Origin of the sequence: Cryobacterium sp. N22, from assembly GCF_002929555.1 — a bacterium.
GTDB lineage: Bacteria > Actinomycetota > Actinomycetes > Actinomycetales > Microbacteriaceae > Cryobacterium.
The window spans coordinates 114460-172130 of the sequence record NZ_PJJP01000039.1 but is presented as its reverse complement, the minus strand read 5'-3'; the positions used below and the strand labels follow the sequence as shown (position 1 = coordinate 172130).

Genomic DNA, 57671 nt, shown 5'->3' with positions numbered 1-57671 from the left:
GGGTCCATGACTACGGCAGCGACCCGGCCGGGCCTAGGCTGGGTCCATGCGCACAGTCCTCGTTCTGAACGGCCCGAACCTCGGACGCCTCGGCAGCCGGGAGCCCGACGTCTACGGCTCCGCCGACCTCGACGACCTGCGGGTGCTGCTCACCGATTCCGCACCAGAGGATGTCACCGTCGACGTGCGCCAGACCGACGACGAGGCTGAGCTCATCCACTGGCTTTACGAAGCCGTGGACACCACAACGCCGGTCGTGCTCAACCCCGCCGCGTTCACGCACTACAGCTATGCGCTGCGGGACGCTGCGGCCCTGGTCACCAAGGCCGGGATCCCGCTCGTCGAGGTGCACATCTCCAACCCGCACGCCCGGGAGACCTTCCGGCACACCAGTGTGGTCAGCGCCGTGGCGACCGGCGTCATCGCCGGATTCGGCTTCGACTCCTACCGCCTGGCCCTCGACCACATCGTTCGCCTGGCCTGACCTCAGCCCGAGCACCCGGGCCCACGGAATCGATCAGCCGCGGCGTGTCGGCTACACTCGTCTGAGACCTTTGGTCGCGCACCTTCCCAATTGAATCGAACGGAACACCTCTTCATGGCATCTACCGCCGACATTAGAAATGGCGTCGTCCTCAACATCGACAAGCAGCTGTGGGCCGTCATCGAATTCCAGCACGTCAAGCCCGGCAAGGGCGGCGCGTTCGTGCGCACCAAGCTGAAGAACGTCGTCACGGGCAAGACCGTCGACCGCACCTTCAACGCCGGCGCCAAGATCGAGACCGAGAACGTTGACCGTCGCGACTTCCAGTACCTCTACGCGGATGGCGAATCCTACGTCTTCATGGACGTTTCGGACTACGACCAGCTCACGGTGTCCGCCGCCGTCGTCGGCGATGCCGCCAACTTCATGCTCGAAAACCAGGCCGTGACCGTCGCGCTGCACGACGGCAACCCGCTTTACGTCGAACTGCCGGCATCCGTCGTTCTCGAGATCACCTACACCGAGCCGGGCCTGCAGGGCGACCGCTCCACCGGCGGCACCAAGCCCGCCACCGTTGAAACCGGCTACCAGATCCAGGTGCCGCTGTTCCTCGAGCAGGGCACCAAGGTCAAGGTCGACACCCGCAACGGTGACTACCTCGGCCGCGTCAACTAGTGAGCGCCCGCACCAAGGCGCGCAAGCGCGCCATCGACATTCTGTACGCCGCCGACATCCGCCAGACCACGATCCCGCAGTCGCTGGCCATGGAGGCCGAGCGCGCCGCCAACGAACCGGCCCGCATGGTGTCCTGGCTCTACGCGCGCGACATCGTGGACGGAGTCGTCGACCACCGCGAGGAGATCGACGAACTGATCGAGACGTACTCGCAGGGCTGGACGCTCTCGCGGATGCCCACGATCGACCGGGCCATCCTGCGCATCGGTATCTGGGAGATCCTGTACAACGACGCCGTGCCGCACGCCGTCGCGATCGACGAGGCCGTCGAGGCCGCCAAGGTGCTCTCGACCGATGATTCGGCCGGGTTCGTCAACGGACTCCTCGGACGCATCGCCCAGACGGCGCCATCCGCCTGAGCCGACCGCATCGTCGGCTTGAGCAGCACGTAGTGCCGGTCCCGGGCTCATCGCCCGGGACCGGATTCATGAGGGGGAGAACATGACGGAACGCACCGACGTAAGCACCGGGGAATACCCCACTGGCGACCCTGGAGATCAGCCGGGCGTGCCGACGCCCTACAAAGTTCCGTCCACTGCGTACAACGGACCCGTGGCTCCGCGCACAAACACTCTGGCGATCGTGGCGCTGGTGACCGGATTCTGCTGCAACATCGCAGCCGTGATCACCGGGCACATCGCGCTCAGCCAGATCAGGCGCACCGGCGAGGCCGGGAAGGGCTTCGCCATCGCCGGGCTCGTGCTCGGCTACGCGAGCATAGGCCTGACCGCGATCATGCTCGTGGTGATGGTGTTCTTCACGGCAGCGATGGGAGCGTTCGTGGCCGCCGCCGTCGGCGCCACCTCATCGGCGACGTCATCGGAGTCGTCATCGGCTGAGCCGACCGGCCAGACCGGCGCCGCGTACTTCGATGACGGCTACCTCCTGGTGGGGACCGGAAGCACTGTCGTCGACCTCTACATCGACCCGATGTGCCCGTTCTGCGGGCAGTTCGACATCGCCAACGGCGACACCCTGGCGGCCCTGGTCGACGACGGCAGCATCACCATGCGACTGCACCCGCTCACCTTCCTCGACCACACCTCACAGGGCACCGAGTACTCCACGCGGGCCTCCGCCGCCCTGACCTGCGAGGCCGCGATCAACCCGGAGTCCACCCTCGACTACCTGGCCGCACTGTTCGCGAATCAGCCCGCCGAGGGCACCACCGGACTCAGCGACGATGAACTCGTGGCGCTGTCCGGCGGCAGCTCGTCCATCGCCGACTGCGTCACCGGCGAGCAGTATCACGCCTGGTCGCAGCAGAACACGGATGCCGCGCTGGCCGGCCCGATCCCCGGCGCCGAGATCGCGTCGATCCAGGGCACGCCCACCGTCCTGATCGACGGAAGCCAGTACGACGGACCGATCGACGACCCGCAGGCCCTCGCCGACGCCATCCTGGGCGTGACCAGCTAGCCTGCCGTTCAGGTGGTCAGGGTGATGCTCGGCACGATGCCGGCGATCGATGCCCAGAGTTTCACGTCGTCGCCGGGCTGGGGCGCGTAGGGCGTCCCCGACTTGTCGCGGCACTCGAACGAGATCTGCGCCTCCAGGGCCACACCGATCGCGTAGGTCCGGGACCCGCGCAGCTGCAGGGTCACCGAGAGGTCGGTGAAGGCATGGCGTTGTGAACTGATCGCCGAACCACCCTTCCCGCTCTCGTCGAAGGCAAAAAGAGTGCGAGACCCGAATGGGCTGAGCAGTTCCCAGGCCCCGGTGATCGGGTCGATCTCCCACCCGGCGACATATGCGGTGCCTCGGTACGAGAAGGCCGCGAACCCGATCGGTCCGGCTGGCAGGAACCACCACCGGCTCTCGGCGACCAGATCTACCGAGGCCGTGACGGTCACCGACGACAGGCTGGCCCGGGGCACGAGCGTCACCCCGGTTCCGGCGAAGCCGATGTCACCGGAGGTCATCGCGGAGGCGTTCACCCAGCTGAACAGGCGTCCGGTCTTCTCCGACGCGTCGCTGCCATCCGGCAGCCCGTCGCGGCCGTTCGCCCACCGATACCGAAAACGGTGATCGTCGGGAGCCGGAGAACTCCAGTAGGTGCGATAGTCGGCGTCGGCGGGGATGTAGAGGTTGTCCGGCCAGGTGACGACAAAGGGCGCACGGGCGCGGAAGTAGTTTGTGAACAGGGCCTCGCGGTACTTCCGCACCCCGACGAGCGTGCGGGCCGGGTTGCCCGAGTTGAGCTCGATCTCATGATGCACGGCCTCGATCTCACGTCGGCGCACGAAGCTGATGGGTCCGGCCGGCGCGCCGACCTCCGAGTCGACGTTCGAGGGATGCCGCACCTCGGACCGGGCTGTCGATGCGTCCTCGGTCGCTTCGCGCCGGTTCTGTCGGTGGGTGCCGGCAAGTTCGGGTTCGGCATCAGGGACCTCAGCGGCAGCGTCCGCCGTCGGGTCGACTGGCGAAACCTCCGCCGGGTCGACTGGCGCCACGTCCGCCGGGTCGACTGGCGCCACGTCCGCCGGGTCCTCGGTCCGGTCGGCGGGCGGGTCAGCGTTCTCGTCGGCGGGCCGGTCAGCGTGCTGGTCGGGCGGGTCGGCGTGCTGATCACCGGACTGATCCTTCTCGGCGGGGCACATCAGATCACCTCCTGGCGCCACAGGCGCGCGGCATCGCAGATCGCTGAGTTGTCTCGCAAGGCAGGGTAGTCAACCCGAGGTCGTTATGCGAGGTCTGCGAAGCACCGTGACAGGTCTCGGCGCACCGGCGCGCGAGGGCCTGTATCGGCGTCAGAACGGCGGGTTGTCGGGTACCGGCGGTGTCGGCTTCCGGGCCGGCCGGTGCCGCGGCGCCATCAGGTAGCTCTCGTCGGCGGGCCGCTTCCGGGTTTTCGGTCCCACCACTGGGGGCCGGGGCCGGGGTGGTCCCATCGGGTTGGCCGGGTCGGTGCGGTAGCTGCGTTTCCCCGGTGAGGTCCACAGGAGGATGCCGCCGGGTTCCTGGGTCACCCGCCACTGCGAGAGGTGCTTGAGCCGGTGGTGGGGTTCGCAGAGGTGGGCGAGGTTGTCGCAGTCGGTTCTGCCGCCGCCGGCCCAGTCGTCGGTGTGATCGACGTCGCTTGTCACCGCCGGGCGGGAACAGCCCGGGAACCGGCAGGTCTCGTCGCGCACCCGCAGCCACTTCTTCATGGCCTTGGTGTTCTTGTGCTGGGTCTTGCCCAGCGAGAGCACCACCCCGGTTTCCGGGTGGGTCAGCAGCCGGGTGAAGCCGGGGCAGTTCCCGGCGATCTCCCTGGCGGCCTCGGGCGAGATGGGCCCGTAGCCTTCGAGGGTGGCGGGTTCCTCGTCCAGGCCCAGCAGGGTGAGCACCGGCACGGTGATCATGACCGTGCCGCGGATCCCGGCACCCATCCCATCGGGGGTGATGCCGTCCAGCAGCAGTGCCCGGGTGATGTCGGCGCGGAGCTGGTCGAGGGTGCGCTTCTGCTGCTCCTCATCCGCGTCTGAGTCGGCGCCCGCTGGCGCCGGGTCATCAGTCCTTTTCAGGCTCACCGCCATCGAGTTGATCCGGTCACAGGCGGCCTTGGTGTCGTGGGCGGTGCCGTACCAGTGCAACCAGCCCATCCCGTCCGGGGCGGCCTCCCAAAGAGTGTGCCGCTCGGCGAGAGCGCTCTTGTTGCGGATCACGATGGACGACGGGTGTTGCTTCTCCCGCAGTCGGCGGGCCTTGTCGCGGAATCGGCCCACCGGCATCCGCTTCGCTTCGGAGAGGACGGCTTCTTCAAACGCCGCGTGCTCCTCGTCGGGCAGGGTGCGGAGCTGGTCGAGCAGGGTGGTGGCGTGCCGGTAGCTGATCTCGCCGTTGGAGAAGGCGTCAAAGGTGGCCGGTGCGTAGGACCAGAGGTATCGGGCCTCGTCCAGTTGCCGGTCGATGGTGCGTTCGGCCACCCGGGTCAGGCACGCGGTCTCGCTCACGATGGTGCGCCGGGCGACCTCGTGGTCGTCCCACCGGTTGTGGGCGGCCGCACGGGCCCGATCCTCGGTCATCGTGGCGGCGTTGGTGTCGGCGCGGCGGATGTTCTCCGGGTTGCCGTGCAGCCGGGACGCGACCTGGGGTTGCTCGCTCCAGTCCTGCAGGTCCAGCAGGTGTTCGATACGGCGCGCCTGGGCCTGGGCGATGAGGCGGTCATCGGCCGCGATCAGTTCGGTGTGCCTGATCAGATCGGTCTGGACCTGTTCGTCCAGGGTGGGCTCCGGAGAGTAGTCGTCATCGTCCGGAGCGGGCGTTGGTGCCTGGTCGGGGCTACTCATACTGAGATCGTCTCACCTACCACCGACACTGCACCCGCCCGGCGACGACCTCCGCGAACCGTGAGAAAAGCACCAAAAATCGCGAAATCCTGGGGCTTAACTCACAGTTCGCGAGACCACGCACACAGGGGGAGGGACAGGGGAGGGAGCGGGGATGCTAGGGTCTAAGGGTACTTAAGACCTACTTTAAGAGCCGTCCTGTGAGACGGGAAAGGAGGTCGGTTTGACGGAGCGCACCGTGCTCACCCAGGCTGACATCACCCGAGCGTTGACTCGGATCTCGCACGAGATCCTCGAGTCCAATCGAGGAGCGGAGAACCTGGTCATTCTGGGCATCCCCACCAGGGGAGTGGCCCTCGCCCAGCGCATCGCCGAGATCATCCAGCGCATCGAACCGGCATCCGCCGCCGTGCGCGTGGGGTCCCTCGACGTGACGATGTATCGCGACGACCTCGCGCACACCCGCACCCGCACCCCCTCGCCCACCCAGGTGCCCGGCAGCATCGACGGCGCCACCGTGGTTCTCGTGGACGACGTGCTCTACTCCGGCCGCACCATCCGCGCCGCCCTGGACGCCCTCGGCGACCACGGCCGCCCCAACGTCGTGCGCCTGGCGGTGCTGGTGGACCGCGGCCACCGCGAGCTGCCGATCCGCGCCGACTTCGTGGGCAAGAACCTGCCCAGCGCCAGCCACGAACGCATCAACGTGCACGTCATCGAGGTCGACGGCGACGAATTCGTCAGCATCGACGGAGGCCCAGAGTCAGGCGGAGGCACCGACGCATGAGGCACCTGCTCTCCACCAAGTCGCTCAGCCGCGACGAGGCCATCACCCTGCTGGACATCGCCGAAGACATGGCGGATGTCGCCAACCGCGAGATCAAGAAGCTCCCGACCCTGCGCGGCAAAACCGTGGTGAACCTCTTCTTCGAGGACTCCACCCGCACCCGCATCTCGTTCGAGGCCGCCGCCAAGCGACTCAGCGCAGACGTGATCAACTTCAGCGCCAAGGGCTCCAGCGTCTCCAAGGGCGAAAGCCTCAAGGACACCGCGCAGACCCTCGCCGCGATGGGCGCTGACGGCGTCGTCATCCGGCACCCCGCGTCGGGCGCCCCGCAGGTGCTGGCCGGCAGCGGCTGGATCGACGCGGGCATCATCAACGCCGGCGACGGCACCCACGAACACCCCACCCAGGCCCTGCTCGACGCCTTCAGCATCCGCCGCCGCCTGCACGGCAGCGCCTCCCGTGGCCGCGCGCTCGACGGCGTCACCGTCACCATCGTCGGCGACATCCTGCACTCCAGGGTGGCCCGGTCCAACCTGTGGCTGCTGAACACCCTCGGCGCGCACGTCACTTTCATCGCCCCACCCACCCTGGTGCCCACCGACACGTCGGCCTGGCCGGCCACCATCGGCTACGACCTGGACGCGGCCATCGACGCCGGCCCGGATGTCGTGATGATGCTGCGCATCCAGGCCGAGCGGATGAACGCGGCGTTCTTCCCGAACAGCCGCGAATACTCCCGCCGCTGGGGCCTGGACGACGAGCGTTTCGCGCGGCTGTCGTCGCATAGCATTGTCATGCACCCCGGACCGATGAATCGCGGCCTGGAGATCTCCTCCGCCGCGGCCGACTCCGACCGGTCCACCGTTCGCGAACAGGTTGCAAACGGGGTATCAGTGCGCATGGCCGCGCTGTACCTGCTGTTATCGGGCGACCGAGAGGATCACTAAATGTCGAGCGAACGCTACCTTGTGCGCGGAGCACAGCTGAGCGACGGAACCACCACCGACCTGCTGCTGGCCGACGGTGTCATCACCGGCGCCGGCACCCGGCTGTCCGATGCCGGCGCCACCGTGATCGACGCCGACGGGCTCATCGCCCTGCCCGGCCTGGTCGACCTGCACACCCACCTGCGCGAGCCCGGCTACGAGCAGAGCGAAACCGTGCTCACCGGCAGCCAGGCGGCGGCCATCGGCGGATTCACCACCGTGTTCGCCATGGCCAACACCTCACCAGTGCAGGACACCGCCGGCGTCGTCGAGCAGGTGCTCGCACTGGGGGAGAGCGCCGGTTACGTGACCGTGCAGCCGATCGGCGCCGTCACCGTCGGTCTGGAGGGCCTGCGGCTCGCCGAACTCGGTGCCATGGCCGCCAGCCGCGCCAACGTGCGGGTCTTCTCCGACGACGGTTTCTGCGTCTCAGACCCGCTGCTGATGCGCCGGGCCCTCGAGTACGTCAAGGCCTTCGACGGTGTCGTCGCCCAGCACTCCCAGGAACCGCGCCTCACCGTGGGCGCCCAGATGAACGAGGGAGCCCTCTCGAGCGAGCTCGGCCTCACCGGCTGGCCCGCCGTCGCCGAGGAATCCATCATCGCCCGCGACGTGCTGCTGGCCGAGCACGTGGGTTCGCGCCTGCACGTCTGCCACCTCTCCACGGCCGGCGCCGTCGACGTGGTGCGCTGGGCCAAGGCCCGCGGCATCAACGTCACCGCCGAGGTCACCCCGCACCACCTGCTGCTCACCGAGGAACTCGTGGCCGGCTACGACGCCCGCTACAAGGTGAACCCGCCGCTCCGCCGTCGGGAAGACGTCGAGGCCCTGCGCCAGGGCCTGGCCGACGGCACCATCGACATCATCGCCACCGACCACGCCCCGCACCCCGTGGAGTCCAAGGACTGTGAGTGGGACGCCGCCGCCAACGGCATGGTCGGCCTCGAATCCGCCCTGTCGGTGGCCCACGCCGCCGTCGTGGAGACCGGTTTCCTCGACTGGAAAGACCTCGTCAGGGTGATGTCGACGACCCCTGCCCGCATCGGCCGCATCCAGGGCCAGGGTCAGCAGCTCACCGTCGGCGCCCCCGCCGAACTCACCCTCTACGACCCCAGCGCCCGCCGGGTGTTCGGCCGGTCGAACCTGATCGGCAAGGGTGTCAACTCTCCCTACCTGGAGATGACGCTGCCCGGCCAGGTGCTGGCCACCTTCCACCGCGGTTATGCCACCGTGCTCGACGGCGTACTGCAGAGCACCGCGCAGATCGACGCCGCACGTGCAGCCCTGGCGGGCCGCATCGGAGAGGGCCGCAATGAGTAGCCGCACCCTTGCGACGATCATCACGGCGCTGGTCCTGCTCGCCGTGCTCGCCCTGATGCTGCGCTCCTGGCGCCGGCGCACCACGCGGGATGCAACGCTGCCCGCCGGCTACCCGCTGCCCGCCGATCGCGGTCGTGAGCTGGCCTCCGCCGCAGCCCTGTATGTGGCCACCACTCCCCGCGAGGCCCCGCTGGAACGCCTGAACATCCCCGGACTCGGCTTCCGCGCCCGCGGCGGGGTGACCGTCACCGAACGGGGCGTGCTGCTCGAGCTCGCCGGCTCGCCCGCCCTGTTCATTCCGGCGGATGCCGTGCAACTCGTCGCCGACGCCACCGTGGCCATCGACCGGGTCGTCGAGCCCGGCGGTCTGCTGCTGCTCGGCTGGCGGCTGAACACCACCGGCCCCGAGGCCTCAGGCCCCGAGACGCCCACGGGTGTCGACAGTTACTTCCGCTTCAGCGACCCGGTCGACCGCCGTGCGATCAACGAAGCGATCAGATCTATCACTGCAGAACCTGGCAAGACCGAATTCGGCACCGAAGAAAGTGAGGTGTAGCCCGTGAGCTACCCAACAACCACACCGGCCCCGGCCGTGCTCGTCCTCGAAGACGGCAGCCGATACGTGGGACGTGCCTACGGCAGCCTCGGCCAGACTCTCGGCGAGATCGTCTTCGCCACCGGCATGACCGGCTACCAGGAGACGCTCACCGACCCGTCCTACGCCGGCCAGATCGTGCTGATGACCGCGCCGCACATCGGCAACACCGGCGCCAACGACGAGGACATGGAATCCTCCCGCATCTGGGTCTCCGGATTTGTGGTGCGCGAGCCCGCCCGGGTGCCGTCGAACTTCCGCTCCCAGCGCACCCTCGACGCCGACCTCGAGTCGAACGGCGTCGTGGGCATCAGCGGCATCGACACCCGCGCCATCACCCGGCACATCCGCTCGCTCGGTTCCATGCGCAGCGGCATCTTCTCGGGCGAGGACTATGAGCTCTCCGAGGGCGAACAGCTCGAACTCGTGCGCGGCGGGGCCAGCATGCGCGGCCGCAACCTGTCCGACGAGGTCTCCACCGTGGAGCCGTACTCGATTCCGGCGCAGGGCGATCGCATCGGTTCTGTCGCCGTGCTCGACCTCGGAGTGAAGACCTCCACCCTCAACTACCTCGCCGAGCGTGGCTTCGAGGTTCTCGTGCTCCCGCAGTCGATCACCGCGGAGCACGTGCTCTCGCTCAACCCGACCGCCCTGTTCTTCTCGAACGGACCCGGCGATCCCGCCGCCAGCGACGCGCACGTGACGCTGCTGCAGGAGGTGCTGCGCGCGGGCGTGCCGTACTTCGGCATCTGCTTCGGCAACCAGCTGCTGGGCCGCGCCCTCGGCTTCGGCACCTACAAGCTGCCGTTCGGCCACCGCGGCATCAACCAGCCGGTGCTCGACAAGGCCACCGGCCGGGTCGAGATCACCTCGCAGAACCACGGCTTCGCCGTGGACATGCCCATCGAGGGCATCAGCGAATCCACGACCGGATTCGGCCGCGTGGAGGTCAGCCACTACAGCCTCAACGACCAGGTCGTCGAGGGCATCAGGTGCCTGGACATCCCGGCCTTCTCGGTGCAGTACCACCCGGAGTCCGCGGCCGGCCCGCACGACGCCAACTATCTTTTCGACAGGTTCAGGGATGTGGTGGTCGCGCACGCGGCCGCCGGAGCAGGAGACGCCAAGTAATGCCCAAGCGCGACGATATCAACAGCGTCCTCGTCATCGGAAGCGGCCCGATCGTCATCGGTCAGGCCTGCGAGTTCGACTACTCGGGCACCCAGGCCTGCCGGGTCCTCCGTGAGGAGGGTGTCCGGGTCATCCTGGTCAACTCCAACCCGGCCACCATCATGACCGACCCCGACTTCGCCGACGCGACGTACATCGAGCCGATCACCCCGGAGATCCTCGAAACCATCATCGCCAAGGAACGCCCGGATGCGATCCTGCCGACCCTGGGCGGCCAGACGGCCCTCAACGCGGCCATCGCCCTACACGAGCGCGGCATCCTCACCAAGTACAACGTCGAGCTGATCGGCGCCAGCTTCGAAGCCATCAACAAGGGTGAAGACCGCCAGATCTTCAAGCAGCTGGTGCTCGACGCCGGCGCTGACGTGGCCAAGTCGTACATCGCGCACACCGTGGAAGAGGCCGTCGGCTTCGCCGCGGACCTCGGCTACCCGCTCGTCGTGCGCCCGTCCTTCACCATGGGCGGCCTCGGCTCCGGCTTCGCGTACACCGAAGCCGAGCTCCGCCGCATCGTCGGCGACGGCCTGCACCAGAGCCCGACCACCGAGGTGCTCCTGGAGGAGTCCATCCTCGGCTGGAAGGAATACGAACTCGAAATGATGCGCGACACCGCCGACAACACGGTGGTCGTCTGCTCGATCGAGAACGTCGACCCCGTCGGCGTGCACACCGGCGACTCCATCACCGTCGCACCGGCGCTCACCCTCACCGACCGCGAGTACCAGAAGCTGCGCGACATCGGCATCGACATCATCCGCGCCGTCGGCGTCGACACCGGCGGCTGCAACATCCAGTTCGCCATCGACCCGGCCAACGGCCGCATCATCGTGATCGAGATGAACCCCCGCGTGTCACGCTCCTCGGCGCTGGCCAGCAAGGCCACCGGCTTCCCGATCGCCAAGATCGCCGCGAAGCTGGCCCTCGGCTACCGCCTCGACGAGATCCCCAATGACATCACCAAGGTCACCCCGGCCAGCTTCGAGCCCACCCTGGACTACGTCGTGGTCAAGGTGCCCCGGTTCGCGTTCGAGAAGTTCCCCAAGGCCGACCAGCGCCTGACCACCACCATGAAGTCCGTCGGCGAGGCCATGGCCATCGGCCGTAACTACGCCTCCGCCCTGCAGAAGGCGCTCCGCTCGCTCGAAAAGCGCGGCTCCTCCTTCCACTGGGGCACCGAGACCCGCACGGTCGAGGAACTCCTCGAGATCGCCGAGGTCCCCACGGACGGCCGCATCGTCACGGTGCAGCAGGCGCTTCGCAAGGGCGCCACCATCGAGCAGCTCTTCGAAGCCACCAAGATCGACCCGTGGTTCCTCGACCAGATCGTGCTCATCAACGAGATCGCCGACGCCGTGGCCGCCTCGGACACCCTCGACACCGACATCCTGCGCACCGCCAAGGACCACGGCTTCTCCGACGCCCAGATCGGCGAACTCCGCGGCTTCGGCGAAGCGGATGTGCGCAAGGTCCGGCACATCCTCGGCGTACGCCCGGTGTTCAAGACCGTCGACACCTGTGCCGGCGAATTCCCCGCCCTCACCCCGTACCACTACTCCAGCTACGACCAGGAGACCGAGGTCGTGCCCTCTGACCGCAAGAAGGTCGTCATCCTCGGTTCCGGCCCGAACCGGATCGGCCAGGGCGTCGAATTCGACTACTCCTGCGTGCACGCCTCGTTCGCCCTCTCCGAGGCCGGCTACGAGACCATCATGATCAACTGCAACCCCGAAACGGTCTCCACCGACTACGACACCAGCGACAGGCTGTACTTCGAGCCGCTCACCCTGGAAGACGTGCTGGAGATCATCCACGCCGAAAGCCAGAGCGGCGAACTCGTGGGCGTGGTCGTGCAGCTCGGCGGCCAGACCGCGCTGGGCCTGGCCAAGGGCCTGGAAGCCGAGGGCATCCCGATCCTGGGCACCTCGCCGGCGGCGATCGACCTGGCCGAGGAACGCGGGCTGTTCAGCGGCATCCTCGCCGACGCCGGCCTGCTCGCCCCGCGCAACGGTACGGCGATCGACTACAGCGGCGCCGTCGTCGTGGCCGAGGAGATCGGCTACCCGGTGCTCGTGCGACCCAGCTATGTGCTCGGCGGCCGCGGTATGGAGATCATCTACGACAGCGCCTCGCTGGCGGACTACTTCACCCGTATGCAGGGCCAGGGCATCATCGGCCCGTCGCACCCGCTGCTGGTCGACCGCTTCCTCGACGACGCCATCGAAATCGACGTCGACGCCATCTACGACGGCCACGAGCTCTACATCGGCGGCGTCATGGAGCACATCGAAGAGGCCGGCGTGCATTCCGGCGACTCGAGCTGCACCCTGCCGCCGGTCACCCTGGGCCGCGCCGAGATCGACCGGGTCCGCGACGCCACCCTCGCCATCGCCCAGGGCATCGGCGTGCGCGGCCTGCTGAACGTGCAGTTCGCCATCGGCGCCGGTGTGCTCTACGTGCTCGAGGCCAACCCCCGCGCGTCCCGCACGGTACCGTTCGTCGCCAAGGCGCTCGGCATCACGCTGGCCAAGGCCGCCTCGCTGATCATGGTCGGCACCACCATCGCCGAGCTCAAGGCCAGCGGCCAACTGCCGTTGATCGACGGTTCCCGGGTGCCGATGGACTCGCCGGTCGCCGTGAAGGAAGCCGTGCTGCCGTTCAACAGGTTCCGCACCAAGGAAGGCCTCATCGTCGACTCGGTGCTCGGCCCGGAGATGCGCTCCACCGGCGAGGTCATGGGCATTGACCGGGACTTCCCGCGGGCGTTCGCCAAGAGCCAGCTCGCCGCCTACGGCGGAATCCCGCTCACCGGCACCGTCTTCGTGTCGGTCTCCGACCGGGACAAGCGCGCCGTGATCCTGCCGATGCTGCGTCTCTCGCAGCTGGGTTACACGATCATGGCAACCGAGGGAACCGCCGAAGTTTTGCAGCGGAACGGAATCGGGGCCACAGTGGTGGCAAAGTTCAGCGAAAAGGCCGATGAGTCCGTGGACACCGTCGTCGACCTGATCCGGCGCGAGGAGGTGCAGATCGTGATCAACACACCCAACGGTCGCACCGCACGCGCCGACGGCTACGAGATCCGTGCCGCGGCCGTCGCCGGGGACCTGCCCCTGTTCACCACCATCGCCGAGTTGAGCGCCGCCGTCGCGTCGATCGACTCGATCCGCACCGGCTTCGAGGTCACCAGCCTGCAGGAGTACCAGGCGAAACGGACGGCGGCACTGTGACTCCAGCCGGCGCAGAGAGCACAGTCGATTCGGTCGACGTCGCCGACACCTTCGGCGCACGCCTGCACGGTGCCTTCGCCCGGTTCGGCCGGCTCTGCGTCGGCATCGACCCGCACTCCTGGTTGCTGACCGACTGGAACCTTCCCGACACCGCCTCGGGGGCCGAGAGCTTCGGCCGGGCGGTCGTCGCCGCCGCGGCGGGGCGCGCGGGCATCGTCAAGCCGCAGGTCGCGTTCTACGAGAGGTTCGGCTCCGCCGGTTACCTCGCGCTGGAGCGGGTACTCGCCGACGCACGGGCGGCCGGGCTGCTGGTCATCGCCGACGTCAAGCGGGGCGACCTGGGCACCAGCGTCGAAGCCTATGGCCAGGCCTGGCTGAGCCAGGGCTCGCCGCTCGAGGTCGACGCCATCACCGTGAACCCGTACATGGGGGTCGGCTCGCTCGCCAGCACCATGGACGTCGCCGCGGTCAACCGCAAGGGGCTGTTCCTGCTCGCCGCCACCTCCAATCCGGAGGCCGCCCACCTGCAGCAGGCCGTGCTCGCAACCGGACCGCAGGCGGGCAGCTCCGTCGCCGCGTCGGTGCTCGACCAGGTCGCCGCCATCAACGCCGGCCAGTCGCCCAGCGGCACGTTCGGGTCGGTCGGAGTGGTCCTCGGGGCCACGGTTTCGCTGGCCGACTTCGGCATCGACATCCACGCACCGGCCGCCCCTGTCGTCACCCCGGTGCTCGCGCCGGGCTTCGGTCACCAGGGTGCGAATCCCACCGATCTGGCCGGTTTGTTTGGCGGATACGCTCAAGGCGTTATCGTGAGTGAATCGCGCAGCGTTTTATCCGCCGGTCCCGACCGTGTGGCCGATGAGATAACCCGCCGATTAACCGAAGCTGGAGCGACCCGTGGCTGATAATCGCCCTACCCCACCCGACGTCGACCGCGTCGCGGCCTCCCGCGCCGCCGTAGCGGCCCGACGAGCCCGCGCCGCCGTGAAGGCACAGGTCGCGGCCGGTGAACGCACCTCGCTCGACGTGCTCGCCGCCGCCGTCAAGGAACCCAACGGCGTCGAAGGCCGGCTGCGGGTGACCGAGCTTCTCGTGAGCATCCCGGCCATCGGGGTGACCAAGATGCAACGCATCATGACCCGGCTGGAGATCTCGCCGTCCAAACGCCTGGGTGGCCTCGGCAAGCACCAGCGGGACAGGCTGCGCGACTTCCTCGCCGCCCGGCCCACCGCCCGCAGGGGAGCGGCCGACTCCAGGCTCGTCGTCCTCGCCGGACCGACGGCGGTCGGCAAGGGCACCGTCGCGGCGTACATCCGCGAGCACCACCCCGAGGTGCACCTGTCGGTGTCCGCGACCACCAGGGCGCCGCGGGCCGGCGAAGTCGAGGGTGTCAGCTACTTCTTCGTCGACGACGCCGAGTTCGATCGGATGATCGAGGCCGGCGAACTCCTGGAGTACGCCACCGTGCACAACGCCTACCGGTACGGCACCCCGCGCGGCCCCGTCGAGGCGGCCATCGCCGACGGTAACAGCGTGCTGCTCGAGATCGACATCCAGGGTGCCCGGTCGGTGCGCCGGGCAATGCCCGAGGCCCGCCTGGTCTTCCTGCTGCCACCCACCTGGGACGAACTGGTGCGCCGCCTGATCGGCCGCGGCACCGAAGATTCGGCCGAACAGAGCCGCCGGCTGGAGACCGCGAAGCTCGAATTGGCTGCCCAGGGCGAGTTCGATTACCGCGTCGTGAACAGCGACGTGGCCGAAGCCGCCGAAGAAGTCGTAGACTTGATGCAGATTCGCAAGACATCGGCGCCGTCGTAGCGCCCGCTGTACTTGAATTCCTCGCGTCGAATAGGCGCATCAACGTGGTTCATGTCGGGTTTCCGGCCACGGAAACCTCAGGTGTGACACCGCGCAGCCCGTACATTTTGCTTGAACAGCATGAAGGAGTGTGACAGCGTGCCCAACAAGCCCACTGGCATCATTGACCCGCCCATCGACGACCTGCTCACCAAGGTCGATTCCAAGTACGCCCTGGTGATCTTCGCGTCCAAGCGCGCCCGCCAGATCAACGACTACTACGCAGACCTTCACGAAGGCAGCCTGTTCGACAACGTCGGACCGCTCGTCGACTCCACCGTTGACGACAAGCCGCTCTCCGTGGCCCTCCGCGAAATCAACGAGGACAAGCTCACCTCGAAGCCCATCGTCGAATAGCTCGACGTAGCTCTCACGTAAGCGCGCAGGATGTCGACTGGTCGCACGATCGTCGTCGGGGTAACCGGCGGCATCGCTGCCTATAAGGCCGTCAACATCGTGCGCGCTTTTGTGTTGCTCGGGGACGACGTCCACGTCGTCGCCACCGAGGCGGCGCTGCGGTTCGTCGGCAAGCCGACGCTCGAGGCGATCTCCCGGAACCCCGTGCACACCGACCTGTACGAGGGTGTCGCGGAGGTGCGCCACGTGGCCATCGGCCAGTCCGCCGACCTCATCGTGATCGCCCCGGCCACCGCCAACAGCATCGCGAAGATCGCCCTCGGCCTGGCCGACGACCTGCTGGGCAACACCATCCTCGCCAGCACCGCCCCGCTCGTGATCGCGCCGGCGATGCACACCGAGATGTGGAACAACGCCGCCACGGTGGCCAACATCGCCACCCTCCGCCGCCGCGGTGTCACCATCGTCGGGCCGGGCACCGGCCGGTTGACCGGCTCCGATTCCGGCCTGGGCCGGATGGAAGAGCCCGACACCATCGTGGACGCCGCACTGGCGGCCCTGGCCGCCCACCGCGCCGAGCGCCCCGCGGGTGTTTCGGTTCCGGACCTGACCGGCCGGCACGTTCTGATCAGCGCCGGCGGCACCCGTGAACCCCTCGACCCCGTGCGCTTCCTCGGCAACCGGTCCAGCGGACGCCAGGGCGTCGCCCTCGCCGAAGCCGCCCTCGCCAGGGGAGCCGTCGTGACCCTGGTCGCCGCGCACCTGGAAGTCTCCGCACCGTCCGGCGTGGCTGTGCACAGCGTCAGCACCACCCTGGAACTGCAGCAGGCGATGCGGGACGCCGCCGCATCCGCCGACATCGTCATCATGGCCGCCGCCGTCGCGGACTACCGGCCGGCCGAGGTGCAGGCCGGCAAGATCAAGAAGGACGTTGCGGGGGACCGGGTCACCCTGGACCTGGTGCGCAACCCCGACGTGCTCGCCGGACTGGTTGAGGACCGGCGCCCCGGCCAGGTGATCGTGGGGTTCGCCGCCGAAACCGAACCCGATGCCGCGGCCCGCCGCGAACTCGGCCGCACCAAGGTCCTCCGCAAGGGCTGTGACCTGCTGGTCCTCAACAGGGTCGGCTGGACCCAGGGCTTCGCCACCGAACGTAACGAAATCGAGGTGCTGGACGGCGCCGGAGATATAGTGATGGAGGCCGCCGGGACGAAATTGTCGGTGGCCCACCGTATTCTCGACAGCATCCTGGGCAGCACCATCGACGCCATCCGAGCGGACGCACCCGTCTCCTGAGCCGGCGTTCCCGGGTTCCTGCGGGATCAGGCATGCTCGCAGCCGCACACCAGTCACCCGAAGCACATTTAGCCCAAGAATATTTACCCAAGAATTGAGACGAGCCCCGATGAGCGATCTTCGCCTCTTCACCTCGGAATCGGTCACCGAAGGCCACCCTGACAAGATCTGCGACCAGATCTCCGACACCATCCTCGACGCCCTCCTCACCGAAGACCCGCACAGCCGCGTCGCGGTCGAGACGCTCGTCACCACGGGCCTCGTGCACGTGGCCGGTGAGGTCACCACGGCGGGATACGTCGAAATCCCCTCGATCGTGCGCAAGTGCATCACCGACATCGGCTACGACTCCTCCGACGTCTGGTTCGACGGCCGGTCCTGCGGCGTCGAGATCTCCATCGGCGGGCAGTCGCCCGACATCGCGCAGGGCGTCGACGACGCCTACGAGAGCCGGGAGCAGGACAGCCTCGACGACTACGACCGCCAGGGCGCCGGCGACCAGGGCATCATGTTCGGTTACGCCACCCGCGAGACCCCCGAGCTCATGCCGATCCCGATCTGGATCGCGCACCGCATGGCCGAACGCCTCGCCGAGGTGCGCAAGTCCGGGGAACTGAGCTACCTCCGGCCCGACGGCAAGACCCAGGTCACCATCGGTTACGACGGCATCATTCCCCGCACCGTGGAAACCGTTGTGCTCTCCACCCAGCACTCCCCGTCGGTGCGCACCGAGCAGTTGCGCGCCGAGATCGCCGAACTCGTCATCAAGCCCGTGCTCGAACGCGTCGACCTCGACGCGAGCAACCTGCGCACCCTGGTGAACCCCACCGGCCGGTTCGAGATCGGCGGCCCGCAGGGCGACGCGGGCCTGACCGGACGCAAGATCATCATCGACACCTACGGCGGATCCAGCCGGCACGGCGGCGGCGCGTTCAGCGGCAAGGACCCGTCCAAGGTCGACCGCTCCGGCGCGTACGCCATGCGCTGGGTCGCCAAGAACGCCGTCGCGGCCGGACTGGCGGAACGCCTCGAGATCCAGGTGGCCTACGCTATCGGCACCGCGTCACCGGTGGGCCTGTACGTGGAGACCTTCGGCACCGGCGCCCTGCCGGAGAAGGACATCACCGCCGCCATCCGCGAGGTCTTCGACCTGCGCCCGGCCGCGATCATCCACGACCTGGACCTGCTGCGACCGATCTACGCCCAGACCGCGGCCTACGGCCACTTCGGCCGTGAACTGCCCGACTTCACCTGGGAGCGACTCGACAGGGTCGACGACCTGAGAAGCGCAGCCGGACTCTGACCCCTGGAGGCCGCAGATGACTCGCACCGGCCTCATCGCGAGGGTGCTGATCGACTCGCCGCTACCGCAGCTCGACCATCTCTTTGATTACGCCATCCCCGACGAGCTGGCGCACCTCGCCCAACCCGGGGTGCGGGTTCGGGTTCCGTTGCGCTCGGCGAACCGGGTGGCCGACGGCTACCTGATCGAGCTGATCGACCCGCAGCACGCTGTGGCCGACCCGGCCGGTGCGGCGACCCTGGACGGCATCGGCGGCGCCGACACCGGCTACAGCGGCAAGCTCAGCCCGGTCGACTCGATAGTGTCGGCGGTGCCCGTGCTCACCGACGCCGTCTGGCAGCTTGCCCGGCGCCTGGCCGACCGGGCGGCCGGCAACGCGAGCGACATCGTGAGACTGGCCGTGCCGCCCCGCGCCGTGCGGGTGGAGAAGGCCTGGCTGGCCGCGCGGGCCGCCACGCCCGATGCGCCGGCCCCGCAACCGGCGGACGCTGCCGGCACGCTCGCCGAACCCGGATTCGCCGAGTATCCGCCCGAAACACTCGGCACCATCGTGGCCGACCGGCTACGGGTCTGCATCGCCGCGGTGCCCAGCCTGGTCCGCCTGCCCGGCCCGGACGATGGCGGCAGCACCGTGGGCACCTGGGCGATCACCATGGCCGAGCTCGCCGTGTCGGCCCTGCGTCAGGGCAAGAGCAGCATCCTCGTGGTGCCGGACTTCCGCGACCAGGACCAGCTTCAGGCCGCCCTGGCGATGCTGGCGCCCGCAGACGACGTCGTCCGCGTCGATGCCAGGCAGAGCAATCCCGACCGCTACCGCGGCTTCCTCACCCTGCTCGAGGGCCGGCCGAGGATCATCCTCGGCAACCGGTCCGCCGTGTACGCCCCCGCTCACGACCTCGGCCTGATCGTGCTGTGGGACGATGGCGACCCGCTCTACGGCGAGCAGCTCAGCCCGTACGTGCACGCTCGCGACGCCGCGCTAATCCGCCGGGAGGCGGCCGACTGCGCGCTCGTTTTCATCGGCCACTCACGGAGCGTCGAGACCGAACGCCTTGTCGAGATCGGTTGGCTGCGCGCCCTGCACCCCACCCGTGACAGCCACCCCCGGGTGATCCCGACCACCTTCCAGTCCGAGCCGGACGCGCAGGCCAGGGCCGCCCGCATCCCGTCAGCGGCGTGGCTCGCCGCGAAGGAGGCCGTGCGAAGCGGTCCCGTGCTGGTGCAGGTCGCCAGCCCCGGCTACGCGCCGATGCTGGCCTGCCGCTCCTGCGGGCAATCCGCCCGGTGCACCCAATGCCAGGGTCCGCTGGCCCTCACCCATGCCAATGCCACCCCCGCCTGCCGCTGGTGCGGCCACCTCGCCGCCGGCTGGCACTGCTCGCACTGCGAGGCCACCAACCTGCGCGTGGTCACCGTCGGCACCGGCCGCACCGCCGAGGAGCTCGGCCGGGCCTTCCCCGGCTCCAGGGTGATCGTCGCCGACGGCGAGCACACCGTGCAGACCATCGGGCCAGAACCCGCCCTGGTGATCGCCACGCGCGGCGCCGAACCGATACCCCGCAACGGCTACAGCGCGATCCTGCTGCTCGACGGCGAACGGATGCTCGCCCGCGAGTCCCTGCGGGTGGGGGAGGACTGCCTGCGCTGGTGGGCCAACGCCGCCGCCCTGGCCGCTCCGGGCGCCTCCGTCATGCTCGCCGGTGTGGGCGGGGCCCTCGCCCACGCCCTCAACACCTGGCAGCCGGGGCCGTATGCCGCCGCCGAACTCGCCGATCGCCGCCAGCTGCGCTTCCCGCCGGCGGTGCGGGTGGCCTCCGTCACCGGAACCAGCGCCGAGGTGGAGACCGCCATCGAGTCACTGGCCGAGCTGCCGGGGCTCGACGTGCTCGGCCCGGTCAGTCACGACCCGGCCGGCCCCGGCCAGAAACCCGGCGGGCCCGCGCTGGTGCGCGCCATCGTGCGCTTCGGCTACCCGCTGGGCGACGAGGTCGCCCGCACCCTCAAGGCCGCGATCGTGCGCAACGCGGCCAGCCGACGCAAGCCCAAGGGCGCCGCGTTCCGCCCTGCGCCTACACTCAGAGTACGATTCGACGACCCGGAGCTGCTGTAAATGAAACTCGTCTTCGCCGGGACCCCGCAGGTTGCCGTGCCCAGCCTGACCCTCCTGGCCTCTTCAGACCATGAGATCGCCGCCGTCGTCACCCGCACGGATGCCGCGCTCGGCCGCAAACGCGTGCTCACGCCGTCACCGGTGGCCGCTGCCGCCGAGAGCCTGGGCCTGCCCGTGATCAAGGCCAACCGGCTCGACGCCGACGCGACCGCGGCCGTCACGGCCCTGGACGCCGACCTCGGCGTGATCGTGGCCTACGGCGGCCTGGTGCGCGAGCCCCTGCTCTCCGCGCCTCGCCTGGGCTGGATCAACCTGCACTTCTCCCTGCTGCCGCGCTGGCGCGGTGCGGCGCCGGTGCAGCGCGCGATCATGGCCGGGGACGCCGAGACCGGCGCCGCGGTGTTCCAGCTCGTCGCCGAACTCGACGCCGGCGCTGTCTTCGGCGAGCTCAGGGTGCCCATCGGCCGGCACGCCACGGCGGGCACCCTGCTGGAGAGCCTCAGCCACAGCGGCGCCGAACTGCTCCGAAGCGTCGTCGACGACATCGCGGCCGGAAGCATCCGGGCGCTCGAGCAGCGCGGCGAGGTCACCCTCGCTCCCAAGCTCAGCCTCGACGACGCGCGCGTGGACTGGACGCTGCCCGGCGAGAGGATCCACGCCATCATCCGCGGCGTCACCCCCGAACCCGGTGCGTTCACCGAGATCGACGGCGCCAGGCTCAAACTCCACGACGTGGCCCCGGCACACGGCCAACCCGGCCTCAGCCCCGGCCACATCACCCACCTCGACAAACGGGTTCTGATCGGCACCGGCACGGATCCGCTCGAACTCATCACCGTACAACCGGCAGGAAAAACCCCAATGAAAGCAATCGACTGGTGGCGCGGAGTGGCAGCATCCGAGGTGATCGCCTCATGAGCGAACGCCGGGGCGAGACCCGCCCGAATGCCGCACGCCCGAACGATGCACGTCCGAACGCTGCACGGCCGAACTACGTCGTACAGCCCGCCCGCCGGGTCGCCTACGAGGTGATCGCGGCCGTCCGCGAATCCGACGCGTACGCGAACCTGCTGCTGCCCACCCGCATCCAGCGGGCGGCGCTCAACACGGCTGATGCCGCGCTGGCCACCGAGCTCACCTACGGCACTCTGCGCATGCAGGGCTTCTACGACAGGGTCATCGCCGAGGCCGCCGGCCGGCCCGTCACGGCCATCGACCCTGCCATCCTGGACGTGCTCAGGCTCGGCGCACACCAGCTGCTGGCCACCCGCGTCGCCACCCACGCCGCCGTCAACGAATCCGTCGAACTCGCCCGCCAGGTGGGCTCCCGCTCCGCGACGGGATTCACCAACGGTGTGCTGCGCGCGATCGCCCGGGTCAGCGCCGACGAGTGGCGGGAACGCATCCTCGCCGACACCACGTCGCCGGACGACGCCCTCGCCGCGTTGTACTCCCACCCGGTCTGGGTGGTGCGGGCGTTCCGGCAGTCCCTGCGCCAGGAGGGCCGCGAGGCTGAACTGGAAGAGCTCCTCGCCGCCGACAACGCCGCACCGCGGGTCAACATGGTGGCCCTGCCCGGCCTCGCCGAGGCCACCGCCGAGCTGGGCGACGCCAACGCCTTCTCGCCCACCGGCTTCGTCCTCGCCGGGGGAGACCCGCACCACCTGATGAAGGACAGCCAGGGCCGCCTGCGGGTGCAGGACGAGGGCTCCCAGCTCGCCGCCCTCGCCCTCAGCCGCGCCCGGCCGATCGTGGAGGGTGAGCGTTGGCTCGACCTGTGCGCCGGCCCCGGCGGCAAGGCCGCCCTGCTCGCCGCCGAGGCCCTGAACGGCGGCGCCACCCTCGTCGCCAACGAGGTCGTCCCGGCCAGGGCGCAACTGGTGCGGGCGGCGCTGGCCGCCGTGCCCGCCGACGTGCCCGTCTGGGAGATGGACGGAACCTGGGTCGGCGAGGACCAGCCGCAGGTCTTCGACCGGATCCTGCTCGACGCCCCGTGCACCGGACTCGGCGCCCTGCGCCGCCGCCCGGAGGCGCGCTGGCGAAAGCAGCCCAAGGACGTCGCGGAGCTCTCCGACCTGCAGTCCGCCCTGATCCACGCGGCGCTCGGCGCGCTCAAGCCCGGCGGCATCCTGGCCTACGTCACCTGCTCGCCGCACATCGCCGAGACGCGGGGGATCGTGGCGACGGCCCGCAAGGCCTGGGGCGACAAGATCGCGCCGATGGACACCGCCGCGGTGCTGCAGGGCCTGGCCGTGCAGCCGCTGGACCTCGCCGGCGACCCCGGCAGCGTGCAGCTCTGGCCGCACCGGCACGGCACCGACGCCATGTTCATCACCCTGCTGCAGCGGCAGCCGGACTGAGCCGCCGGGCTGAGCGGACCGCCAGCCGTGATTCGGTAGGGTGAAACCATGGTTACCCGGATCAACCCGAGCATTCTCGCCGCAGACTTCGCCAACCTGGAGAGGGAACTCGGCCGCATCGGCACCGCCGACCTCGCCCATGTCGACGTCATGGACAACCACTTCGTGCCGAACCTCACCCTCGGCCTGCCGATCGTGGAACGCCTCCTGCAGGTGTCACCGATCCCGTTGGACATCCACCTGATGATCGAGGACCCCGACCGGTGGGCGCCCGCCTACGCCGAGGCCGGCGCCTACTCGGTGACCTTCCACGCCGAGGCTGCCACGGATGCCGTCGCCCTGGCCCGGCGCCTGCGCGCCATCGGCTCCAGGGCCGGCATCGCCCTCAAGCCCGGCACCCCCGTTGAGCCCTACCTCGACCTGCTCGACGAGTTCGACCAGGTGCTGGTGATGACGGTGGAGCCGGGCTTCGGCGGCCAGAGCTTCATGGCTTCGACCATGCCCAAGCTCACCCTCCTGGCCGACGCCGTGCGCGAGCGGGGCCTCGACGTCTGGCTGCAGGTCGACGGCGGCATCACCGAGGACACCATCGAGCAGGCCGCCACGGCCGGCGCCAACACCTTCGTCGCCGGCTCCAGCGTCTTCAACGGCGACCCGGCCGGCCAGATCGCCCGGCTGCGCGCCGCTGCCGAACTGCACGCGCACGCGCACTAGCTTGTCGGACCGGTAACCTGTACAGGTGAAAACATTCGACGACCTGTTCACTGAGCTGAGCCAGAAGGCCATTGACCGCCCGGTTGGCTCCGGAACCGTGCGTGAACTCGATGCCGGCGTGCACGCCATCGGCAAGAAAATCGTCGAAGAGGCCGCTGAGGTCTGGATGGCCGCCGAGTACCAGAGCGACACCGAAACCGCTGAAGAGATCTCGCAGCTGATCTACCACCTGCAGGTCTTGATGGTGGCGAAGGGGCTTTCCCCCGAGGACGTCTACCGACATCTGTGATGTCGTCACCTCGCGAAACCCACCCGCCCTTTGGCAAGCCCCACGTTTGGAAAAATTGACATGTTGAGAATCGCTGTGCCCAACAAGGGCTCCCTCGCCGAGACCGCCGCCCAGATGCTGTCGGAGGCCGGCTACAACGGCCGCCGCGACCCCCGCGACCTGGTCGTGGCCGACCCGCACAACGACGTGGAGTTCTTCTATCTGCGGCCCCGCGACATCGCCACCTACGTCGGCAGCGGCGCGCTGGACGTGGGCATCACCGGCCGCGACCTGCTGCTGGACTCCCGCTCCACCGCCGGCGAGATCGCCAGCCTGGACTTCGGCGACTCCACCTTCCGCTTTGCCGGACCTGCCGGCCGTTTCAGCGAACTCGCCGACCTCGAGGGCCTCCGCGTCGCCACAAGCTACCCCGGCCTGGTCGGCACGTTCCTGACCGGCCACGGCGTCACCGTCGACCTGGTCACCCTCGACGGCGCCGTCGAATCCGCCGTTCAGCTCGGCGTGGCGGATGCCGTCGCCGACGTCGTCTCCACGGGCTCCACCCTGCGCAAGGCCGGCCTGCAGATCTTCGGCCCGGTGATCCTCGAATCCACCGCAGTGCTCATCACCTCCGACAACCAGCACCCGGGCATCAACACCCTGCTGCGTCGCCTGCAGGGCGTGCTCGTGGCCCGCCAGTACGTGCTCGTGGACTACGACGTGCACGTGGACAACCTCGACGCAGCCTGCCAGGCCGCGTCCGGCATCGAGTCGCCCACGATCTCGTCGCTGCGCGACCCGAACTGGGTGGCCGTGCGGGTGATGATCCCGCGCCTGGACACGAACAGCGTGATGGACCGGCTCTACGAACTCGGCGCCCGCGCCATCCTGGTCACCTCGATCCACAACGCCCGGTTGTAACCATGGGCCTCGCCGTTCGAGTGATCCCGTGCCTCGACGTGGCCAACGGCCGCGTCGTCAAGGGTGTCAACTTCCAGAACCTGCGCGACGCCGGTGACCCCGTCGAGCTCGCCAAGCGCTACTACGAGCAGGGCGCGGACGAACTGACCTTCCTCGACGTGACCGCCACCGTCGACGACCGCTCGACCACCTACGACGTGGTGCGCGCCACCGCCGAGCAGGTCTTCATCCCGCTCACCGTCGGCGGCGGCATCCGCAGCGTCGACGACGTGGCCAGACTGCAGGCCAGCGGCGCAGACAAAGTGGGGGTGAACAGCGCCGCCATCGCCCGGCCGGCCCTGATCTCCGAGATCGCCGACAAGTACGGCGCGCAGGTGCTGGTGCTCTCTCTCGACGTCAAGCGGAGCGGCAGGACGCCATCCGGTTTTGTGGTCACCACGCACGGCGGCCGCACCGAAACCGACCTGGACGCCCTCGCCTGGGCCCGACAGGCGATCGAACTGGGAGCCGGCGAACTGCTGGTGAACAGCATCGACGCCGACGGCACCAAGGCGGGCTTCGACCTCGAACTGATCACGATCATGCGCGAGCTCAGCTCCGTCCCGGTGATCGCGTCCGGGGGAGCCGGCCTTCTCGAACACTTCCCGCCGGCGATCACCGCGGGAGCCGACGCCGTGCTGGCCGCCTCCGTCTTCCACAGCGGAGACCTGACGATTGGCGACGTCAAGCGCGAGCTTGCCGACGCCGGAATGGTGGTGCGCCGATGAACGTCGACGCCGCTCTGGACTCTGCCCGCTTCGACGCCAACGGCCTGCTGCCCGCCGTGATCCAGCAGTGGGACACGTCCGAGGTGCTGATGCTGGGCTGGATGGACCGTGAGGCCCTCCGCCGCACCCTCACCGAGGGACGCGTCACCTTCTGGTCGCGCAGCCGGCAGGAGTACTGGCGCAAGGGCGACACCTCCGGCCACGCCCAGTTCGTGCGCTCGGCGGCCCTGGACTGCGACGCCGACACGCTCGTCGTGCAGGTCGAGCAGATCGGCGCGGCCTGCCACACCGGCACGCACACCTGCTTCGACGGCCGCGGCATCGAGGTCACCGGACTCATCGAGCCCTCCGACACCTCGAAGGCCGACCGGTGAGCGCCGGCTCGACCACCCAGGAGACCTTCACCGGCCTGCTCGGCGAGCACCGGGTGATCCCGGTGATCCGGGAGCTCTTCGCCGACGGTGAGACGCCGGTAGGCATCTACCGCAAACTCGCCAACGGCACCGCGGGCAGCTTCCTGCTGGAATCCGCCGAGCAGGGCGGCATCTGGTCGCGGTTCTCGTTCGTCGGGGTCTCCTCCTTCGGCGTGCTCACCCAGTCCGGCGACGAGACCGCCTGGCTCGACTACGGCGTCTCCGCCGAGCGGGCCTTCGGCGGCGCCACCGACCTGGCACCGCTGAATGCGCTCGCCTACCTCTACGAGCGCTGGCAGACGCCGCGGCTGCCCGAGCACCCGCCGCTGACCGGCGGCCTGGTCGGTTTCATCGGTTGGGAGGCCATCCGCCAGATCGAGCGGCTGCCCAACCGCCCGCCCGCGGACTACGAGGTGCCGGGCCAGGCGTTCAGCTTCGTAGCCGACCTCGTCGTGATCGACCACAAATACGGCACCGTGCAGCTCATCGCCAATGTGCTCAACGACGGCACCGACCCCACGGATGCCCTGTGGCCGGCCGCCCAGGCGCGCCTGGACGCCCTGCAGACCCGGCTCACCCAGCCGGCCGAAGCATTTGTGTCCGAGGTGGACCTGTCCACCCCGGCCGCCCCGCAGCACCGCACCGAGCGGGCGGACTTCCTCGCCGCGGTGGGCACGTCCAAACAACACATCGTCGACGGCGACGTGTTCCAGGTCGTCATCTCCCAGCGCTTCGACCAGGAGTGCACCGCAGACCCCATCGACGTCTACAGGGTGCTGCGCAGCCTCAACCCCAGCCCGTACATGTACCTGCTCAGCCTCGAATCCACCACCGGCGAGCCGTATTCGATCGTCGGGTCCTCACCCGAGGCCCTGGTGAAGGTCGCGAACACCCGGGTCTTCACCCACCCCATCGCCGGGTCGAAGCCCCGCGGCGCGACCCCCGAGGCCGACGCCGACTTCGAAACCGACCTCGCCGGCGACCCCAAGGAGCGCGCCGAGCACCTCATGCTCGTCGACCTGGCCCGCAACGACCTGCTCAAGGTCTGCCGCGCCGGGTCGGTGGAGGTGACCGAGTTCATGCGCATCGAACGGTTCAGCCACATCATGCACCTGGTCTCCTCAGTCGAGGGCGACCTGCTGCCGGAGATGACCGCGATCGACGTCTTCAGGGCCACCTTCCCGGCCGGCACCCTCTCCGGCGCGCCGAAGCCACGGGCGCTGGAGATCATCGACTCCCTCGAACCTGCCCAGCGTGGCGTGTACGGCGGTGTGGTGGGCTACTTCGGCTTCGCCGGCGACGCCGACCTCGCCATCGCCATCCGCACCGCGACGATCATGAACGGTGTCGCGTACGTGCAGGCCGGCGGCGGGCTCGTCGCCGATTCCGATCCGGCGTCGGAGTTCCAGGAGTCCCAGAACAAGGCCGCGGCACCGCTGCGCGCCGTCGCCGTGGCCAACGCGATGACCCGGGTGTACTGAATGACCGCACCGCGCCGCTTCAAGCCCACCCTGATCCTCGCCGTGATCGCCGCGAGCGGGCTCGCGCTGCTGGCCTGGACCCAGGTCTGGGCGACCGTGCGCCTTGCCGCGGACGGCACCACCCAGCAGGTGCTCGACGTCACCGGCAGCACCGCCGCGCCGGGCCTGACCGCCCTGGCCCTGGCCGGGCTCGCCCTGGCCGGGGCGCTCACCATCGCCGGCGTCGTCATCCGCTTCATCCTCGGCCTGCTCGAGGCGCTCCTCGGGATCAGCGTCATCCTCTCGGCCGCCCTGGCCCTGGCCGACCCGATCGGCGCGAGTGCCGCGGCGGTCACCGCCGCAACGGGCATCGCGGGGGCAGACTCCACCCGATCGGCGGTGAGCAGCGCCGCACTGACCTTCTGGCCGTTCCTGGCCCTCGCCGCCGGCATCCTGATGCTCCTGGTCGGCCTCGCCGTGTGCGTCACCGCCCGGCGCTGGCCCGGCCCGACCACGCGCTACGAGAGCACCCGCCTGGAGCCGGTCACGGATTCAGCCACCGGCCAGACGCGCCCCCGTGACGCCGTCGACGACTGGGACGGCCTCACCAGGGGCGACGACCCCACCGTCTGACCTGGCTTACCCGGCAAGCTAGAATTGTGCCGTACGCCCACTGACCTTTAGGAGAACCATGAGCTTCGAGTCGGCAGACCCCGGCCACGGCCATTCGACGGCGGCCTGGACCGCAGTCACCATCATGCTGATCGCGTTCGGCATCGGCACCGTCGCCTTCTTCTTCGAGGTTGTCTGGCTCGTCTGGGCGGCCGCCGTCCTGCTCCTCGTCGGCCTCGTCGCCGGCTGGATCATGGCCAAGGCCGGCTACGGCGCGGCCTCGGTCGACGGAAGCCACTAACTCAGTGCCCTCCGACCTCCTCGCAGAACTTCTCGCCGGTTCGCTCGCCGACGCCGAAACCCGCAGGCTGGACCGCCCCCTGGCGGCCCTCGAGGCCGATGCGCTCGCCCAGGCCCCCGCCCTCGACGCGCTGCACGCCCTCGCACCGTCCGACCGGGTGAAGATCATCGCCGAGGTGAAGCGCGCCAGCCCGTCCCGCGGCCCCCTGGCCGAGATCACCGACCCGGCCGCCCTGGCCGCGTCGTATGAATTCGGCGGCGCCAGCGCGATCAGCGTGCTCACCGAGGGCCGCCGGTTCCTCGGCTCGCTTGCCGACCTCGAACAGGTCAGGGCATCCGTTTCGATTCCCGTGCTGCGCAAGGACTTCATCGGCACCGCCTACCAGGTGTTCGAAGCGCGCGCGGCGGGTGCGGACCTCGTGCTGCTCATCGTCGCCGCCCTCGATCAGCCCACTCTGGCCACCCTGCACGGCCTGGTACTCGAACTCGGCATGACCCCGCTGGTCGAGACGCACAGCGCGGACGAGGTCACGCGGGCGCTGGACGTCGGCGCGAACCTCGTCGGCGTGAACGCCAGAAACCTCAGCACCTTCGAACTCGACCAGAACCTCTTCGCGAGCCTGGCCGACCGCATCCCCGCCGGCGTCGTCCGCGTGGCGGAGTCCGCGGTCAAGACCGCCGCTGACGTGGCCCACTACCGCGCCGCGGGCGCCGACGTCGTCCTGGTCGGTGAAGCCCTCGTCACCAGCGACCCCATTCTCACCCTCAACGAATTCCTGGCGGTATAAATGTCCAGCGCAAATCCTTCCCTCCGCGCCCAGTCCGGGCCCTACTTCGGCGATTTCGGCGGCAGGTTCGTTCCCGAGTCCCTGGTGGCCGCGCTCGACGAACTCTCGGCCGAGTACGCCCTCGCCAAGGCCGACCCGGCCTTCGCCGCCGAGCTGTCCGAGCTGCACCGCAGCTACACCGGCCGGCCGTCGCTGATCACCGAGGTACCCCGCTTCGCCGCACACGGCGGCGGTGCCCGCATCATCCTCAAGCGCGAAGACCTCAACCACACCGGCTCACACAAGATCAACAACGTGCTCGGCCAGGTGCTGCTCACCAAGCGCATCGGCAAGAAGCGGGTGATCGCCGAGACCGGCGCCGGTCAGCACGGTGTCGCCACGGCGACCGCCGCCGCCCTCTTCGGGCTGGACTGCGTGATCTACATGGGCGAGGTCGACACGGAGCGCCAGGCGCTCAACGTCGCCCGGATGCGTCTGCTCGGCGCGGAGGTCGTCTCGGTGAAGACCGGCTCGCGCACCCTCAAGGACGCCATCAACGACGCGATGCGCGACTGGGTCACCAACGTGGAGACCACCAACTACGTCTTCGGCACCGTCGCGGGCCCCCACCCGTTCCCCGCCATGGTGCGGGACTTCCAGAAGATCATCGGCGAAGAGGCCAGGCAGCAGGTGCTCGACCTCACCGGTCGGCTGCCCGACGCCGTCACCGCCTGCGTCGGCGGCGGCTCCAACGCCATGGGCATCTTCCACGCGTTCCTCGACGACCCCGAGGTCGCCCTGTACGGCTACGAGGCCGGCGGCGAAGGCATCGAGGGCCTGCGGCACGCCGCGACCCTCACCAAGGGCCGCCCCGGCGTGCTGCACGGCGCGCGCAGCATGATGCTGCAGGACGAAGACGGCCAGACCGTCGAGTCGCACTCCATCTCCGCGGGGCTGGACTATCCGGGCGTCGGCCCCGAACACGCCTGGCTCGCCAGCATCGGCCGCGCCACCTACCTGCCCGTCACCGACGCCGAGGCGATGGCCTCGCTGCGGCTCCTCAGCCGCACCGAGGGCATCATCCCCGCGATCGAATCGGCGCACGCTCTGGCCGGGACCCTGGAGCTGGGCAAGAAGCTCGGCCCGGACTCGATCATCCTCGTCAACCTCTCTGGTCGCGGCGACAAGGACATGGAAACCGCCGGCCGCTACTTCGACCTTCTCGACGCTGGAGCGCAGCAACTGTGACGAACATCAGCACCGGACATACCAGCACCGTCGAGGCCACGATCGCCGCCCGCCGTGCCGCCGGCGGCGGCGCCCTGATCGGCTACCTGCCGGTCGGCTTCCCCACCCTGTCGGAGAGCATCGACGCCGCCGTCGCGATCGCGAAGAGCGGCGTGGACATCATCGAACTCGGCCTGCCGTACTCCGACCCCGTCATGGACGGCCCGGTCATCCAGGCGGCCACCCAGCAGGCCCTGGCCAACGGCTTCCGCCTGCGCCACGGCTTCGAGGCCGTCGCCGCGATCACCGCCCAGGTCGACACGCCCGTGCTGATGATGACCTACTGGAACCCCGTGTTGCAGTACGGGGTCGACAGATTCGCCGACGACCTGGCCGCCGCCGGGGGAGCCGGGCTGATCACGCCCGACCTGATCCCCGACGACGCGCAGAGCTGGCTCGCAGCGAGCGAGCGCGCGGGCCTGGACAGGGTCTTCCTGGCCGCCCCGTCGTCCTCGGACGAACGACTCGTGCAGGCCGTCACCCGGAGCCGCGGATTCGTCTACGCCGTCTCCACCATGGGCATCACCGGAGCCAGGTCCGATGTGGACTCGGCCGCCCGGGTGCTCGTCACCCGACTGCGTGAGGCCGGATCCGATAGCGCCTGTGTCGGCCTGGGCATCTCCACCCCCGCCCAGGTGCGCGAGGTGCTGGAGTACGCCGACGGCGCCATCGTCGGGTCAGCGCTGGTGAAGGCACTGGCCGACGGGGGAGTCGCCGCCGTGGCCACCCTCGCGGCCGAACTCGCCGCCGGCGCCCGCGACATCCGCGCCGCCGTCTGACCCTGCCTGCTAACCCGCGCCGGCTGACCCCGTCGTCAGGTCCCTGTGTTTAAGCCATCCCGTTTAGGGTAAATTGTCCGAGGCGGTCGACCGACCGGCTCCCAGTGACCAGAGTGTCACGATGAAAGGTTGTTGTGGTGTCGTTGCCCTTGAGCATTCCGAGCCCTGAGTGGAGCTTCTTCGACCTGGGGCCGTTCCGCATTCACGCGTACGCGATCTGCATCCTGATCGGTATCTTCCTGGCCACCGCCGTCACCTCGCGGCGGCTGACGAAGCGCGGCGGCGAGCCGGGCGTGGTGCTGGACATCATCCTCTGGGCCGTGCCGCTGGGCATCGTCGGAGCCCGGATCTTCCACGTGCTCACCCACCCCAACGACTACTTCTACGACGGAGCGAACCTCTGGGACGTCTTCGCGGTCTGGAAGGGCGGCATCGCCATCTTCGGCGCCCTGCTCGGTGGCGCCGTTGGCGCGTACATCGGCACCCGACGGGCCGGCATCCGGTTCTGGTCGTTCGCCGACGCACTGGCACCGGGAATGCTCCTGGCCCAGGCCATGGGTCGTCTCGGCAACTGGTTCAACCACGAACTGTTCGGCCTGCCCACCACACTGCCGTGGGGCCTGGAGATCTCGCCCGACAACGCGGCGTACCCGGTGGGCCTGCCCGTCGGCACCCTCTTCCACCCCACCTTCCTCTACGAGATCGTCTGGAACCTGATCGGCGTCGCCGTCATCCTGATCCTCGAACGCCGGTTCCGGCTGCGCTGGGGCGCCGCGTTCGGCGTGTACCTGATCTGGTACGGCGTGGGACGCAGCGTGTTCGAATCGATCCGGGTCGACCCGAGCGAGATCTTCTTCGGCCTGCGCACCAACGTGTGGGCCGCACTGTTCGCCATCGTGATCGGCCTGGTCATCATCCTCGTGCAGAGCAGACGCCACACCGGTATCGAACTGAGCCCCTACCTGCCCGGGCGCGAGTGGAAGCCGGTCGACCCTGAGGTAGAATCTGGTGAAACCGATTCCGTTTTCGAGGATCACGGCAATGAGGCTGATGAACCCGTTGAATCACGCGACGTCGACGCCACAAGCACCACCGACTCCCGCCCCTAACCGCGGTCATCCCACCCGGTCCACGGTTTCCGCCCTCCATTTCGGGCGGAGTGGCTTCTCTTCTTCCCGCGGGCCAACGTCGTCCCCACCTGCCAGTCATTTTGTGAGGACGGTCTAATGACGCAGCAACCCCTCTTCTCCAGGTTCAGTAGTGTTCCCCCAGCACAGGGGCTCTACAACCCGCACGACGAACGCGACGCCTGTGGTCTCGCCATGGTCGCCACCCTGCGGGGTACGGCCGGACACGACATCATCACGCGGGCGCTCGACGCGCTGCGCAACCTCGAGCACCGCGGCGCCGTGGGTTCCGACGCCGGAACGGGCGACGGCGCCGGGATCGTCACCCAGATCCCCGACGACTTCTTCCGCGCCGTGTCCACGTTCGGATTGCCCGACGCCGGCCGGTACGCCGTCGGCAACGTCTTCCTGCCCACCGAGCCCACCGCCCGCAGCGCGGTCAAGAGCGCCATCGAGGCCATCGCGAGGGAAGAGAACCTCAACATCCTCGGCTGGCGCGAGGTCCCGGTACGGCCCGACGAGGTCGGCAACCTGGCACGCGCCGCGATGCCCGCCATCCAACAGCTCTACGTATCCAGCAACCGCACCGCCGAGGACGGCCTGCCCCTGGCCGGCATCGACCTCGACCGCCAGGCCGTCAGGTTGCGGAAGCGTGCCGAACGCGAGGTGGAGACCTACTTCGCGTCGTTGTCCTGCCGCACCATCGTCTACAAGGGCATGGTCACGACCCTCCAGCTGGAGCCGTTCTACCCCGACCTGTCCGACGAACGCTTCACCTCGAAGCTGGCGCTGGTGCACTCGCGGTACTCCACCAACACCTTCCCGTCCTGGCCGCTCGCCCAGCCGTTCCGGATGATCGCGCACAACGGCGAGATCAACACCGTGCAGGGCAACCGCAACTGGATGCGCGCCCGCCAGTCGCAGCTCGAATCCGAGCTGCTCGGCGACCTGAACCCGCTGTTCCCGATCGTCACCCCCGGCGCCAGCGACTCGGCGTCATTCGATGAGGTCGTCGAACTGCTGAGCCTGTCCGGCCGGTCGCTGCCGCACGCCGTGATGATGATGGTCCCGGAGGCCTGGGAGAACCAGCCCGACCTTGACCGTGACCGTCGCGCCTTCTACGAGTACCACTCCATGTTGATGGAACCGTGGGACGGCCCCGCCGCCATCGTCTTCACCGACGGCACCCTCGTCGGCGCCACCCTGGACCGCAACGGTCTGCGGCCCGGCCGCTACGTGATCACCGACGACGGACTCGTCGTGCTGGCCAGCGAGATCGGCGTCATCGACGTCGACCCCGCCCGGGTGGTCCGCAAGGGCCGCCTGCAGCCCGGCAAGATGTTCCTCGTCGACACCGAGGCCGGCCGCATCATCGAAGACGAGGAGATCAAGGGTGACCTCGCCGCCAGCGAGCCCTGGGGCTCCTGGCTCGACGCCGGCCGGATCAACCTCAAGGACCTGCCGGAACGGGAGCACATCGTGCACCCGCCGGCATCCGTGGTCCGCCGCCAGCGCACCTTCGGCTACACCGAAGAAGAGGTGCGCATCCTGCTGGCCCCGATGGCCCGCAACGGCGCCGAGCCGCTCGGCGCGATGGGCAGCGACACGCCCATCGCGGTCCTCAGCGAACGCCCCCGGTTGCTCTTCGACTACTTCACCCAGCAGTTCGCGCAGGTGACGAACCCGCCGCTGGACTCGATCCGGGAAGAGGTCGTCACCAGCCTCAAGCTCGGCCTCGGCCCCGAACTCAACCTGCTCGCCGCCGGGCCGGAGCACGCCCGCCAGGTCGTGCTCGACTTCCCGGTGATCGACAACGATGAGCTGGCCAAGATCCAGCACATCGACACGTCGCCGGGCAGCCGCACCACCACCACCATCCGCGGTCTGTACAGGTTCGACGAGGGCCCCAGCGCTCTCTCCAACCGGGTCGAGGAAATGTGCCACGAGGTCGACGCGGCCATCGAGGACGGCGCGCTCTTCATCGTGCTCTCCGACCGGGACAGCACCAAGGACCTGGCGCCCATCCCGTCGCTGCTGATGATCGCGGCCGTGCACCACCACCTCATCCGCACCGAGAACCGCCTCAAGGTGGGCATCGTCGTGGAAGCCGGTGACGTGCGCGAGGTGCACCACGTGGCGCTCCTCATCGGCTACGGCGCCAGTGCGGTCAACCCGTACCTGGCCATGGAGACCTGCGAGGACCTCGTGCGCAGCGGCTTCATCACCACCGTCACGCCGGAAAAGGCCGTGAAGAACGTGATCAAGGCCCTCGGCAAGGGCGTGCTCAAGATCATGTCCAAGATGGGTATCTCCACGGTCTCCTCCTACGCCGGCGCGCAGACGTTCGAGGCCGTCGGCCTCAACCAGGCGTTCATCGACCAGTACTTCACCGGCACCACGAGCAAGCTCGGCGGCGTCGGGATCGACGTGATCGCGGCCGAAAACCTGGAACGCCACACCGGCGCCTACCCGCCGGATGCCGCCGTCACCGTGCACGAGCGTCTCGCCACCGGTGGCGAATACCAGTGGCGCCGCGACGGCTCCCCGCACCTGTTCAACCCGGAGACCATCTTCAGGTTGCAGCACTCCACCCGCACCCGTCGCTACGACATCTTCAAGGAGTACACCAAGCTCGTCGACGACCAGTCGGAGAGCCTGATGACGCTGCGCGGCATGTTCGCCTTCAACATCGGGCAGCGGAAGCCCGTGCCCATCGACGAGGTCGAATCGGTCGCGTCGATCGTGAAGAAGTTCTCCACCGGCGCGATGAGCTACGGCTCCATCTCGCAGGAGGCGCACGAGACCCTCGCCATCGCCATGAACCGGCTGGGCGGCAAGTCCAACACCGGTGAGGGCGGCGAAGACCTCGACCGCCTGCTCGACCCGGAACGGCGCAGCGCCGTCAAGCAGGTCGCGTCCGGCCGGTTCGGTGTCACGAGCATGTACCTGACCCACGCCGACGACATCCAGATCAAACTCGCCCAGGGCGCCAAGCCGGGGGAGGGCGGCCAGCTGCCGCCCACCAAGGTCTACCCGTGGGTCGCCCGCACCCGGCACGCCACCGCGGGTGTCGGCCTGATCTCGCCGCCCCCGCACCACGACATCTACTCGATCGAAGACCTCAAGCAGCTGATCTTCGACCTCAAGCGGGCCAACCCGACCGCGCGCATCCACACCAAACTGGTCAGCCAGTCCGGTATCGGTGCCGTCGCGGCCGGCGTCGCCAAGGCGCTTTCCGACGTGATCCTGGTATCGGGACACGACGGCGGCACCGGCGCGAGCCCGCTCAACTCGCTCAAGCACGCCGGCACACCCTGGGAACTCGGCCTGGCCGAGACCCAGCAGACCCTGATGCTGAACGGGATGCGCGACCGCGTCGTGCTCCAGGTCGACGGTCAGCTCAAGACCGGCCGTGACGTCATCATCGGCGCCCTGCTCGGTGCTGAGGAGTTCGGTTTCGCCACCGCCCCTCTCATCGTCGAGGGCTGCATCATGATGCGGGTCTGCCACCTGGACACCTGCCCGGTCGGCGTCGCAACCCAGAACCCCGAGCTGCGCAAGCGCTTCAGCGGTAAGGCCGACTACGTGGTGAACTTCTTCGAGTTCATCGCCCAGGAGGTACGGGAATACCTCGCCGAGCTCGGCTTCAGGAGCCTCGACGAGGTCACCGGTCGCAAGGAACTGTTGAACGTGAACGGCGCCCTCAACCACTGGAAGGCATCCGGGCTCAACCTGGGGCCGATCCTGGTCGGTCCCGACTTCTCCGCCGGTGAACCCCGGCGCTCGAGCCGGGAGCAGGAGCACGAACTCGACGAGCACTTCGATGTCGAGCTCATCAGGCAGAGCGCCAACGTGCTCGAGCACGGCGGCCACGTCTCGATCGCGCTGCCGATCCGCAACACCGAACGCGCCGTCGGCACCATGCTCGGCCACCAGGTGACCCTGCGGCACGGCGAGAACGGCCTGCCGGCCGGCTCCATCGACGTGACCCTGACCGGGTCGGCGGGGCAGTCCCTGGGCGCGTTCCTGCCCAGCGGCATCACCCTGCGCCTCGAGGGCGACTCCAACGACTACGTCGGCAAGGGCCTCTCCGGCGGGCAGATCGTCGTGCGCCCCGACCGCGGCAGCGTCTTCGCCGCGGAGGAGAACGTGATCGCCGGAAACGTGATCGGTTACGGCGCCACCCTGGGCAGCATGTTCATCCGCGGCATCGTCGGTGAACGGTTCCTGGTGCGCAACTCCGGCGCGACCGCCGTCGTCGAGGGGGTGGGCGACCACGCCCTCGAGTACATGACCGGCGGACTCGCCGTGATCCTCGGCGAGACCGGCCGCAACCTCGGCGCCGGCATGTCCGGCGGAACCGCCTACATCTACCGGCTACGCCCTGAGCTCGTCAACCGTGACTCGCTGGACTCCGGCGAACTCACGCTGCTGCCACTCGGCAGCGCCGACATCGAAATCGTCGGCGACCTGCTGGAACAGCACCTGGAACAGACCGATTCTGTTCTGGCCGCGCGGCTCCTCGCCGACCGCGACACGACAATGAAGAACTTCGTCAAGGTACTGCCGCGTGACTACGCAGCCGTCCTGGCGACGAGGCAGAGCGCCGTGGCCGAGGGGCTCGACCCCGACGGCGACGTGGTCTGGAACCGTATCTTGGAGGTAACCAATGGCTGACCCGAAGGGATTCCTGAAGACCACGGACCGGGAACTCCCTGCCCGTCGTCCGGTGTCCATCCGTTTGATGGACTGGAAAGAGGTCTACGAAGCCGGCGACTCTGCCGTGCTCAAGCGCCAGGCCGGCCGCTGCATGGACTGCGGCGTGCCGTTCTGCCACCAGGGCTGCCCGCTGGGCAACCTGATCCCTGAGTGGAACGACCTCACCTGGCGTGACGAGGGCCGGCAGGCCATCGAGCGTCTGCACGCAACGAACAACTTCCCCGAGTTCACCGGCCGGCTCTGCCCGGCACCCTGCGAGTCGGCCTGCGTGCTCGGCATCAACCAGCCGGCGGTGACCATCAAGCAGGTCGAGGTCTCGATCATCGACCAGGCCTTCGCCGAGGGCTGGGTAACCCCCCAGCCGCCCGGCCGGCTCACCGGCAAGACCATCGCCGTCGTCGGCTCCGGACCGGCCGGCCTCGCCGCCGCACAGCAGCTGACCCGGGCCGGCCACACCGTGGCCGTGTTCGAACGTGACGACCGCATCGGCGGCCTGCTGCGCTACGGCATCCCGGACTTCAAGATGGAGAAGAAGCACCTCGACCAGCGCCTGTCCCAGATGACCGCAGAGGGCACCCGCTTCCGCGCCGGCGTCAACATCGGTGTGGACATCACCTGGACCGACCTGCGGGCCCGGTACGACGCCGTCGTCATCGCGACCGGCGCCATGGTGCCCCGCGACCTGCCGATCCCGGGGCGCGACTTGCCCGGGGTGCATTTCGCGATGGAATACCTCGTCCAACAAAACAAGGTGGGTGCCGGCGACACCGTCGACAACCAGATCCTCGCCGAAGGCAAGCACGTCGTTGTCCTTGGCGGCGGCGACACCGGTGCGGACTGCATCGGCACCGCGAACCGTCAGCTCGCCGCCTCGGTGACCAACCTCGCCATCGGCAAGCAGCCCGGCGACAGCCGCCCGGAGCACCAGCCCTGGCCGATGTCGCCGACCCTGTTCGAGGTGTCCAGCGCCCACGAAGAGGGCGGCACCCGGGAATACCTCGCGTCCACCATCGAGTTCCTGGCCAATGAGGCCGGCGAGGTGCGCGCCATCCGGGTCGCCGAAACCGAATATCTCGACGGCCGACGGGTGCCCAAGGCCGGAACCGAACGCGAGATTCCCGCTGATCTGGTGTTGCTGGCACTGGGCTTCACCGGCCCCGACAGCACCGAACTGACCCATGATCTGCATCTGCCCCTCGACGACCGGAGTAATGTCGTTCGTGATGGTGATTACCAGACCAGCCACGAGGGTGTTTTCGTTGCCGGAGATGCAGGCCGAGGTCAGTCGCTCATCGTATGGGCTATCGCCGAAGGACGCGCTGCTGCGGCAGCCGTCGATCGGTATCTCGAAGGCGAGACTCAACTGCCCGCCCCGGTGAAGCCGACGGATCATTCGTTTGCCATCTGAGCGAACGAACTGACTCCGCTGCCCATTTCTCTCCAACCAACCGAACGCACCAATGCGCCACACCGGCGCGGAAACCGGAGATCCACCAGTATGAGACGCGCGAAAATCGTCGCCACCCTCGGGCCGGCAGCATCCAGCTACGAACAGATCCGCGCCATTATCGACGCCGGCGTAGACGTCTGCCGCATGAACCTGAGCCACGGTGACTACACCGTGCACGAGGGCGTTTACGCCAACATCCGGAAGGCAGCCAACGACTCCGGCCGTGCCGTCGCCGTGATGGTCGACCTGCAGGGCCCGAAGATCCGTCTGGGCAAGTTCGAGGGCGGTCCGTACGACCTCGCCGTCGGTGACATCTTCAAGATCACCACCGAGGACATCCTCGGCACCAAGGAACTGTCCGGCACGACCTACAAGGGCCTGCCGAACGACGTCAAGCAGGGGGACTTCCTCCTGATCGACGACGGCAAGGTCAAGGTCGAGGTCGTCGAGACCGACGGCACCGTCGTGACCACGAAGGTCATCGTCGCCGGCCCGGTGTCGAACAACAAGGGCATCAACCTGCCCGGCGTTGCCGTCAACGTGCCCGCCCTGTCCCTCAAGGACGAGGCCGACCTGCGTTGGGGCCTGCGTCTGGGCACCGACCTCATCGCGCTCTCCTTCGTGCGCAACGCTGAGGACATCGACCGGGTTCACGAGATCATGGCCGAAGAGGGCCGCAAGGTCCCCGTCATCGCCAAGATCGAGAAGCCGCAGGCCGTCGAGGCCCTCGAGGGCATCGTCGACGCGTTCGACGCGATCATGGTCGCCCGTGGCGACCTGGGCGTCGAGCTTCCGCTCGAGGCCGTGCCGATCGTGCAGAAGCGCGCCGTCGAACTGGCCCGCCGCATGGCGAAGCCGGTCATCGTCGCGACGCAGATGCTCGAATCGATGATCCACAGCCCCGTTCCCACGCGCGCGGAGACGTCTGACGTCGCCAACGCCGTGCTCGACGGTGCTGACGCGGTCATGCTCAGCGGCGAGACCAGCGTCGGCGAGTACCCGGTGGTCACCGTGCAAACGATGGCGCGCATCGTGAAGTCGACCGAGGAACACGGCCTGGAGCGGATCGCACCGCTCACCAACAAGCCGCGCACCCAGGGTGGTGCCATCACGCTGGCCGCCATCGAGGTTGCCGAGTTCGTCGAGGCCAAGTACCTCTGCATCTTCACCGAGTCCGGCGACTCCGCTCGCCGTATGGCGCGCCTGCGCTCCTCGATCCCGATGCTGGCCTTCACCCCCGAGGCGAGCATCCGCCGTCGCCTCGCGCTGACCTGGGGCGTGCAGACGTACCTGGTCGACCGGGTGACCCACACCGACTCGATGTTCGGTCAGGTCGACGACATCCTGCTCGGCCAGGGCCTGGCCGAGATCGGCGACAAGGTCGTGGTGATCTCCGGATCCCCTCCCGGAATCGCGGGTTCGACGAACGACATCCGGGTTCACCGCATCGGTGACGCCCACAACGGTGTCGCTCCGGCGTACGCCCAGCAGTAAGCAGCACGACAACACCAGCCCCGCGGAGAAATCCGCGGGGCTGTTGTCGTTCCCGCCCCGAGCGGCCACTGAGCGGCCGTGCACGGCCGATGGGCGCCTGTGCGCCCGTACGAGGGCCAGACGGCCGAATGGGGGCAACGACGGCTGAGATGGGCCTGTGCGGGCGTTGAAGGCCTGGCTGCCGGGACGGAAAAGTCGTCTCGAGGGCAGAAACACCGCACGCCCGCCGCCGGTCGAACCGGGCAACGGGCATGCGGTGAAGTGGTACCGGTGGTGGGACTCGAACCCACACGTCCTTTCGAACAAAGCATTTTGAGTGCTCCGCGTCTGCCATTCCGCCACACCGGCTCACAACACCTGCACCAGAATACCGTAGGCTTTTGGCTGTGACCGACCAAGAGACTACTCCAGTACCCCCCCGCCGCGTCGTCGTAGCGGAGGATGAATCCCTCATCAGGCTCGACATCGTCGAGATCCTCCGAGACAACGGATTCGAAGTGGTGGGCGAAGCCGGCGACGGCGAGACCGCTGTGGCCCTGGCCACCGAGCTCCGCCCCGACCTGGTGATCATGGACGTCAAGATGCCCCACCTCGACGGGATCTCCGCCGCGGAACGCATCACCAAGGCGCACATCGCCCCCGTCGTGCTGCTCACCGCGTTCAGCCAGAAGGAACTGGTCGAGCGCGCGAGCGAGGCCGGCGCCCTGGCGTACGTCGTGAAGCCGTTCACGCCGAACGACTTGCTGCCCGCGATCGAGATCGCCCTCTCGCGGTACAGCCAGATCATCACGCTCGAGGCCGAGGTCGCCGACCTTGTCGAACGTTTCGAGACCCGCAAGCTCGTCGACCGGGCCAAGGGCCTCCTCAACGAGAAGATGGGCCTGACCGAGCCGGAGGCGTTCCGCTGGATCCAGAAGGCGTCCATGGACCGCCGCCTGACCATGCACGACGTCGCCCAGGCGATCATCGAACAGCTCTCTGCCAAGAAGAGCTAGCAAAAAACAGCTAGCGCTAGCACCAGCGTCACGAAAAAGCGGGTCCCTTACGGTGAGGGACCCGCTTTTTCGTGCCGTGCGGATCAGCTCGCTGCGGGCTGGTCCAGGATCAGGTTGGTGATGCGGATCGTCGAACAGCGCCGGCCCGCGTCGTCGGTTACCACGATCTCGTGGGTGGTCAGCGTGCGCCCCAGGTGAATCGGGGTGCACACGGCTGTGACGTACCCGGAGGTGGCCGAGCCGGTGTGGCTGGCGTTGATTTCGATGCCCACGGCGAGCTTGCCAGGGCCGGCGTGCAGGTTGGCCGACATCGACCCGAGCGACTCGCCCATCACCACGTAGGCGCCGCCGTGCAGCAGCATCGCCGGCTGGGTGTTGCCCTCGACGGGCATCCGCGCCACCGCCCTCTCGAGCGAGAACTCGGTGAACTCGATGCCCATCTTGTCGGCCAGGTCGCCGGCGCCGCGCGCCTTCGTCCAGGCGAGGAAGTCGGTGGTGCTCTCGGACGGGTTCTGCTCGGTCATGGTCACCCTCGTGGCTCGGCTCAGCCCCACCGGAGGCGGCTTGTAGGCTGGGACTGTGTCGGAATCAAAAAAGCCTACCCTGATGATCATCGATGGCCACTCGCTGGCCTACCGGGCCTTTCATGCCCTCCCCATTGACAGTTTCCAAACCCGGGACGGGCAGCACACCAACGCCATCCACGGTTTCCTGTCGATGCTGCTGAGCCTGCTCCGCACCGAGAATCCGAGCCACATCGCCGTGGCGTTCGACATCTCGCGGTACTCGTTCCGCACCCGCGACTACCCGGAGTACAAGGGCACCAGGGCGATCACCCCGTCGGAGTTCAAGGGCCAGGTTCCCCTGCTCCAGGAGGCGCTCAAGGCGCTGAACATCACGACCCTGACCAAGGACGACTACGAGGCCGACGACATCCTCGCGACCCTCTCGGTGCGTGGCACCGCCGAGGGCTATGACGTATACGTGGTGTCTGGCGACCGGGATACCATCCAACTGGTCAACGAGACCGTCACCCTGCTCTACCCGGCCAGCCAGGGTGTGTCGGCTCTCACCAGGTACGACCCGGCCAAGGTGCGCGAGAAGTACGGCATCGCCCCCGAACAGTACCCGGACATCGCCGCGCTCGTCGGCGAGACCAGCGACAACCTGATCGGCATCAGCAAGGTCGGCGAGAAGACCGCCGTGAAGTGGCTGGAGCGGTTCGGTAGCCTCGACGCGATCCTCGAGCACGCCGACGAGATCACCGGCGTGGTCGGCGCCAACCTGCGCGAACAAAAGGACAACGCGATTCGCAACCGCCGGCTCAACCGGCTGGTCACCGACCTCGACCTGCCCGTCGAGCTGCGCGACCTGGTGCGCGGACCGATCGACGAGGACGCCGTGCGCGAGGTCTTCGGCCGCCTGGAGTTCCGCACCCTGCTGGACCGGGTGATCAAGCTCGAGGGCAACGGCAACGGCAACGGGACCGCCACCGGTGATGCGACTGTCGCGGCTGCCCCGGTCGCCGAGGTCCCCGCGGCGGCGAAGGCTCCGGTGCAGCGCGAACTGCTCGACGAGGAACTCGCCACCTGGTTGGACCGGGTGACCACGAGCGGCACCGCCCTCTCCGTCACCGTGGAGCTCCTCAACGGCCTGCCCATCGGATTCGGCCTGGCCACAGCCACCGAGACCGCGACGGTGGCCTGGCAGCCCGGCCGGGCCGACTACCTGCCGCTTGAGGAATGGCTGGCCGGCCCCGGCCCCAAGGTCATGCACGACGCCAAGCCGCAGGTCAAGGCCCTCACCCGAGCCGGCCTGGTCCTGAACGGATTGGCCATCGACACCCTCGTGGCCGGTTGGCTGCTGCGCCCGGGCGGCCCGGACAAGACCCTGGCCGACCTCGTCAAGCGTTACCTCGACGAGACGCTGCCCGTCGTCGACCCCAACCAGCTGGTGCCGGATGAGAGCGTCGCCGGCGGCGTCGCCGTTGACTCCTGGTACACGGTGCGGCTCGCCGCGACCCTGGCCGCCCTGCTCGACGAGGGTTCACGGACCGTGCTGACCGACATCGAGATGCCCACCCTGATGACGCTGGCCGGCATGGAGCTGGCCGGCGTGGCGGTCAACCACACCGAACTCGCCGCGCTGTCGGTGCAGCTGGGCGACACCGCCGCGGAGCTCGCGGCCGGCGCCTACGCCCAGATCGGCCGCGAGGTCAATCTCGGTTCGCCCAAGCAGCTTCAGGAGGTGCTCTTCGACCAGCTGGGCATGCCCCGCACCCGGGCCAACAAGACCGGCTTCACCACGGATGCCGGCGCCCTCGCCGACCTGCAGGCCAGCAACCCGCACCCGTTCCTCGACCTGCTCCTGAAGCACCGGGACGCCACCAAGCTGCGCCAGATCGTGGAAACCCTGGACAGGGCCATCGACGACACCGGCCGCATCCACACCACCTATGTGCAGATCGGCACCGCCACCGGCCGGATCTCCTCCACCGACCCGAACCTGCAGAACATCCCCGTCCGCACCGAGGAAGGCCGCCGCATCCGGGCCGCGTTCCACGCCGGGTCCGGCTCCGAGAGCCTCCTCACCGCCGACTACTCGCAGATCGAGATGCGCATCATGGCGCACCTCTCCGAGGACGCCGGCCTGATCGAGGCGTTCAACGCCGGCGAAGACCTGCACCGATTCGTCGGCGCCAGGGTCTTCGGCGTCGCGCCTGAAGACGTGACCGGAGAGATGCGCAACAAGGTCAAGGCCATGTCGTACGGCCTCGCCTACGGGCTCAGCGCCTTCGGCCTGTCCAAGCAGCTGCGCATCGAATCGCGCGAGGCCAAACAGCTCATCAATGACTACTTCGCCAGGTTCGGCGCCGTACGCGACTACCTGCGCCGGGTGGTCGAGCAGGCCAAGGTCGACGGGTACACCACGACGATCTTCGGCCGGCGCCGACCGTTCCCCGAACTGAACAGCCCCAACCGGGTGCTGCGGGACAACGCCGAACGGGCCGCGCTGAACGCACCCATCCAGGGCTCGGCCGCCGACCTGATGAAGATCGCGATGAACAACATCGCCGAGGACCTGCGCGAGCAGGACCTGCAGAGCCGCATGATGCTGCAGGTGCACGACGAACTGATCTTCGAGGTGGCGCCGGGGGAGTGGGACGCCCTGCAGCACGTGGTCACCCAGCGGATGGAGTCCGCGGCCGATCTCCTGGTGCCACTGGACGTGCAGGTGGGCCGCGGAGCCAACTGGGACGCCGCAGCGCACTGACCTGGACCATGTCCTAGGCTCGGGGGATGACTCTGAACGAAGGCCGGACACCCACCCCCGTCGACCAGATCGCCGAGGGGTGGGTCGACACCATGGTGTCGCTCGATCCCACCGTGGGCACCTATATCGGCCGGTCTGCCGACGGATCGGGTTTCGCGGACTACTCGCCGGACGGACACGCGGCGTACGTACGGGCCGCGACAGACACCATCCGGCTTCTCGACGACACGGTCCCGGTCGACGACGTGGACAGGGTCACCCACGCCGACCTGCGCAGCACCCTCGCGCTGGACCTGGAGAGTTCCGACGCCGGCCTGCAACTGCGCGACCTCAACGTCATCGCCTCACCCGCGCAGGGCATCCGCGAGGTCTTCGACCTCATGCCCACCGACACTGTCGAGGACTGGCGCAACATCTCCGCGCGCCTGGGCGCCGTGCCTGCGGCCATCACCGGCTACATCGAGACCCTGCGACTGGGCATCGACCAGGGCATCACGCCGGCCCGCCGGCAGGTGCGAGAGGTGCTCGGCCAGGCCAGGCGCAACGCCGCCAACGACGGGTTCTTCAACCACTTCGTCGCCGAGGCCGGCCTCGAAAACGGTTCCCTGCCGGCCTCCCTGGCCACCGACCTCGGTGCCGGGGCCCACGCGGCAGCTACCGCCTACGAGCGGCTGGCGACGTTCCTCGCCGACGAGCTCGCGCCACGTGCCACCGAGCAGGATGCCGTCGGCCGGGAGCTCTACGCGTTGAGGTCGCGGCACTTCCTCGGCGCCACCATCGACCTCGACGAGACGTACGAGTGGGGCATCGCGGAACTGGCCCGCATGACCGAGGAACAGGAGAGCGTGGCCAGGCAGATCAAGCCCGGAGCCACCGTGCTCGAGGCGATCGCCTTCCTCGACACCGACCCGGCCCGGAAGCTGCACGGCACCGACGCCCTGCAGCGCTGGATGCAGGAGACCAGCGACAGGGCCGTCGCCGAACTCGGCGCAACCCAGTTCGACATCCCCGAGGAGATCCGCCGCCTGGAGTGCATGATCGCCCCCACCCAGGAGGGCGGCATCTACTACACCGGACCCACCGATGACTTCTCCCGCCCCGGCCGCATGTGGTGGTCGGTGCCCGCCGGTGTCACCGAATTCGACACCTGGCGAGAACTCACCACGGTCTACCACGAGGGAATCCCCGGTCATCACCTGCAGATCGGCCAGGCGGTCTACAACCGGGCGTCCCTCAACACCTGGCGCCGCCAGCTGGCCGGCACGTCGGGCCACGCGGAGGGCTGGGCGCTCTACGCCGAACGGCTGATGGAACAGCTGGGCTACCTGGACGACCCCGCCGACAGGCTCGGCATGCTCGACGGGCAGCGGATGCGCGCCGCCAGGGTCGTGCTCGACATCGGGGTGCACCTGGGCAAGAAGGTGCCGGACGGGTCGCAGACCTGGACCGCGGACTACGCCTTCGACTTCCTGGCCAGGAACGTGAACATGAACGAGGGCTTCGTGAAGTTCGAGGTGAACCGGTACCTGGGCTGGCCCGGCCAGGCGCCCTCGTACAAGGTGGGCCAGCGCATCTGGGAACAGCTGCGCGACGACGCCCAGGTCCGCGAGGGAACCGCCTTCAGCATCAAGGAGTTCCACCGCCGTGCCCTCGACCTCGGCGGGGTCGGCCTCGACACCCTCGAATCGGCGCTGCAGAACTAACCCGGTGCCCATGCCGTCGCCGTACGAGGTCGCCCTCGGTGGTGACCTGACGGGACTGTACCCGCAGCTTCGCGCCTACTTCGCGGCCATCCCGGCCGGGCGGCACGGCCTGGGCCGGGGGACCTTCGACAGGGTCGGCACCCCGCGGCGCTGGCTGTGGCCGGTTCTGGCGCTGCTGGCCCGCGACGGCGTGCTGTTCCCGGTCTGGGAACACGACGTGCCATTCCTGGTCGTGAACCGGCCGGGACCCGACCGGGTGGATGCTGTGCGTCGCTTCGAATTCCCGGCCGGGTCCCGCGACATGATCGATGCCATCGGTGCGGATGCCGGCGGCCTCGCCGACCGCCTCGGTCGGAGTGGACGCCTGGAAACCCGCCTTGACGCCCGCATCGTCGACGGTGCCCTGCACCTGGATTCCACTGGGGTATTCGTGCACCTCGCCGGTCACCGGGTGCCGGTTCCACGGCTGTGCGCGCCCCGCGTGCACCTGACGGAACGCTTCGACGACGGCGACACGAGGCAACACGTGCAGGTCACCGTCACGCTGCCGCTGGTCGGCACCGTGTACGAATACTCCGGGTCGTTCCGGTACTCGATCGAAGAAGGGTGAAATGGCCCTCCGTCGTCGCCACGAACGGGTTGCCGGTGCCCGCCCGAAACAGCTAAGCTTTACTGTCACGCTTGTGACGAATTAGCCGCTGCCAGTCGCGGATCTTGAATACGTATCGCACGACCTTCCCTTCTGGCCCGAATATGTCCATCCTGGAGCAACTACTACATGACAATCGCAACGACCGAACGGGCACCCAAGCAGGTCGCCATCAACGACATCGGATCTGCTGAAGACTTCCTTGCCGCGGTCGAAAAGACTCTGAAATTCTTCAACGACGGCGACCTCATCGAGGGCACCGTTGTGAAGATCGACCGCGACGAGGTTCTCCTCGACGTCGGCTACAAGACCGAGGGTGTCATCCCCTCCCGCGAGCTCTCCATCAAGCACGACGTCGACCCCTCTGAGGTCGTCAAGGTCGGCGACCTGGTCGAGGCACTCGTTCTTCAGAAGGAAGACAAAGAAGGCCGTCTCATCCTGTCGAAGAAGCGCGCTCAGTACGAGCGTGCATGGGGCGACGTCGAGAAGATCAAGGAATCCGACGGAGTCGTCACCGGTTCGGTCATTGAGGTCGTCAAGGGCGGGCTCATCGTCGACATCGGCCTGCGCGGCTTCCTGCCGGCATCGCTCATCGAGCTCCGCCGTGTTCGCGACCTGACCCCGTACCTGGGCCAGGAGATCGAGGCCAAGATCCTCGAACTCGACAAGAACCGCAACAACGTCGTCCTGTCGCGCCGCGCCCTGCTCGAGCAGACGCAGTCCGAGAGCCGCACCACGTTCCTCAACAACCTCCAGAAGGGACAGGTCCGCAAGGGCGTCGTCTCGTCGATCGTCAACTTCGGTGCGTTCGTCGACCTGGGTGGCGTTGACGGCCTGGTTCACGTCTCCGAGCTCAGCTGGAAGCACATCGAGCACGCCAGCGAGGTCGTCGAGGTCGGTCAGGAAGTCACCGTCGAGATCCTCGAGGTCGACCTGGACCGCGAGCGCGTTTCCCTGTCGCTCAAGGCCACGCAGGAAGACCCGTGGCAGGTCTTCGCCCGCACCCACGCCATCGGCCAGGTTGCACCGGGTAAGGTCACCAAGCTCGTCCCCTTCGGCGCGTTCGTTCGCGTTGCAGAGGGCATCGAGGGCCTGGTCCACATCTCCGAGCTGTCCGGCAAGCACGTCGAACTCGCCGAGCAGGTTGTCTCTGTCGGCGACGAGGTGTTCGTCAAGGTCATCGACATCGACCTGGAGCGTCGCCGCATCTCGCTGAGCCTCAAGCAGGCCAACGATGGTGTCGACCCCGAGGGCACCGAGTTCGACCCGGCACTCTACGGAATGCTCACCGAGTACGACGACCAGGGCAACTACAAGTACCCCGAGGGCTTCGACCCGGAGACCAACGAGTGGCGCGAAGGCTTCGATTCCCAGCGCGAGAAGTGGGAGCAGGACTACGCTGCAGCCCAGGCTCGCTGGGAAGCCCACAAGAAGCAGGTCGCATCCGCGAACGACGAGATCATCGCCCCCGGCGATGTCGCGTCCGCAGCCGGCAACTCGTTCACCAGTGAGGCTGCCGGAGCCGGCACCCTCGCCGACGACGAGGCGCTTGCCGCACTGCGCGAGAAGCTGTCCAGCAACAACTAGAAGCTGGCAACAACTAGAAGCTGGCAACAACTAGAAGCAGGCAACAACTAGAACAGGCCGGACCCTTCGGGGTCCGGCCTGTTCCGGTTAAGCAGCGCCCCTCCGTTAGCATGGGGCGGTGTACTTGATTGGACTGACCGGCGGGATCGCATCGGGTAAGAGCACCGTGGCGAAGCGATTCGCCGAGCACGGAGCCCTGGTGATCGACGCCGACCAACTCGCCAGGGCCGCCGTGGCGCCGGGCACCGATGCTCTGGCGCACATCGCTGACATCTTCGGCCCCGAGGTCATCGCCGAAGACGGCAGCCTCAACCGTGCCCGCCTGGGCTCGATAGTGTTCGGCAACCCCACCGCCCTCAGCGTGCTCAACAACGTGGTCCACCCCGCCGTGCGGGCGCTCTCCAGCGCGGCCATCGCCGCCGCCGAGCTGGCCGACCCCGACGCGGTCGTCGTCTACGACGTCCCCCTGTTGGTCGAGGCGTCCGTCGGCCACCCCTTCGACCTGATCGTCGTCGTCCACGCCGAAGCCGAGACCCGGGTTCGCCGCATGGTCGAGTTGCGGGGCATGCCGGAGGCGGACGCCCGCAGCCGCATCAGCGCGCAGGCCGGTGACGCCGACCGACTCGCCGTCGCCGACGTCGTGATCGACTCGATGGGTTCCCTCGACGACACCCTGGCCCAGGTGGACCGGCTGTGGGACTCACAGCTGCGAGCGCACCACCGGCCGGCCCACTCCGACTCCGGTGTCGGTGGCGCTCCTTAGACTGGAAGCATGGAACCTACCCGCGCCGTTCATCCCTTCGAGGTCGTGAGCGAGTACACGCCCAGCGGCGACCAGCCCGGCGCCATCGCCGAACTCACCGGCCGGATCAACGCCGGTGAGACCGACATCGTGCTGCTCGGCGCCACCGGAACTGGCAAGTCCGCGACCACCGCGTGGCTGATCGAGCAGGTGCAGCGCCCCACCCTGGTGCTCGCGCACAACAAGACCCTGGCCGCACAACTCGTGAACGAGTTCCGCGAACTGATGCCCAACAACGCCGTCGAGTACTTCGTGTCGTACTACGACTACTACCAGCCAGAGGCCTACGTGCCCCAGACCGACACCTTCATCGAGAAGGACTCCTCGATCAACGAGGAAGTCGAACGACTCCGGCACTCCACCACCAACTCGCTGCTCAGCCGGCGCGACGTCATCGTCGTCTCCACGGTGTCGTGCATCTACGGCCTGGGCACCCCCGAGGGGTACCTGGAAGCCATGGTGGCGCTCCAGGTGGGCCAGAAGGTCAACCGGGACTGGCTGATCCGCAAGTTCGTGGCCATGCAGTACCAGCGCAACGACGTCGACTTCTCCCGCGGCCACTTCAGGGTGCGCGGCGACACCATCGAGATCATCCCGATGTACGAAGAGCTCGCCATCCGCATCGAGATGTTCGGTGACGAGATCGAGGCGCTCTACAGCCTGCACCCGCTCACCGGCGATGTCGTGCGGAAGCTCGACGCCGTATCGGTGTTCCCCGGCTCCCACTACGTGGCCAGCACCGACGTCATGCAGCGGGCCATGGTGACGATCAAGGAGGAACTGGCCGAGCGGCTCGAGCAGTTGGAACGCGAAGGCAAGCTGCTGGAAGCACAACGCCTGCGGATGCGGACCACCTTCGACCTGGAGATGATGGAACAGATCGGCTTCTGCTCCGGCATCGAAAACTACTCCCGGCACATCGACGGGAGAAGCGCGGGGGAGCCCGGGCACTGCCTGCTCGACTACTTCCCCGACGACTTCCTCGTGGTCATCGATGAGTCCCACGTGACGGTGCCGCAGATCGGCGCCATGTTCGAGGGCGACTCCTCACGTAAGCGCACCCTGGTGGAGCACGGATTCCGGTTGCCCAGCGCGCTGGACAACCGCCCGCTCAAGTGGAACGAGTTCAAGGGCCGGGTCGGCCAGACCGTCTACCTCTCCGCGACCCCCGGCAAGTACGAGATGGGCATCGCCGACGGCATCGTCGAGCAGATCATCCGCCCGACCGGGCTGATCGACCCGCAGATCGTCGTCAAGCCCTCGGCCGGCCAGATCGACGACCTGCTCGAGCAGATCCGGCTGCGCGTCGAGCTCAATGAGAGGGTGCTGGTGACCACCCTGACCAAGAAGATGGCCGAGGAGCTCACCGACTTCCTCACCGAGGCCGGTGTGCGGGTGCGCTACCTGCACTCGGATGTCGACACCCTGCGCCGGGTGGAGCTGCTCACCGAGCTGCGCCAGGGCCTGTACGACGTGCTCGTGGGCATCAACCTGCTCAGGGAGGGCCTTGACCTGCCCGAGGTGTCCCTGGTGGCCATCCTCGACGCCGACAAGGAAGGGTTCTTGCGCTCGTCGACCTCGCTGATCCAGACCATCGGTCGCGCCGCCCGCAACGTATCCGGCGAGGTGCACATGTACGCCGACCGGATCACCGACTCGATGGCACGGGCCATCGACGAGACCGACCGGCGCCGGGAGAAGCAGGTGGAGTACAACACCGTGAACGGCATCGATCCCACGCCACTGCGCAAACGCATCGCCGACATCACCGACGTGCTCGCCCGCGAGGAGGCCGACACCGCGGAGCTGCTGGCCGGCCGCGACGCCCGGCGCCGCAGCCCCACCCCGTCGATGCGCCAGGGCCTGGCCGCGAACGGTGCGAACGATCTCGAATCGATCATCGCCGACCTCAACGCCCAGATGCTCGAGGCCGCCGGCGAGCTCAAGTTCGAGTTGGCCGGACGGCTGCGCGACGAGGTCTCCGAGCTCAAGCGAGAGCTGCGCCAGATGGAGAAGGCCGGCCACCTCACCTAGACGGTCGCTGCCGGGGCCGCTGGTGGCACTGCAGTGTCGGTGGCACTGCATAGACTCGAATGGTGTCAATTTCCAAGGTAGAGCAGGGCTCTCAACTCAGCGTCCGTGGTGCACGTGTGCACAATTTGCACAACGTCAACCTCGACATTCCCCGCGATTCGCTCGTGGTGTTCACAGGTCTATCGGGGTCGGGCAAGTCATCGCTCGCCTTCGATACGATCTTCGCGGAGGGCCAACGGCGCTACGTCGAATCCCTCTCGGCGTACGCGCGTCAGTTCCTCGGGCAGGTCGACCGGCCCGACGTCGACTTCATCGAGGGACTCAGCCCCGCCGTGTCGATCGACCAGAAATCCACCAACCGCAACCCACGGTCCACAGTGGGCACCATCACCGAGATCTACGACTACATGCGCCTGCTCTGGGCGCGTATCGGTGTGCCGCACTGCGCCGTCTGCGGTGAGGTCATCCAGTCGCAGACCGTGCAGCAGATCGCCGATCAGCTCATGGAGCTGGAAACCGGCGTGCGCTACCAGATCCTGAGCCCGCTCGTGTCGCAGAAGAAGGGCGAGTTCGTCGACCTGTTCAAGGAGCTCGCCGCCGGCGGATACTCCCGGGCAATGGTCGACGGCACCCAGATCCAGCTGACCGAACCGCCCACGCTGAAGAAGCAGCTCAAGCACGACATCTCCGTGGTCGTCGACCGGCTCGTCGCCGGCCCCGACCTGCTCAGCCGGCTGACCGACTCCCTGGAGACGGCGCTCAAGCTCACCGACGGACTCGTGCAGATCAACTTCGTCGACCTCACCGGCGACGAGGCCTGGCAGAGCTATTCCGAGAAGCTCTCCTGCCCGAACAACCACCCCGTGCAGCTCACCGAGATCGAACCGCGCACCTTCTCGTTCAACGCGCCGTTCGGCGCCTGCCCCGAATGCTCCGGCCTGGGCACCCGCATGTCGGTGGACGAGGACCTGCTCCTCGGCGACCATGACCTGAGCATCTCCGAGGGTGTGGTGCTGCCGTGGACCACCCAGGGCAAGGGCCTCTTCCAGTACTACGAGAAGCTCCTGGACGGGCTTGCCCGCGACCTCAAGTTCTCGCTCGACACCCCGTGGAAGAAGCTCCCCGCCGAGGTGCGCACCGCGGTCATGCGCGGCGACAACTTCGAGGTCAAGGTCAAGTGGAAGAACCGTTACGGCCGGGAGATGAGCTACACCTCGGGTTTCGAGGGCGTCGTGCCCTACATCGAGCGCCAATTCCTGCAGGCCGAAACCGACACCCAGCGCCAGCGCTGGGGGGAATACCTGCGCGAGGTGGCCTGCCCCGTCTGCGACGGCACCCGGCTCAAGCCCGAGGTGCTCGCCGTGCTCGTCCACGACATGAGCATCGCCGACATCTGCCGGCTCAGCCTCGCCGATGCCCGGGACTTCATGGACAAGCTCGAACTCACCGAGCGTGAGAAGACCATCGCCGCGCAGGTGCTGCGCGAGATCAAGGTGCGCCTGGACTTCCTGCTCCGGGTGGGCCTGAACTACCTCAGCCTGGCCCGTGCGGCCGCGACCCTCTCCGGCGGCGAAGCCCAGCGCATCCGCCTGGCCACCCAGATCGGTTCAGGACTGACCGGGGTGCTCTACGTCCTGGACGAGCCCAGCATCGGGCTGCACCAGCGCGACAACCGGCGCCTGATCGAGACGCTGGTGGCCCTCCGCGACCTGGGCAACACCCTCATCGTCGTGGAACACGACGAGGACACCATCAAGACCGCCGACTGGGTCGTCGACATCGGACCGGGCGCCGGAGTCAACGGCGGCCACGTCGTGCACTCGGGGTCCTACGCCGACCTGCTCACCAACACGAAGTCCCTCACCGCCGACTACCTCTCCGGCCGCAAGTCGATCGCGACCCCGGCGACGCGTCGGCCGCTCGACCCCGAGCGTGAGATCACCGTGGTGGGTGCCGAGGCGAACAACCTCAGGAAGGTCACGGTCAAGTTCCCGCTGGGCGTCTTCACCGCCGTCACCGGTGTCAGCGGGTCCGGCAAGTCATCCCTCGTCAACGACGTGCTGTACAGGGTCCTCGCCAACCGGCTCAACGGCGCACGGAAGCTGCCCGGCCGGCACACCAAGGTCACCGGTCTCGAACAGCTCGACAAGGTGATCCACGTCGACCAGGCCCCGATCGGACGCACCCCACGCTCGAACCCGGCCACCTACACCGGCGTGTTCGACAAGATCCGCAACCTGTTCGCCGAGACCATGGAGGCCAAGGCCCGCGGATACCTGCCCGGTAGGTTCAGCTTCAACGTCAAGGGCGGCCGCTGTGAAGCCTGCTCCGGCGACGGCACCATCAAGATCGAGATGAACTTCCTGCCCGACGTGTACGTGGCCTGCGAGGTCTGTGGGGGAGCACGGTACAACCGCGACACCCTCACCGTGCACTACAAGGGCAAGAGCATCGCCGAGGTCCTGGACATGCCGATCAGCGAGGCCGCGGAGTTCTTCGAACCGATCTCGGCGATCCACCGGTTCCTCAAGACCCTCGTCGAAGTGGGCCTCGGCTACGTGCGCCTGGGTCAGAGCGCGACGACGCTCTCCGGCGGCGAGGCCCAGCGGGTCAAGCTGGCCACCGAGCTCCAGCGCCGCTCCAACGGCCGCAGCGTGTACGTTCTCGACGAGCCAACCACCGGCCTGCACTTCGAAGACGTGCGTAAGCTCCTGCTGGTACTGAACAGCCTCGTCGACAAGGGCAACACCGTCATCGTCATCGAGCACAATCTCGACGTGATCAAGTCGGCCGACTGGGTCATCGACCTGGGCCCCGAGGGTGGTTCCGGCGGCGGCAAGGTGCTCGCCACCGGCACCCCGGAGCACGTCGCTGCCGTGAAGAAGAGCCACACCGGAACATTCCTGAAGGAGGTCCTCGCCGCACGGTAGGCGCAGGAGGAACATGTCTGACGCTCTGAGCTATCGCCCCAAGCCCGGGGAGATCCCCACCGAACCCGGTGTCTACCGGTTTCGTGATGCCTCCCACCGGGTGCTGTACGTCGGCAAAGCCAAGAACCTGCGTGCGCGGCTGAGTAACTACTTCGCGCCGCTGAGTAGCCTGCACGAACGCACCCGGCGAATGGTGACGACGGCGACCAGCGTCGAATGGACGACCGTGGGCACCGAGATCGAGGCGCTCCAGCTCGAGTGGACCTGGATCAACGAATTCGACCCGCCGTTCAACGTGCAGTTCAAGGACGACAAGTCATACCCGTACCTCGCGGTGACCCTGGCGGACGAGGCGCCCCGCGCACTCGTGACTCGCACCGAGGGCATCAAGGGTGCCCGCTACTTCGGGCCGTACCCCAAGGTGTGGGCGGTGCACGAGACCATCGACCTGATGCTCAAGGCCTTCCCGATCCGCACCTGCAACAACGCCAACTACAAGCGCGCCATGCAGTCAGGCAAGCCCTGCTTCGCCGGCCAGATCGGCCGGTGCTTCGGCCCGTGCTCCGGCAAGGTCAGCATCGAGGAACACCGCACGATCGTGAACGAGTTCGTGAGCTTCATGGGCAGCCAGGATCGCAAGCTCATCAACAGCCTCACGGCCCAGATGAAGGACGCCGCCCTCGCCCAGGACTACGAGACGGCCGCCCGCCGCCGGGACCAGGTGAAGGCGCTCAACGCCGTGCTGGAGAAGAGCGCCGTGGTGCTGCGCGACAACGTGGACATCGACCTGTTCGCGATCGAACAGGACGAACTCGCCGCGGCCGTGCAGCTGTTCATCGTGCGCGGCGGGCGCATCCGCGGTGTACGCGGCTGGGTCGTCGACAAGGAACTCGACCTGAACATCAGCGAACTGATCGACTCGATCATGCAGACCGCCTACACCGGGGACGCCGTACCGCCCCGGGAAATCGTGCTGCCGGAGCTGCCGGACGACGCCGACGCCCTCGAGGGCTGGCTGGGGGAGATCGCCCACCGCAAGGTGCGGCTCGTCGCCGCCCAGCGGGGCGAGAAGGCCGCCCTGCTGGCCACGGCCACTCAGAACGCCAAACAGGCGCTGATGCTCTACAAGACCCGGCGCAGTTCCGACTTCGTCGCCAGGTCGAAGGCCCTGGAAGACCTTCAGGAGGCACTGGGCATGGAATCCGCCCCGCTCCGGATGGAATGCTACGACGTGTCCCACCTCGGCGGCACCAACATCGTGGCGTCGATGGTGGTCTTCGAAGACGGGCTGCCCCGCAAGGACGAGTACCGCAGGTTCGGCGTTCCGGAGTCGACAGACGACACCGATTCGCTCTACCGGGTGCTCACCCGGCGGCTGGCCTACCTGGTTCCCGACGACGCCACCCCGGACGCTCTGCCGAAGGGTGGCGTTATCGCGGTGCCGGCCAACCCGCTCGACGGCCTGTCCATCGAGGAAGCCTCCGGTGCTGACCAGCCCGCCGACGAGGCGGATCCCGCCGCGAAACGGGCGAAATTCCGCTACCAACCGAACCTGCTCATCGTGGACGGCGGTCAACCGCAGGTCGCGGCCGCGGCCCGCGCGCTGCGCGAGTCCGGAGTTCAGGGCATCACCCTGTGCGGCATCGCCAAACGGCTGGAAGAAATCTGGCTGCCAGATTCCGAATACCCGGTGATCCTGCCGCGCAACAGCGACGCCCTGTTCCTTATCCAACGCATCCGCGATGAGGCGCACCGCTTCGCCATCACGCACCAGCGCGCACGGCGGAAGCGTGACATCAACACGATCCTCGGAGAAATTCCCGGGTTGGGGCCCGCCCGCATCAAGGTGCTGCTGGTGCACTTCGGGTCGGTCACGCGGCTGCGGGAGGCGTCAGTCGACTCGATCGCCGAGATCCGGGGCATCGGACCGGCCCTCGCCGAGGGCATCCACCGGCACCTGCGCGCCTGAAGCTGCCCCCCGGTCGGTAGGCTAGACATTCACTAACTTCGACCGAAGGCGTAATCCAGCATGAGCACGGAAACCGAAAAGCAGGAAATGCTGATCGTTACCGGCATGTCCGGCGCCGGACGATCGACCGTTGCGAACGCGCTGGAGGATCTCGGCTGGTACGTGGTCGACAACCTGCCGCCGCAGATGCTCCGCCCCCTCGTTGAGCTCGTCGGACGGGCCGGCACCAGCCTGCCCAAGATCGCGGCCGTCGTCGACATCCGTGGCCGGGACTTCTTCGGCGACTTCCAGGAACTCGTCCAGGCGTTGCGAAGCGGCACCCAGGTCCGGGTCATCTTCCTCGAAGCGCGCGACGATGTGCTGGTTCGCCGATTCGAGGCGGTTCGGCGCCCCCACCCGCTGCAGGGCGAGGGAACGATCCTGGACGGCATCTCGGCCGAGCGCACCCGGCTGGCCGTCGTGCGTGAATCCTGCGACATCGTCATCGACACGTCAGATCTCAACATCCACCAGCTCGCCACCACGATCACCGAGCGTTTCGCCGCGGAGAACGCGGCCGGGCTGCACCTGACGGTGATGAGTTTCGGGTTCAAGTACGGGCTGCCCACCGACGTCGACATGGTCGCCGACGCCAGGTTCCTGCCCAATCCATTTTGGATCCCCGAGCTTCGCTCGCACACCGGCCTCGACCCCGAGGTCAGCGAGTACGTGCTCGGCCAGGACGGCGCGCGTGAGTTCATCACCAGCTACGCGGCCGCCGTCCGACCGGTACTCGCCGGTTACCAGCGCGAGAACAAGCGACATGCCACCATCGCCATCGGATGCACCGGCGGCAAGCACCGCTCGGTGGCCATGGCGAGGGAACTCGCCGGTCTGCTTCAAGAATTTCCCGGCGTCGCGGTGAGCCTCAAGCACCGCGACCTCGGACGAGAATAACGACACGGCGTGCCGTCCAGCGTGACGGCCTGCCCGAACAACAGAATGGAATGACGATTGGCACTCACCATCGACGTCAAAGATGAACTAGCCCGCGTCGAGGTTTCGAAGACCACGGTTCGCGCGGCCGAACTGGCGACGATCCTGCGTTTCTCCGGCGGTCTGCACATGATCTCCGGTCGCATCGCCATCGAGTCGGAACTCGATACCCCCCTGCTGGCCCGCCGCGTGCGCAAGGACCTCGCGGAACTGTACGGCGTGCGCAGCGACGTGTCAGTGATCACCGCGTCGGGGCTCCGCCGCACCAACCACTACCTCGTGCGAGTGCTCGACGGCGGCGAAACCCTGGCCAGGCAGACGGGCCTGCTCGACGCCCGCCGCCGTCCCATCCGGGGGCTGCCCAACCGCCTGACGACGGGCTCCAAGGAGGAGATCGCCGCGGTCTGGCGTGGCGCCTTCCTGGCGACGGGGTCGCTGACCGACCCGGGCCGCTCCGCCGCCCTCGAAGTCGTCTGCCCGGGCAACGAGGCCGCCATGGCCATCGTGGGTGCCGCCGGGCGGCTCGGCATCGTCGCGAAGGCCCGCGAGGTACGCGGCGTACACCGCGTCGTCATCCGTGATGGCGACGCGATCGGCGCGATGCTCGTGCAGATGGGCGCCGCGGAAACCGTGCTCAACTGGGAAGCGCTGCGCCAACGCCGCGAGGTGCGCGCCACGGCCAACCGCCTGGTGAACTTCGACGACGCCAACCTGCGCCGCTCCGCCCAGGCGGCGGTCGCGGCCTGCGCACGGGTCGACCGGGCCATGGAGATCCTCGGCGAGGACATCCCCGAACA

47 protein-coding genes and 1 tRNA gene (1 of these 48 running past the window's edge) are annotated in these 57671 nt (G+C 68.2%); 44 read left to right on the top strand and 4 right to left on the bottom strand.

Annotation, left to right across the window (positions count from 1 at the left end):
* Window positions 1-46: 46 nt before the first annotated feature.
* The 4 genes from aroQ (at window position 47) to CXY76_RS16190 (ending at window position 2638) form a co-directional block, all read left to right on the top strand.
* Window positions 47-484 (top strand): type II 3-dehydroquinate dehydratase, encoded by a 438-nt coding sequence (aroQ, locus tag CXY76_RS16205; RefSeq protein WP_104166360.1) that lies wholly within the window; start codon window positions 47-49, stop codon window positions 482-484.
* A 114-nt stretch (window positions 485-598) separates the two neighbouring features.
* On the top strand, window positions 599-1159 hold the full coding sequence (gene efp / locus CXY76_RS16200; protein ID WP_088456291.1) for an elongation factor P: 561 nt from the start codon (window positions 599-601) through the stop codon (window positions 1157-1159).
* Window positions 1159-1578, top strand: a complete 420-nt coding sequence (gene nusB, locus CXY76_RS16195; protein ID WP_088456290.1) for a transcription antitermination factor NusB — start codon at window positions 1159-1161, stop codon at window positions 1576-1578. The genes efp and nusB overlap by 1 nt, the downstream gene beginning before the upstream one ends.
* Before the next feature lie 193 nt (window positions 1579-1771).
* Window positions 1772-2638, top strand: a complete 867-nt coding sequence (locus CXY76_RS16190; protein ID WP_158253924.1) for a DUF4190 domain-containing protein — start codon at window positions 1772-1774, stop codon at window positions 2636-2638.
* Between the two features lie 8 nt (window positions 2639-2646).
* Here the strand turns inward: CXY76_RS16190 and CXY76_RS16185 are convergent, their stop codons facing one another.
* Complete coding sequence (locus tag CXY76_RS16185) at window positions 2647-3819, bottom strand: hypothetical protein (protein WP_104166356.1); 1173 nt, start codon at window positions 3817-3819, stop codon at window positions 2647-2649.
* 150 nt (window positions 3820-3969) lie between these two features.
* On the bottom strand, window positions 3970-5490 hold the full coding sequence (locus CXY76_RS16180; RefSeq protein ID WP_104166354.1) for an HNH endonuclease signature motif containing protein: 1521 nt from the start codon (window positions 5488-5490) through the stop codon (window positions 3970-3972).
* Between the two features lie 223 nt (window positions 5491-5713).
* Here CXY76_RS16180 and pyrR point away from each other — a divergent pair, with 223 nt between their 5' ends.
* The 29 genes from pyrR to pyk all read left to right on the top strand — a co-directional run bounded on the left by pyrR (window position 5714) and on the right by pyk (window position 39957).
* Complete coding sequence (gene pyrR / locus CXY76_RS16175) at window positions 5714-6277, top strand: bifunctional pyr operon transcriptional regulator/uracil phosphoribosyltransferase PyrR (RefSeq protein ID WP_104166352.1); 564 nt, start codon at window positions 5714-5716, stop codon at window positions 6275-6277.
* Window positions 6274-7224 carry an aspartate carbamoyltransferase catalytic subunit gene (locus tag CXY76_RS16170; RefSeq protein WP_104166350.1) on the top strand — a complete coding sequence of 317 codons (951 nt, stop codon included), beginning with the start codon at window positions 6274-6276 and terminating at the stop codon, window positions 7222-7224. Before pyrR ends, CXY76_RS16170 begins: the two co-directional genes overlap by 4 nt.
* Window positions 7225-8583: a dihydroorotase gene (locus CXY76_RS16165; protein WP_104166348.1), complete on the top strand. Its 1359-nt coding sequence runs from the start codon at window positions 7225-7227 to the stop codon at window positions 8581-8583.
* Window positions 8576-9139: a hypothetical protein gene (locus tag CXY76_RS16160; protein ID WP_199190338.1), complete on the top strand. Its 564-nt coding sequence runs from the start codon at window positions 8576-8578 to the stop codon at window positions 9137-9139. Before CXY76_RS16165 ends, CXY76_RS16160 begins: the two co-directional genes overlap by 8 nt.
* A gap of 3 nt (window positions 9140-9142) precedes the next feature.
* On the top strand, window positions 9143-10309 hold the full coding sequence (gene carA, locus CXY76_RS16155; RefSeq protein WP_233199953.1) for a glutamine-hydrolyzing carbamoyl-phosphate synthase small subunit: 1167 nt from the start codon (window positions 9143-9145) through the stop codon (window positions 10307-10309).
* Window positions 10309-13596, top strand: a complete 3288-nt coding sequence (gene carB / locus CXY76_RS16150) for a carbamoyl-phosphate synthase large subunit (protein ID WP_104166345.1) — start codon at window positions 10309-10311, stop codon at window positions 13594-13596. The genes carA and carB overlap by 1 nt, the downstream gene beginning before the upstream one ends.
* On the top strand, window positions 13593-14501 hold the full coding sequence (pyrF, locus tag CXY76_RS16145) for an orotidine-5'-phosphate decarboxylase (protein WP_199190337.1): 909 nt from the start codon (window positions 13593-13595) through the stop codon (window positions 14499-14501). The genes carB and pyrF overlap by 4 nt, the downstream gene beginning before the upstream one ends.
* Window positions 14494-15414, top strand: a complete 921-nt coding sequence (gene gmk / locus CXY76_RS16140) for a guanylate kinase (RefSeq protein WP_104166343.1) — start codon at window positions 14494-14496, stop codon at window positions 15412-15414. The genes pyrF and gmk overlap by 8 nt, the downstream gene beginning before the upstream one ends.
* Window positions 15415-15552: 138 nt before the next feature.
* Window positions 15553-15810: a DNA-directed RNA polymerase subunit omega gene (gene rpoZ / locus CXY76_RS16135; protein WP_066595628.1), complete on the top strand. Its 258-nt coding sequence runs from the start codon at window positions 15553-15555 to the stop codon at window positions 15808-15810.
* A 30-nt stretch (window positions 15811-15840) separates the two neighbouring features.
* Window positions 15841-17106 carry a bifunctional phosphopantothenoylcysteine decarboxylase/phosphopantothenate--cysteine ligase CoaBC gene (gene coaBC / locus CXY76_RS16130; protein ID WP_104166341.1) on the top strand — a complete coding sequence of 422 codons (1266 nt, stop codon included), beginning with the start codon at window positions 15841-15843 and terminating at the stop codon, window positions 17104-17106.
* Window positions 17107-17215: 109 nt separating this feature from the next.
* Window positions 17216-18409 carry a methionine adenosyltransferase gene (gene metK / locus CXY76_RS16125; RefSeq protein WP_104166339.1) on the top strand — a complete coding sequence of 398 codons (1194 nt, stop codon included), beginning with the start codon at window positions 17216-17218 and terminating at the stop codon, window positions 18407-18409.
* A 16-nt stretch (window positions 18410-18425) separates the two neighbouring features.
* Window positions 18426-20519, top strand: a complete 2094-nt coding sequence (locus CXY76_RS16120; RefSeq protein ID WP_104166337.1) for a hypothetical protein — start codon at window positions 18426-18428, stop codon at window positions 20517-20519.
* Entirely contained in the window at window positions 20520-21437 is a 918-nt protein-coding gene (gene fmt / locus CXY76_RS16115; protein WP_104166335.1) for a methionyl-tRNA formyltransferase, read from the top strand.
* Window positions 21434-22879 (top strand): RsmB/NOP family class I SAM-dependent RNA methyltransferase, encoded by a 1446-nt coding sequence (locus tag CXY76_RS16110; protein ID WP_104166333.1) that lies wholly within the window; start codon window positions 21434-21436, stop codon window positions 22877-22879. The genes fmt and CXY76_RS16110 overlap by 4 nt, the downstream gene beginning before the upstream one ends.
* Before the next feature lie 48 nt (window positions 22880-22927).
* Window positions 22928-23593 carry a ribulose-phosphate 3-epimerase gene (gene rpe / locus CXY76_RS16105; RefSeq protein ID WP_104166331.1) on the top strand — a complete coding sequence of 222 codons (666 nt, stop codon included), beginning with the start codon at window positions 22928-22930 and terminating at the stop codon, window positions 23591-23593.
* A gap of 25 nt (window positions 23594-23618) precedes the next feature.
* Window positions 23619-23882, top strand: a complete 264-nt coding sequence (locus tag CXY76_RS16100; RefSeq protein ID WP_104166329.1) for a phosphoribosyl-ATP diphosphatase — start codon at window positions 23619-23621, stop codon at window positions 23880-23882.
* Between the two features lie 60 nt (window positions 23883-23942).
* Window positions 23943-24782 carry an ATP phosphoribosyltransferase gene (gene hisG, locus CXY76_RS16095; RefSeq protein WP_104166327.1) on the top strand — a complete coding sequence of 280 codons (840 nt, stop codon included), beginning with the start codon at window positions 23943-23945 and terminating at the stop codon, window positions 24780-24782.
* Between the two features lie 2 nt (window positions 24783-24784).
* On the top strand, window positions 24785-25549 hold the full coding sequence (gene hisF / locus CXY76_RS16090; RefSeq protein WP_104166325.1) for an imidazole glycerol phosphate synthase subunit HisF: 765 nt from the start codon (window positions 24785-24787) through the stop codon (window positions 25547-25549).
* Window positions 25546-25923, top strand: coding sequence for a phosphoribosyl-AMP cyclohydrolase (gene hisI / locus CXY76_RS16085; RefSeq protein WP_104166323.1), 378 nt, complete (start codon window positions 25546-25548; stop codon window positions 25921-25923). The genes hisF and hisI overlap by 4 nt, the downstream gene beginning before the upstream one ends.
* A complete protein-coding gene (locus CXY76_RS16080; RefSeq protein ID WP_104166321.1) occupies window positions 25920-27443 on the top strand; it encodes an anthranilate synthase component I in 1524 nt (507 codons plus the stop codon). The genes hisI and CXY76_RS16080 overlap by 4 nt, the downstream gene beginning before the upstream one ends.
* Entirely contained in the window at window positions 27444-28055 is a 612-nt protein-coding gene (locus tag CXY76_RS16075; protein ID WP_104166319.1) for a Trp biosynthesis-associated membrane protein, read from the top strand.
* A gap of 58 nt (window positions 28056-28113) precedes the next feature.
* Complete coding sequence (locus CXY76_RS16070) at window positions 28114-28335, top strand: DUF6704 family protein (protein ID WP_104166317.1); 222 nt, start codon at window positions 28114-28116, stop codon at window positions 28333-28335.
* A 4-nt stretch (window positions 28336-28339) separates the two neighbouring features.
* A complete protein-coding gene (gene trpC, locus CXY76_RS16065; protein WP_104166315.1) occupies window positions 28340-29122 on the top strand; it encodes an indole-3-glycerol phosphate synthase TrpC in 783 nt (260 codons plus the stop codon).
* Window positions 29123-30349, top strand: coding sequence for a tryptophan synthase subunit beta (trpB, locus tag CXY76_RS16060; protein WP_104166312.1), 1227 nt, complete (start codon window positions 29123-29125; stop codon window positions 30347-30349). It abuts the gene before it with no gap.
* Window positions 30346-31167 (top strand): tryptophan synthase subunit alpha, encoded by an 822-nt coding sequence (gene trpA / locus CXY76_RS16055; RefSeq protein ID WP_369826165.1) that lies wholly within the window; start codon window positions 30346-30348, stop codon window positions 31165-31167. Before trpB ends, trpA begins: the two co-directional genes overlap by 4 nt.
* Window positions 31168-31301: 134 nt before the next feature.
* Window positions 31302-32276, top strand: coding sequence for a prolipoprotein diacylglyceryl transferase (gene lgt, locus CXY76_RS16050; RefSeq protein WP_369826164.1), 975 nt, complete (start codon window positions 31302-31304; stop codon window positions 32274-32276).
* 117 nt (window positions 32277-32393) lie between these two features.
* Entirely contained in the window at window positions 32394-36971 is a 4578-nt protein-coding gene (gene gltB, locus CXY76_RS16045; RefSeq protein WP_104166310.1) for a glutamate synthase large subunit, read from the top strand.
* Window positions 36964-38421, top strand: a complete 1458-nt coding sequence (locus CXY76_RS16040) for a glutamate synthase subunit beta (RefSeq protein WP_104166308.1) — start codon at window positions 36964-36966, stop codon at window positions 38419-38421. Before gltB ends, CXY76_RS16040 begins: the two co-directional genes overlap by 8 nt.
* Window positions 38422-38511: 90 nt before the next feature.
* Window positions 38512-39957 carry a pyruvate kinase gene (pyk, locus tag CXY76_RS16035; RefSeq protein ID WP_104166306.1) on the top strand — a complete coding sequence of 482 codons (1446 nt, stop codon included), beginning with the start codon at window positions 38512-38514 and terminating at the stop codon, window positions 39955-39957.
* A 262-nt stretch (window positions 39958-40219) separates the two neighbouring features.
* Here the strand turns inward: pyk and CXY76_RS16030 are convergent.
* Window positions 40220-40305, bottom strand: a tRNA-Leu gene (locus CXY76_RS16030).
* Window positions 40306-40343: 38 nt separating this feature from the next.
* Between CXY76_RS16030 and CXY76_RS16025 the strand changes: the two genes are divergently transcribed.
* Window positions 40344-40952 (top strand): ANTAR domain-containing response regulator, encoded by a 609-nt coding sequence (locus CXY76_RS16025; protein ID WP_104166304.1) that lies wholly within the window; start codon window positions 40344-40346, stop codon window positions 40950-40952.
* Between the two features lie 83 nt (window positions 40953-41035).
* Here CXY76_RS16025 and CXY76_RS16020 read toward each other — a convergent pair whose 3' ends face one another.
* On the bottom strand, window positions 41036-41476 hold the full coding sequence (locus tag CXY76_RS16020; protein WP_104166302.1) for a PaaI family thioesterase: 441 nt from the start codon (window positions 41474-41476) through the stop codon (window positions 41036-41038).
* Between the two features lie 82 nt (window positions 41477-41558).
* On the opposite strand from CXY76_RS16020, the gene polA reads away from it, so the two are divergent.
* The 10 genes from polA to whiA form a co-directional block, all read left to right on the top strand.
* Window positions 41559-44225 (top strand): DNA polymerase I, encoded by a 2667-nt coding sequence (gene polA, locus CXY76_RS16015; RefSeq protein WP_233199951.1) that lies wholly within the window; start codon window positions 41559-41561, stop codon window positions 44223-44225.
* A gap of 26 nt (window positions 44226-44251) precedes the next feature.
* The gene (locus CXY76_RS16010) at window positions 44252-45928 is read left to right on the top strand and encodes a DUF885 domain-containing protein (protein ID WP_104166298.1); all 1677 of its coding nucleotides are present in this window, start codon (window positions 44252-44254) and stop codon (window positions 45926-45928) included.
* Window positions 45929-45938: 10 nt separating this feature from the next.
* Window positions 45939-46538 (top strand): DUF4166 domain-containing protein, encoded by a 600-nt coding sequence (locus tag CXY76_RS16005; protein WP_104166296.1) that lies wholly within the window; start codon window positions 45939-45941, stop codon window positions 46536-46538.
* Window positions 46539-46706: 168 nt separating this feature from the next.
* Window positions 46707-48164 (top strand): 30S ribosomal protein S1, encoded by a 1458-nt coding sequence (rpsA, locus tag CXY76_RS16000; RefSeq protein WP_088456256.1) that lies wholly within the window; start codon window positions 46707-46709, stop codon window positions 48162-48164.
* Window positions 48165-48282: 118 nt separating this feature from the next.
* On the top strand, window positions 48283-48927 hold the full coding sequence (coaE, locus tag CXY76_RS15995) for a dephospho-CoA kinase (RefSeq protein ID WP_104166294.1): 645 nt from the start codon (window positions 48283-48285) through the stop codon (window positions 48925-48927).
* 9 nt (window positions 48928-48936) lie between these two features.
* Window positions 48937-51000, top strand: a complete 2064-nt coding sequence (gene uvrB / locus CXY76_RS15990) for an excinuclease ABC subunit UvrB (RefSeq protein WP_104166292.1) — start codon at window positions 48937-48939, stop codon at window positions 50998-51000.
* A 59-nt stretch (window positions 51001-51059) separates the two neighbouring features.
* Window positions 51060-53930 carry an excinuclease ABC subunit UvrA gene (gene uvrA, locus CXY76_RS15985; protein ID WP_104166290.1) on the top strand — a complete coding sequence of 957 codons (2871 nt, stop codon included), beginning with the start codon at window positions 51060-51062 and terminating at the stop codon, window positions 53928-53930.
* Window positions 53931-53943: 13 nt separating this feature from the next.
* Complete coding sequence (gene uvrC, locus CXY76_RS15980) at window positions 53944-55899, top strand: excinuclease ABC subunit UvrC (protein WP_104166288.1); 1956 nt, start codon at window positions 53944-53946, stop codon at window positions 55897-55899.
* A gap of 60 nt (window positions 55900-55959) precedes the next feature.
* Complete coding sequence (gene rapZ / locus CXY76_RS15975) at window positions 55960-56835, top strand: RNase adapter RapZ (RefSeq protein WP_104166286.1); 876 nt, start codon at window positions 55960-55962, stop codon at window positions 56833-56835.
* Between the two features lie 57 nt (window positions 56836-56892).
* Window positions 56893-57671 carry the 5' portion of a DNA-binding protein WhiA gene (whiA, locus tag CXY76_RS15970; RefSeq protein ID WP_104166284.1) on the top strand. 202 nt of this gene lie beyond the right edge of the window, so the window shows 779 of its 981 coding nt (coding positions 1-779); the start codon lies at window positions 56893-56895; its stop codon lies off the right edge, out of view.

Excerpts from the sequence above, each read along its gene's own strand:
- aroQ (WP_104166360.1), top strand. The coding sequence starts at position 47 with ATGCGCACAGTCCTCGTTCTGAACGGCCCGAACCTCGGACGCCTCGGC.
- efp (WP_088456291.1), top strand. The coding sequence starts at position 599 with ATGGCATCTACCGCCGACATTAGAAATGGCGTCGTCCTCAACATCGAC.
- CXY76_RS16185 (WP_104166356.1), bottom strand. The coding sequence starts at position 3,819 with ATGTGCCCCGCCGAGAAGGATCAGTCCGGTGATCAGCACGCCGACCCG.
- CXY76_RS16180 (WP_104166354.1), bottom strand. The coding sequence starts at position 5,490 with ATGAGTAGCCCCGACCAGGCACCAACGCCCGCTCCGGACGATGACGAC.
- CXY76_RS16170 (WP_104166350.1), top strand. The coding sequence starts at position 6,274 with ATGAGGCACCTGCTCTCCACCAAGTCGCTCAGCCGCGACGAGGCCATC.
- CXY76_RS16165 (WP_104166348.1), top strand. The coding sequence starts at position 7,225 with ATGTCGAGCGAACGCTACCTTGTGCGCGGAGCACAGCTGAGCGACGGA.
- CXY76_RS16160 (WP_199190338.1), top strand. The coding sequence starts at position 8,576 with ATGAGTAGCCGCACCCTTGCGACGATCATCACGGCGCTGGTCCTGCTC.
- carB (WP_104166345.1), top strand. The coding sequence starts at position 10,309 with ATGCCCAAGCGCGACGATATCAACAGCGTCCTCGTCATCGGAAGCGGC.
- coaBC (WP_104166341.1), top strand. The coding sequence starts at position 15,841 with ATGTCGACTGGTCGCACGATCGTCGTCGGGGTAACCGGCGGCATCGCT.
- metK (WP_104166339.1), top strand. The coding sequence starts at position 17,216 with ATGAGCGATCTTCGCCTCTTCACCTCGGAATCGGTCACCGAAGGCCAC.
- CXY76_RS16120 (WP_104166337.1), top strand. The coding sequence starts at position 18,426 with ATGACTCGCACCGGCCTCATCGCGAGGGTGCTGATCGACTCGCCGCTA.
- fmt (WP_104166335.1), top strand. The coding sequence starts at position 20,520 with ATGAAACTCGTCTTCGCCGGGACCCCGCAGGTTGCCGTGCCCAGCCTG.
- CXY76_RS16110 (WP_104166333.1), top strand. The coding sequence starts at position 21,434 with ATGAGCGAACGCCGGGGCGAGACCCGCCCGAATGCCGCACGCCCGAAC.
- rpe (WP_104166331.1), top strand. The coding sequence starts at position 22,928 with ATGGTTACCCGGATCAACCCGAGCATTCTCGCCGCAGACTTCGCCAAC.
- hisG (WP_104166327.1), top strand. The coding sequence starts at position 23,943 with ATGTTGAGAATCGCTGTGCCCAACAAGGGCTCCCTCGCCGAGACCGCC.
- hisF (WP_104166325.1), top strand. The coding sequence starts at position 24,785 with ATGGGCCTCGCCGTTCGAGTGATCCCGTGCCTCGACGTGGCCAACGGC.
- hisI (WP_104166323.1), top strand. The coding sequence starts at position 25,546 with ATGAACGTCGACGCCGCTCTGGACTCTGCCCGCTTCGACGCCAACGGC.
- CXY76_RS16075 (WP_104166319.1), top strand. The coding sequence starts at position 27,444 with ATGACCGCACCGCGCCGCTTCAAGCCCACCCTGATCCTCGCCGTGATC.
- CXY76_RS16070 (WP_104166317.1), top strand. The coding sequence starts at position 28,114 with ATGAGCTTCGAGTCGGCAGACCCCGGCCACGGCCATTCGACGGCGGCC.
- trpB (WP_104166312.1), top strand. The coding sequence starts at position 29,123 with ATGTCCAGCGCAAATCCTTCCCTCCGCGCCCAGTCCGGGCCCTACTTC.
- gltB (WP_104166310.1), top strand. The coding sequence starts at position 32,394 with ATGACGCAGCAACCCCTCTTCTCCAGGTTCAGTAGTGTTCCCCCAGCA.
- CXY76_RS16040 (WP_104166308.1), top strand. The coding sequence starts at position 36,964 with ATGGCTGACCCGAAGGGATTCCTGAAGACCACGGACCGGGAACTCCCT.
- pyk (WP_104166306.1), top strand. The coding sequence starts at position 38,512 with ATGAGACGCGCGAAAATCGTCGCCACCCTCGGGCCGGCAGCATCCAGC.
- CXY76_RS16020 (WP_104166302.1), bottom strand. The coding sequence starts at position 41,476 with ATGACCGAGCAGAACCCGTCCGAGAGCACCACCGACTTCCTCGCCTGG.
- polA (WP_233199951.1), top strand. The coding sequence starts at position 41,559 with ATGATCATCGATGGCCACTCGCTGGCCTACCGGGCCTTTCATGCCCTC.
- CXY76_RS16010 (WP_104166298.1), top strand. The coding sequence starts at position 44,252 with ATGACTCTGAACGAAGGCCGGACACCCACCCCCGTCGACCAGATCGCC.
- CXY76_RS16005 (WP_104166296.1), top strand. The coding sequence starts at position 45,939 with ATGCCGTCGCCGTACGAGGTCGCCCTCGGTGGTGACCTGACGGGACTG.
- rpsA (WP_088456256.1), top strand. The coding sequence starts at position 46,707 with ATGACAATCGCAACGACCGAACGGGCACCCAAGCAGGTCGCCATCAAC.
- uvrB (WP_104166292.1), top strand. The coding sequence starts at position 48,937 with ATGGAACCTACCCGCGCCGTTCATCCCTTCGAGGTCGTGAGCGAGTAC.
- uvrA (WP_104166290.1), top strand. The coding sequence starts at position 51,060 with ATGGTGTCAATTTCCAAGGTAGAGCAGGGCTCTCAACTCAGCGTCCGT.
- uvrC (WP_104166288.1), top strand. The coding sequence starts at position 53,944 with ATGTCTGACGCTCTGAGCTATCGCCCCAAGCCCGGGGAGATCCCCACC.
- rapZ (WP_104166286.1), top strand. The coding sequence starts at position 55,960 with ATGAGCACGGAAACCGAAAAGCAGGAAATGCTGATCGTTACCGGCATG.